Source organism: Bradyrhizobium centrolobii (genome assembly GCF_001641635.1).
Classification (GTDB): Bacteria; Pseudomonadota; Alphaproteobacteria; order Rhizobiales; family Xanthobacteraceae; genus Bradyrhizobium; species Bradyrhizobium centrolobii.
In genome coordinates, this window is record NZ_LUUB01000054.1 from 71,860 (window position 1) to 128,683 (window position 56,824).

At 64.3% G+C, this 56,824-nt stretch carries 56 protein-coding genes (1 of these 56 cut by a window edge); 25 read left to right on the top strand and 31 right to left on the bottom strand.

Annotation, left to right across the window (positions count from 1 at the left end; translation table 11 throughout):
- From AYJ54_RS52370 to AYJ54_RS16135, 8 genes are all read left to right on the top strand, one after another.
- Positions 1–457, top strand: a 457-nt coding sequence (locus AYJ54_RS52370) for an NAD(P)-dependent oxidoreductase (protein ID WP_245329033.1), incomplete at its 5' end; no start/stop codon positions are given.
- A gap of 9 nt (positions 458–466) precedes the next feature.
- Positions 467–1,150 (top strand): amino acid ABC transporter permease, encoded by a 684-nt coding sequence (locus tag AYJ54_RS16105; RefSeq protein WP_063699983.1) that lies wholly within the window; start codon positions 467–469, stop codon positions 1,148–1,150.
- A gap of 7 nt (positions 1,151–1,157) precedes the next feature.
- Positions 1,158–1,826 carry an amino acid ABC transporter permease gene (locus tag AYJ54_RS16110; protein ID WP_063700511.1) on the top strand — a complete coding sequence of 223 codons (669 nt, stop codon included), beginning with the start codon at positions 1,158–1,160 and terminating at the stop codon, positions 1,824–1,826.
- A gap of 1 nt (position 1,827) precedes the next feature.
- Positions 1,828–2,586, top strand: coding sequence for an amino acid ABC transporter ATP-binding protein (locus tag AYJ54_RS16115; protein ID WP_063699985.1), 759 nt, complete (start codon positions 1,828–1,830; stop codon positions 2,584–2,586).
- Positions 2,587–2,605: 19 nt separating this feature from the next.
- Complete coding sequence (locus AYJ54_RS16120) at positions 2,606–3,400, top strand: transporter substrate-binding domain-containing protein (protein WP_063699986.1); 795 nt, start codon at positions 2,606–2,608, stop codon at positions 3,398–3,400.
- Between the two features lie 69 nt (positions 3,401–3,469).
- Positions 3,470–3,916 carry a ribose 5-phosphate isomerase B gene (rpiB, locus tag AYJ54_RS16125; RefSeq protein WP_063699988.1) on the top strand — a complete coding sequence of 149 codons (447 nt, stop codon included), beginning with the start codon at positions 3,470–3,472 and terminating at the stop codon, positions 3,914–3,916.
- 16 nt (positions 3,917–3,932) lie between these two features.
- Positions 3,933–4,850 (top strand): ribokinase, encoded by a 918-nt coding sequence (locus tag AYJ54_RS16130; protein ID WP_063699990.1) that lies wholly within the window; start codon positions 3,933–3,935, stop codon positions 4,848–4,850.
- 237 nt (positions 4,851–5,087) lie between these two features.
- Positions 5,088–5,813, top strand: a complete 726-nt coding sequence (locus AYJ54_RS16135; RefSeq protein WP_063699993.1) for a sulfite exporter TauE/SafE family protein — start codon at positions 5,088–5,090, stop codon at positions 5,811–5,813.
- 11 nt (positions 5,814–5,824) lie between these two features.
- On the opposite strand, the gene AYJ54_RS16140 is transcribed toward AYJ54_RS16135, so the two are convergent.
- Together AYJ54_RS16140 and AYJ54_RS16145 are read right to left on the bottom strand one after the other, a co-directional pair.
- The gene (locus tag AYJ54_RS16140; RefSeq protein ID WP_063700513.1) at positions 5,825–7,903 is read right to left on the bottom strand and encodes a putative bifunctional diguanylate cyclase/phosphodiesterase; all 2,079 of its coding nucleotides are present in this window, start codon (positions 7,901–7,903) and stop codon (positions 5,825–5,827) included.
- A complete protein-coding gene (locus AYJ54_RS16145) occupies positions 7,903–9,057 on the bottom strand; it encodes an ABC transporter substrate-binding protein (RefSeq protein WP_063699995.1) in 1,155 nt (384 codons plus the stop codon). Before AYJ54_RS16145 ends, AYJ54_RS16140 begins: the two co-directional genes overlap by 1 nt.
- Before the next feature lie 226 nt (positions 9,058–9,283).
- On the opposite strand from AYJ54_RS16145, the gene radA reads away from it, so the two are divergent.
- The 6 genes from radA to AYJ54_RS16175 all read left to right on the top strand — a co-directional run bounded on the left by radA (position 9,284) and on the right by AYJ54_RS16175 (position 16,601).
- Positions 9,284–10,729: a DNA repair protein RadA gene (gene radA, locus AYJ54_RS16150; RefSeq protein ID WP_063699997.1), complete on the top strand. Its 1,446-nt coding sequence runs from the start codon at positions 9,284–9,286 to the stop codon at positions 10,727–10,729.
- A 168-nt stretch (positions 10,730–10,897) separates the two neighbouring features.
- A complete protein-coding gene (locus AYJ54_RS16155) occupies positions 10,898–11,527 on the top strand; it encodes a CvpA family protein (RefSeq protein WP_063699999.1) in 630 nt (209 codons plus the stop codon).
- Positions 11,528–11,554: 27 nt separating this feature from the next.
- Entirely contained in the window at positions 11,555–13,066 is a 1,512-nt protein-coding gene (gene purF / locus AYJ54_RS16160) for an amidophosphoribosyltransferase (RefSeq protein WP_063700001.1), read from the top strand.
- Between the two features lie 177 nt (positions 13,067–13,243).
- The gene (locus AYJ54_RS16165) at positions 13,244–13,984 is read left to right on the top strand and encodes an SDR family NAD(P)-dependent oxidoreductase (RefSeq protein WP_063700002.1); all 741 of its coding nucleotides are present in this window, start codon (positions 13,244–13,246) and stop codon (positions 13,982–13,984) included.
- Between the two features lie 76 nt (positions 13,985–14,060).
- Positions 14,061–15,209, top strand: coding sequence for an NHL repeat-containing protein (locus AYJ54_RS16170; RefSeq protein WP_063700004.1), 1,149 nt, complete (start codon positions 14,061–14,063; stop codon positions 15,207–15,209).
- Positions 15,210–15,374: 165 nt separating this feature from the next.
- Complete coding sequence (locus AYJ54_RS16175) at positions 15,375–16,601, top strand: ABC transporter substrate-binding protein (RefSeq protein WP_063700006.1); 1,227 nt, start codon at positions 15,375–15,377, stop codon at positions 16,599–16,601.
- Between the two features lie 171 nt (positions 16,602–16,772).
- Here the strand turns inward: AYJ54_RS16175 and AYJ54_RS16180 are convergent, their stop codons facing one another.
- The 8 genes from AYJ54_RS16180 to AYJ54_RS16215 all read right to left on the bottom strand — a co-directional run bounded on the left by AYJ54_RS16180 (position 16,773) and on the right by AYJ54_RS16215 (position 24,586).
- Complete coding sequence (locus AYJ54_RS16180; protein ID WP_082905677.1) at positions 16,773–18,029, bottom strand: TCR/Tet family MFS transporter; 1,257 nt, start codon at positions 18,027–18,029, stop codon at positions 16,773–16,775.
- Positions 18,026–19,408 carry a ribosome biogenesis GTPase Der gene (der, locus tag AYJ54_RS16185; protein ID WP_063700008.1) on the bottom strand — a complete coding sequence of 461 codons (1,383 nt, stop codon included), beginning with the start codon at positions 19,406–19,408 and terminating at the stop codon, positions 18,026–18,028. Before der ends, AYJ54_RS16180 begins: the two co-directional genes overlap by 4 nt.
- Before the next feature lie 49 nt (positions 19,409–19,457).
- Entirely contained in the window at positions 19,458–20,024 is a 567-nt protein-coding gene (locus AYJ54_RS16190; protein ID WP_063700010.1) for a hypothetical protein, read from the bottom strand.
- A 43-nt stretch (positions 20,025–20,067) separates the two neighbouring features.
- Positions 20,068–20,721, bottom strand: a complete 654-nt coding sequence (locus AYJ54_RS16195) for a tetratricopeptide repeat protein (RefSeq protein ID WP_063700012.1) — start codon at positions 20,719–20,721, stop codon at positions 20,068–20,070.
- Positions 20,722–20,890: 169 nt separating this feature from the next.
- Positions 20,891–22,486, bottom strand: a complete 1,596-nt coding sequence (locus AYJ54_RS16200) for a class I adenylate-forming enzyme family protein (RefSeq protein WP_063700014.1) — start codon at positions 22,484–22,486, stop codon at positions 20,891–20,893.
- Positions 22,487–22,497: 11 nt separating this feature from the next.
- Complete coding sequence (gene panB / locus AYJ54_RS16205; protein ID WP_063700016.1) at positions 22,498–23,319, bottom strand: 3-methyl-2-oxobutanoate hydroxymethyltransferase; 822 nt, start codon at positions 23,317–23,319, stop codon at positions 22,498–22,500.
- Between the two features lie 3 nt (positions 23,320–23,322).
- A complete protein-coding gene (locus AYJ54_RS16210) occupies positions 23,323–23,907 on the bottom strand; it encodes an NnrU family protein (RefSeq protein ID WP_063700018.1) in 585 nt (194 codons plus the stop codon).
- A gap of 100 nt (positions 23,908–24,007) precedes the next feature.
- The gene (locus tag AYJ54_RS16215; protein WP_063700020.1) at positions 24,008–24,586 is read right to left on the bottom strand and encodes a hypothetical protein; all 579 of its coding nucleotides are present in this window, start codon (positions 24,584–24,586) and stop codon (positions 24,008–24,010) included.
- Here AYJ54_RS16215 and AYJ54_RS50700 point away from each other — a divergent pair.
- Entirely contained in the window at positions 24,573–24,737 is a 165-nt protein-coding gene (locus AYJ54_RS50700; RefSeq protein WP_161491866.1) for a hypothetical protein, read from the top strand. The genes AYJ54_RS16215 and AYJ54_RS50700 overlap by 14 nt on opposite strands.
- Positions 24,738–24,757: 20 nt before the next feature.
- Here AYJ54_RS50700 and AYJ54_RS16220 read toward each other — a convergent pair whose 3' ends face one another.
- Positions 24,758–26,377 carry a peptide chain release factor 3 gene (locus tag AYJ54_RS16220; protein ID WP_063700022.1) on the bottom strand — a complete coding sequence of 540 codons (1,620 nt, stop codon included), beginning with the start codon at positions 26,375–26,377 and terminating at the stop codon, positions 24,758–24,760.
- 154 nt (positions 26,378–26,531) lie between these two features.
- Between AYJ54_RS16220 and sugE the strand changes: the two genes are divergently transcribed.
- Positions 26,532–26,846 carry a quaternary ammonium compound efflux SMR transporter SugE gene (gene sugE, locus AYJ54_RS16225; protein WP_063700024.1) on the top strand — a complete coding sequence of 105 codons (315 nt, stop codon included), beginning with the start codon at positions 26,532–26,534 and terminating at the stop codon, positions 26,844–26,846.
- Here sugE and AYJ54_RS16230 read toward each other — a convergent pair.
- From AYJ54_RS16230 to AYJ54_RS16260, 7 genes are all read right to left on the bottom strand, one after another.
- The gene (locus tag AYJ54_RS16230; RefSeq protein WP_063700026.1) at positions 26,839–27,843 is read right to left on the bottom strand and encodes an inorganic phosphate transporter; all 1,005 of its coding nucleotides are present in this window, start codon (positions 27,841–27,843) and stop codon (positions 26,839–26,841) included. The genes sugE and AYJ54_RS16230 overlap by 8 nt on opposite strands.
- Before the next feature lie 15 nt (positions 27,844–27,858).
- A complete protein-coding gene (locus tag AYJ54_RS16235) occupies positions 27,859–28,503 on the bottom strand; it encodes a DUF47 domain-containing protein (protein ID WP_063700028.1) in 645 nt (214 codons plus the stop codon).
- A 154-nt stretch (positions 28,504–28,657) separates the two neighbouring features.
- Complete coding sequence (locus AYJ54_RS16240; RefSeq protein ID WP_063700030.1) at positions 28,658–29,626, bottom strand: branched-chain amino acid ABC transporter permease; 969 nt, start codon at positions 29,624–29,626, stop codon at positions 28,658–28,660.
- 1 nt (position 29,627) lies between these two features.
- Positions 29,628–30,491 carry a branched-chain amino acid ABC transporter permease gene (locus tag AYJ54_RS16245; protein ID WP_063700032.1) on the bottom strand — a complete coding sequence of 288 codons (864 nt, stop codon included), beginning with the start codon at positions 30,489–30,491 and terminating at the stop codon, positions 29,628–29,630.
- 72 nt (positions 30,492–30,563) lie between these two features.
- Positions 30,564–31,787, bottom strand: coding sequence for an ABC transporter substrate-binding protein (locus AYJ54_RS16250; RefSeq protein WP_063700034.1), 1,224 nt, complete (start codon positions 31,785–31,787; stop codon positions 30,564–30,566).
- Positions 31,788–31,822: 35 nt separating this feature from the next.
- A complete protein-coding gene (locus AYJ54_RS16255; RefSeq protein ID WP_063700036.1) occupies positions 31,823–32,569 on the bottom strand; it encodes an ABC transporter ATP-binding protein in 747 nt (248 codons plus the stop codon).
- Complete coding sequence (locus AYJ54_RS16260) at positions 32,562–33,317, bottom strand: ABC transporter ATP-binding protein (protein WP_063700038.1); 756 nt, start codon at positions 33,315–33,317, stop codon at positions 32,562–32,564. The genes AYJ54_RS16255 and AYJ54_RS16260 overlap by 8 nt, the downstream gene beginning before the upstream one ends.
- Positions 33,318–33,672: 355 nt before the next feature.
- On the opposite strand from AYJ54_RS16260, the gene AYJ54_RS16265 reads away from it, so the two are divergent.
- On the top strand, positions 33,673–34,320 hold the full coding sequence (locus AYJ54_RS16265; protein WP_063700040.1) for a PAS domain-containing protein: 648 nt from the start codon (positions 33,673–33,675) through the stop codon (positions 34,318–34,320).
- Here AYJ54_RS16265 and AYJ54_RS16270 read toward each other — a convergent pair.
- Complete coding sequence (locus tag AYJ54_RS16270; RefSeq protein WP_063700517.1) at positions 34,317–34,682, bottom strand: ArsC family reductase; 366 nt, start codon at positions 34,680–34,682, stop codon at positions 34,317–34,319. The genes AYJ54_RS16265 and AYJ54_RS16270 overlap by 4 nt on opposite strands.
- Before the next feature lie 113 nt (positions 34,683–34,795).
- On the opposite strand from AYJ54_RS16270, the gene AYJ54_RS16275 reads away from it, so the two are divergent.
- From AYJ54_RS16275 to AYJ54_RS16285, 3 genes are all read left to right on the top strand, one after another.
- The gene (locus tag AYJ54_RS16275; RefSeq protein ID WP_063700042.1) at positions 34,796–35,167 is read left to right on the top strand and encodes a tRNA-binding protein; all 372 of its coding nucleotides are present in this window, start codon (positions 34,796–34,798) and stop codon (positions 35,165–35,167) included.
- A 138-nt stretch (positions 35,168–35,305) separates the two neighbouring features.
- Complete coding sequence (locus AYJ54_RS16280; protein ID WP_063700044.1) at positions 35,306–35,938, top strand: TetR/AcrR family transcriptional regulator; 633 nt, start codon at positions 35,306–35,308, stop codon at positions 35,936–35,938.
- Between the two features lie 3 nt (positions 35,939–35,941).
- The gene (locus AYJ54_RS16285; protein ID WP_063700045.1) at positions 35,942–36,724 is read left to right on the top strand and encodes a sulfite exporter TauE/SafE family protein; all 783 of its coding nucleotides are present in this window, start codon (positions 35,942–35,944) and stop codon (positions 36,722–36,724) included.
- A 2-nt stretch (positions 36,725–36,726) separates the two neighbouring features.
- On the opposite strand, the gene AYJ54_RS16290 is transcribed toward AYJ54_RS16285, so the two are convergent.
- The 3 genes from AYJ54_RS16290 to AYJ54_RS16295 form a co-directional block, all read right to left on the bottom strand.
- The gene (locus tag AYJ54_RS16290) at positions 36,727–37,431 is read right to left on the bottom strand and encodes a glutathione S-transferase family protein (protein ID WP_063700047.1); all 705 of its coding nucleotides are present in this window, start codon (positions 37,429–37,431) and stop codon (positions 36,727–36,729) included.
- Positions 37,432–37,534: 103 nt separating this feature from the next.
- Positions 37,535–37,678, bottom strand: a complete 144-nt coding sequence (locus tag AYJ54_RS51305; RefSeq protein ID WP_201724200.1) for a hypothetical protein — start codon at positions 37,676–37,678, stop codon at positions 37,535–37,537.
- Between the two features lie 122 nt (positions 37,679–37,800).
- Positions 37,801–38,466 (bottom strand): DUF429 domain-containing protein, encoded by a 666-nt coding sequence (locus tag AYJ54_RS16295; protein WP_063700048.1) that lies wholly within the window; start codon positions 38,464–38,466, stop codon positions 37,801–37,803.
- A 1,237-nt stretch (positions 38,467–39,703) separates the two neighbouring features.
- Here AYJ54_RS16295 and AYJ54_RS16300 point away from each other — a divergent pair.
- On the top strand, positions 39,704–41,029 hold the full coding sequence (locus AYJ54_RS16300) for a TROVE domain-containing protein (protein ID WP_063700050.1): 1,326 nt from the start codon (positions 39,704–39,706) through the stop codon (positions 41,027–41,029).
- A 117-nt stretch (positions 41,030–41,146) separates the two neighbouring features.
- On the top strand, positions 41,147–42,487 hold the full coding sequence (locus AYJ54_RS16305; RefSeq protein ID WP_063700519.1) for an RtcB family protein: 1,341 nt from the start codon (positions 41,147–41,149) through the stop codon (positions 42,485–42,487).
- An 86-nt stretch (positions 42,488–42,573) separates the two neighbouring features.
- On the opposite strand, the gene AYJ54_RS16310 is transcribed toward AYJ54_RS16305, so the two are convergent.
- Positions 42,574–43,761, bottom strand: a complete 1,188-nt coding sequence (locus AYJ54_RS16310) for a serine hydrolase domain-containing protein (RefSeq protein ID WP_136623734.1) — start codon at positions 43,759–43,761, stop codon at positions 42,574–42,576.
- Between the two features lie 242 nt (positions 43,762–44,003).
- On the opposite strand from AYJ54_RS16310, the gene AYJ54_RS16315 reads away from it, so the two are divergent.
- The gene (locus AYJ54_RS16315; RefSeq protein ID WP_063700054.1) at positions 44,004–44,543 is read left to right on the top strand and encodes a hypothetical protein; all 540 of its coding nucleotides are present in this window, start codon (positions 44,004–44,006) and stop codon (positions 44,541–44,543) included.
- A gap of 21 nt (positions 44,544–44,564) precedes the next feature.
- Here the strand turns inward: AYJ54_RS16315 and AYJ54_RS16320 are convergent, their stop codons facing one another.
- From AYJ54_RS16320 to AYJ54_RS16360, 8 genes are all read right to left on the bottom strand, one after another.
- Complete coding sequence (locus AYJ54_RS16320; RefSeq protein WP_063700056.1) at positions 44,565–45,257, bottom strand: GNAT family N-acetyltransferase; 693 nt, start codon at positions 45,255–45,257, stop codon at positions 44,565–44,567.
- A gap of 6 nt (positions 45,258–45,263) precedes the next feature.
- Positions 45,264–45,605: a Lin0512 family protein gene (locus tag AYJ54_RS16325; protein WP_063700522.1), complete on the bottom strand. Its 342-nt coding sequence runs from the start codon at positions 45,603–45,605 to the stop codon at positions 45,264–45,266.
- A 24-nt stretch (positions 45,606–45,629) separates the two neighbouring features.
- Positions 45,630–47,462 carry a chloride channel protein gene (locus AYJ54_RS16330; RefSeq protein ID WP_063700057.1) on the bottom strand — a complete coding sequence of 611 codons (1,833 nt, stop codon included), beginning with the start codon at positions 47,460–47,462 and terminating at the stop codon, positions 45,630–45,632.
- 292 nt (positions 47,463–47,754) lie between these two features.
- Complete coding sequence (locus AYJ54_RS16335; RefSeq protein ID WP_063700059.1) at positions 47,755–49,410, bottom strand: acetolactate synthase large subunit; 1,656 nt, start codon at positions 49,408–49,410, stop codon at positions 47,755–47,757.
- Between the two features lie 634 nt (positions 49,411–50,044).
- Positions 50,045–50,545 (bottom strand): lipocalin-like domain-containing protein, encoded by a 501-nt coding sequence (locus tag AYJ54_RS16345; RefSeq protein ID WP_161491867.1) that lies wholly within the window; start codon positions 50,543–50,545, stop codon positions 50,045–50,047.
- A gap of 397 nt (positions 50,546–50,942) precedes the next feature.
- Complete coding sequence (locus AYJ54_RS16350; protein ID WP_063700065.1) at positions 50,943–51,350, bottom strand: hypothetical protein; 408 nt, start codon at positions 51,348–51,350, stop codon at positions 50,943–50,945.
- A gap of 595 nt (positions 51,351–51,945) precedes the next feature.
- Positions 51,946–53,283: an ABC transporter substrate-binding protein gene (locus AYJ54_RS16355; RefSeq protein WP_063700067.1), complete on the bottom strand. Its 1,338-nt coding sequence runs from the start codon at positions 53,281–53,283 to the stop codon at positions 51,946–51,948.
- A 1,048-nt stretch (positions 53,284–54,331) separates the two neighbouring features.
- On the bottom strand, positions 54,332–55,210 hold the full coding sequence (locus AYJ54_RS16360) for a LysR family transcriptional regulator (RefSeq protein ID WP_063700069.1): 879 nt from the start codon (positions 55,208–55,210) through the stop codon (positions 54,332–54,334).
- 99 nt (positions 55,211–55,309) lie between these two features.
- Here AYJ54_RS16360 and AYJ54_RS16365 point away from each other — a divergent pair, with 99 nt between their 5' ends.
- On the top strand, positions 55,310–56,380 hold the full coding sequence (locus AYJ54_RS16365) for an alkene reductase (protein ID WP_063700071.1): 1,071 nt from the start codon (positions 55,310–55,312) through the stop codon (positions 56,378–56,380).
- 12 nt (positions 56,381–56,392) lie between these two features.
- On the top strand, positions 56,393–56,824 hold the 5' portion of the coding sequence (locus AYJ54_RS16370; protein WP_063700073.1) for an isochorismatase family protein. It continues 153 nt past the right edge of the window; only the first 432 of its 585 coding nucleotides appear in the window; its start codon is at positions 56,393–56,395; its stop codon lies beyond the right edge, outside the window.

Consider the following 56,824-nt stretch of genomic DNA (forward strand, 5'->3'; position numbering starts at 1 on the left):
ATTTGCGCAGGCCGAGCCGTTCTTCCGCGCAATGGGCACGACCATCACCAATGTCGGCGCGTCCGGCGCCGGGCAGACCGTGAAACTCTGTAACCAACTCATCTGCGGCATCAACATCCAGGCCGTCTGCGAGGCGCTCGCACTGGGACGCGCCTCGGGCGTCGATCTCAACCTGCTGCGCCGGGTGCTGCTCGGCGGTTCTGCCGCCTCCTGGATGCTCGACAAGCTCGGGCCCGCCATGATCGAGGGCGACGTCGCCGCTGGCTTCCGGATCGATTTGATGCTCAAGGACCTCCGCCTGGTGCAGGAGCACGCGCAGGCGCTGAACGTGCCGCTGCCCGGCACCGCGCTCGTCACGAGCCAGTATGTCGACGCGCGGGCCCATGGCGAAGGCACAAACGGCAACCAGGCGCTGTTCCGTGTCTATGACCGCATGACCAACCAGGTCACGGGCTGATCGGGCGCGATGAGCATCCAACTCGACTTTCCTGCGGTGCTGGAGCGTTGGCCGAGCTTCCTCGGCGGCGCCGTCCTCACCCTGGAGCTCGCGGCCCTCGCGACCGTGTTGGGCGCCCTCCTCGGCACGCTTGCCGCGGTCGGGCGCGGAACGCACAGCGCGCTGATCGCGACCGCCTGCAGGATCTATGTCGAGGCGATCCGCAACACGCCGCTGCTGGTCCAGATATTCCTGGTCTATTTCGGGCTCGCCAGCCTCGGCCTGAAGTTCTCCGCCTTCACCGTGGCCGTCGCGGCCCTGACGATCAATGTCGGCGCCTACACCGCCGAGATCATGCGCGCCGGCTTCGAGGCGATCCCGCGCGGACAGATCGAGGCGGCCGAAGGGCTGGCGCTATCGCGCGTGCAGATCTACTGGCACATCATCCTGTTGCCTGCCGTCGAGCGGGTCTATCCCGCGCTCACCAGCCAGTTCGTGCTCTTGATGCTGGCCTCCTCGGTCTGCTCGCAGATCTCGGCCGAGGAGCTCACCGCGATAGCCAACTACATCCAGTCAGACACCTACCGCGCCTTCGAGACCTACATCATCGTCGCCGTCCTCTACGTCGTCCTGTCGCTGGTGATGCGCGCCGGCTTCTGGGGCCTCGGCCTCGTGCTGTTTCCGCGCCGGCGCCGGCTCGGCACGCCCCTGTGAGATGACCATGGGCGGACATCTCAACGTCAACCACCTGATCTTCCTCGGCCATGGCGCGCTGTGGACCGTCGGGCTGTCCGTGATCGCGCTCGTCGGCGGCGGCATCGTCGGCTTCGCGATCGCGCTGGCGCGGATATCACCGCTCAAATCGGTGCGGCTCGCCAGCGCCGCCTATGTTCAGCTCGTCCAGGGCACGCCGCTGCTCGTCATCCTGTTCCTCGGCTATTTCGGCCTCGCCGCGATCGGCCTGCAGGTTTCGCCGCTCGTGGCCGCCTCCGCCTCGCTCACGCTCTATGTCGCCGCCTATCTCGGTGAGATCTGGCGCGGCTCCATCCAGTCCGTGCCGAAGCCGCAATGGGAGGCCGCCGAAGGTCTGGCGCTGAGCCGGACCCAGCGCATGCTGAAGGTGATCCTGCCGCAGGCGATCCGCATCGCAACGCCTCCCACCGTCGGCTTCATGGTGCAGATCATCAAGAACACCTCGCTCGCCTCGGTGGTCGGCTTTGCCGAGCTGATGCGCTCGGGCCAGATCGTCAACAACTCGCTGTTCGAACCCTTCGTCATCTACGCGATCATCGCCGTCGTCTACTTCGCCATGTGCTATCCGTTATCGCTGTTCAGCCAGAGGCTTGAGCGGCGCATGGGCCGTGGCAGGGTCAACCTCGCTCCGGCCTGACATGCAGCAGAACGCCTTTTCCTCCGAACCGATTGTGTCGCTCCGCGACGTGCAGAAGAGCTTTGGTCCGCTCAAGGTCCTTGACGGCGTCAGCTTCGCCGTCGATCGCGGCGAGGTACTCGCCATCATCGGCCGGTCCGGCTCCGGCAAGAGCACGGCGCTACGCTGCATCGACCGCTTCGAGAAAGTCGACGGCGGAGAGATCGTGGTGTGCGGGCATCGCGTCGACCGGCCGGACGTGAATCTGCGCGCCCTGCGCCAGGACGTCGGCATCGTGTTCCAGAGCTACAACCTGTTTCCGCACCTCACGATCGAACAGAACATCGCGCTGGCGCCCTGCGCCGTGAAGAAAATGGCCACCGGCCAGGCGAAGGAGCTCGCGCGCAAGGTGCTGGCGCAGGTCGGGCTCGAAGAGAAGCTTCACGCCTATCCCGAACAGCTCTCGGGCGGCCAGCAGCAACGCGCCGCGATCGCCCGCTCGCTTGCAATGCAGCCGAAGGTCATGCTGTTCGACGAGGTCACCTCCGCGCTCGATCCCGAGCTGACCGGCGAGGTGCTGAAGGTGATCGAGCAACTGGCGGCTGATGGTATGACCATGGTGATGGTCACCCACGAGATGGGGTTCGCCAAGAGCATCGCCGACAGGATCGTGTTCATGCATCGCGGCAAGGTCCACGAAACCGGGCCTGCCTCGATCCTGACATCGCCAACGACCCCCGAGCTGATTCAGTTCGTCGGCACGGGCAATCTAAAATCATAACAGGAGAGGAGAACCAAGGATGACAAACAAGAAATTGCTGGGGGCAGCCGTGTCGCTGTGTTGCCTCGTCATGATGGCGGCGACGCCGGCATCAGCCGACCTGCTCGACGATATCATGCAGGCGAAGAAGATCCGCATCTCGACCGACCTCGCCATCCCGCCCTCGGGCATGATGGACTCCAGCATGAAGCCGACCGGCTCGGACGTTGAAGTGGCCCAGCTGCTCGCCAAGGACTGGGGACTCGAGCTTGAGTTCATCCAGACCACCGGCGCGACCCGCATCCCCAATGTTTTGACCGGCAAGGCCGACATCATCATCTCGACCCTGTCGGTGACGCCGGAGCGCGCCAAGGTGATCGACTTCACCAAGCGCTACGCGACGCTGCAATCTGACATCGGCTGCCTGAAGTCGTCGACCGTCAAGAACTGGCCCGACCTGAAGGACAAGTCGATCGGCGTCTCGCGCGGCACCACGCAGGACACCACCCTGTCCAACATGAAGGACAAGGACCTCAAGATCGCCCGCTACGACGACGATGCCACGATGGTGACAGCGGCCGTCTCCGGCCAGGTCGACTGCGTCGCCTCGTCGGCGACGATCATCAACCAGATCGGCGTGAAGAACCCCGCGCGCGTCTTCGAGTCCAGGATTCCGCTCGCAACTTTCGACCTCGCCATCGGCCTGAAGAAGGGCGAGCCGCGCCTGATGGACAAGCTGAACGCCTGGATCAGCGAAAACGTCAAGAACGGCAAGCTGAACGCCATCTACAAGAAGTTCCACGGGGTCGAGCTGCCGCCCGACATGCGTAGCTGAACCAGAAGAAATCGTGACAGCCGCTTGCAGCGGCTGTCACGACCAAAGCAGGGTTAAGAAGGACATCACATGCGTCTCGTCATTGGATCCGACCACGCCGGCTGGCCGCTCAAGCAGACTGTCATCGACCATATCCGCAGCCTCGGCCACGACGTCGTCGACGTCGGCTCTTACGATGACAAGCCGGTCGACTTCCCCGATATCGCGCGGGCCGTGGCGCAGAAGGTGACCTCGGGCGAAGCCGCGCGCGGCATCATGGTGTGCGGCACCGGCGTCGGCGCCTCGATCGCCGCCAACAAGATGAAGGGCATCCGCGCCGCGGTCTGCCACGACGTTCATTCGGCCCATCAGAGCGTCGAGCATGACGATGTGAACGTCATGTGCATCGGCGCCCAGATCGTCGGCGCCTGGCTCGCCGTGGATCTCGTCTCCTCATATCTCTCCGCCGAATTCTCCACCGACGAGGATTTCCGTCGCCGGGTCGAGAAGCTTCGCGTCATGGACGAGGAAGGCTGATCGCGAGCCACTTGCCATGATCCTGGTGTTCGGATCGCTCAATATCGATCTGGTCGCCCAGGTCCCGGTCATTCCCGGGCCCGGCAGGACGGTGCTTGCGCCCTCCTACCAGACCCATTTTGGCGGCAAAGGGGCTAACCAAGCCGTCGCCGCCGCACGGATCGCTGGCCGCGGACGCGTTCGCATGGCGGGCCGCGTGGGGCGGGACGCGTTCGGTGAACGTGCGCTCGACAATCTTCACAGTAATGGCGTCGATACAAATCTCGTCGTCAGGGCGGACGAGTCGACGGGATGCGCCTTCATCGCCGTCGATCCCGCCGGCGAGAATGCGATCACGGTCGCGAGCGGCGCCAACATGACCGCCAGCGCCACCGACCTGCCGGTGAGCCAACTCGCTGCCGACACCGTCCTGGTGCTGCAGATGGAGGTGCCGTTCGCGCAGTCGCTTGCGGCCGCGCGCCGGACGAAATCGGCGTCGGGCACCGTGGTCTGGAATCTCGCGCCGGTCCCGGAGAAGATGACGGCGGCGATGGTCACCGAGCTGCTCGCCGTGACCGACTACCTCCTCGTCAACGAGCATGAGGCGCGCGATGCCGCCGCAGGCATCGGCCTTGGCGCACCCGATTACGAGACCGCAGGCGGTCATCTTGCAAAGGCGGGCGACCTCACCTGCATCGTCACCGCGGGCGCGCAGGGCGCGCTCGCGGTCACGGCCGACGGCACCTGCCTTCAGGTGCCTGCCCCGCGCATCACGCCGGTTGATACGACCGGCGCGGGCGACACCTTCGTCGGCGCATTCGCCGCCATGCTGAGCGAAGGCATGCCGCTGCAAGCCGCGATGGGGGTCGCGTGCGAAGCCGCGGCCCAAAAATGCCTGAAGCCGGGCGCGCAAGCCGGCATGCCAGTTCGGACCGCAATTCCGTCCCTCACCTGACCGGTGCACTGCTGCCCGCGCTCCGTCATTGCGAGCGCAGCGAAGCAATCCAGAGTCCTTCCGCGGTGACCGTCTGGATTGCTTCACTGCGCTCGCAATGACGACGTTGAAGCAGTTTCGCAAAATGCCCCCCATGTCGTCCTGGCTTTCGCCAGGACGACACCGAGGGGGGCGGCACGACCATTCGCCCTCTCCGCGTCCTCCGGCTACACTTCCCCGATTCCCGGAGCACGCCCCTTGGCCTTCCTCTTCGTCCTCAGCGTCGGTCTCCTCGCCGGCACCATTTCCGGCATCGTCGGCACCGGATCGTCGATCATGCTGATGCCGGTGCTGGTCTATGCCTACGGGCCGAAGGAGGCCGTGCCGATCATGGCGGTCGCGTCCGTGATGGCGAATTTTTCGCGGATCCTGGCCTGGTGGCGCGAGGTCGACTGGCGGGCCTGCACGGCCTATTCGGTCACCGGCATTCCGGCCGCCGCGCTCGGTGCGCGGACGCTGCTGGCGCTGCCCTCGCACGCCGTCGATCTCGCCATCGGCCTGTTCCTGATCGCGATGGTGCCGGCCCGGCACTATCTCGCGCGGCACCAACTGAAGGCCAATCTCTGGCACCTCGCGATCGGCGGCGCGGTGATCGGCTATCTCACCGGCATCGTGGTCTCGACCGGCCCGCTCAGCGTGCCGCTGTTCCTGTTCTATGGCCTGACCAAGGGCGCCTTCCTCGCGACAGAGGCCGCCGCCTCGCTCGGTCTCTACTTCGCGAAGTCCGTGACGTTCGAGCGTTTTGGCGCGCTGACGCAGGATGTATTCATCAAGGGCCTGATCGCGGGCTCCTCGCTGATGGCGGGCGCGTTCATCGCAAAGCGCTTCGTGCTGCACCTGAAGCCAGACGTGTTCCGTCTGGTGATGGACGCGATCATGATCGCGGCCGGGCTCTCCATGCTCTGGAACGCGACGCAGCCGTGATGTCGGCGCGCTCAGGCCGCGAATTCGGGCACAACTGACGGGCTGTCGGCAAGCGCCGGGTTCGCCGCGCCCTCGCCCGTCGCCCGCCCGTCAAGCCATCGCAGCGCGGCATCGAGCGGCTGCGGCCTCTGATAGAGATAGCCCTGACCGAACCTCACGCCGATCTCGCGCATGGCCAGCACCTGCTCGGCCCGCTCGATGCCTTCCGCAATCAGGGTCAATCCCAGAGTGTCCGCGAGCGAGGCGATGACGCCGACAATCGCCTTGTCCTCGGCGCTTGCCGGGATCTCGCTGATGAATGCCTTGTCGATCTTGACCTTGTCGAGCGGGAAGCGGCGCAGATGCGCGAGCGAGCTGTAGCCCGTGCCGAAATCGTCGAGCGCAATCGTGGCTCCCAGCCGCCGCAGGCGGCGAAGCGTCTCGGAAGCACTGGCGATGTTGTTGATCAGCGACCCTTCCGTGATTTCGAGCTCGAGGGACGACGGTGCAACACCAAAGCGCTCGCAGGTCTCGCGGATCTCGCCGGCGAGCGAATGGTCGGCGAGCTCTGACGGCGGCAGATTGATCGCAATCCGGATGTGCGGTTTGCCGGCGGCGGCGAGCCGCTGCAGGGAGCGGCAGGCGTCGGTCAGCACGTAGCGCGTCAGCCGCACATTGTTGCCGCTGCGCTCGATAAGCGGAAGGAACTCGCCCGGGCCGATGATGCCGTGCTCGGGGTGCCGCCAGCGGATCAACGCCTCCAGGCAAACGACGCTCTGGCTTTCGAGGTCGACCTGGCTCTGGTACCAGACCTCGAACTGCCCTTCGGCGAAGCCGGCTGGAATTGCAAGTTCCAGATCCCTGCGGCGGCGATACTCGCGCTGGAGCGCCTCGTTCAGCACGGCGACGGTGCCCGGCGCCTTGCTCTTGGCATGATAGAGCGCGATGTCGGCGAGCGCCGGCAGATGCGACAGTTCCGGATCGTCCGCGTGGCGCACGGCAAGGCCGATGCTGGCGCGCGGCATGACCAGCTTGTCATGCAGCCGGATCGGCTCGGAAATGGCGTCCAGCAATCGCCGCGCGAACGCCTGCGCGGCCGCCTCATCCCTCACCTCAGGGCGAATGACCACGAATTCGTCGCCGCCGAGCCGCGCGACCCAATCCTCCGCCTCGACCGCGCCGCGAAGCCGCTCCGAGATGTGAATCAGGAACTTGTCACCGGCATCGTGGCCGAACGTGTCGTTGATGCCCTTGAAGTCGTCGAGATCGATGAAGCAGAACGCGACCAGCGCATCGTGCGAGCCGGCATGGCTGCTGAGGACGACCAGGCGCTCGGTCAGGGAGCGCCGGTTCGGCAAGCCCGTGAGCGGATCGTGCGAGGCCATGTGCCCGAGCCGGTCGAGTGCGCCGGACGTCGTGTGCTGCATGGCGTTGAAGGCGCGCGCGAGCTGACCGAACTCGTTCGAGGAGTGCACATCCGCCGGATAGGCGCGACCGTCCTGCTTGCTGCGCTGGATCGCCGACATCATCGCGGCCAGCGGCCTGCCTATGAAGATGTTCGCTGAAATCCGCATCGCGACCATGGTCGCAAGCGTCGCAAGCAGGCCGACGACGAGAAGCAATACCAGCCGGCTGCCCGTATCCGCGTACAGCGTCGTATAGGAGTAGGCGATCGCGATGCGGCCGGCCTGAACGGCCATGTTGCCGTTGCTGTACTTGATGGGGCGGGAGACTTCCGCGACCGCCTGCCCCGTCGGCCGCGCCATCACCCGGGCAATCGCAACGCCCGTGTCGTCATAGACGGCTGCCGCAGCGATCGACTCGTCGTGCATGATCTCGTTGAGCACGCTCGTGACCTGCTCGTAGCGCATCTTCCAGAGCGGCTCGGCAATGAGCTCGGCGCGGCTGTCGGCGACCCGGGCAATGCGCGCGTCGAGCTGCCTGATCTGCGACCAGAAGCTCGAGACCTCGACGCCGGCCGAGGCGAGCAGCTGAACCAGCAGCAGCACGGGCACCGTGGCCCAGATCATCGCGCGGACGACCGAGCGCGAAGCCGCGCGCTTCGGCTGCCCGGTCCGATCCGGCTCGCTCACCCCGTCGCCTTTTCGCATCATTCGCCGCCGCCGTTCGGAGGCGACAGCGACGAGATGAGCGCTGCGACGGAGAAGTCATAGTGACCGCACCCTCCAGCCTTCGCCCTGAAGCGCGTGAAGTCGATGCGATCGAATGCTCGATTACCGATCAGGTCGCTGACGGAGATAAGATTGTCGCGCGTGATCGCGGACGTCTTGACCTCGACGTGGGTTGAAGCGGCTGCGAAATCGCAGCCATCGGCATAGTCGCGAAGAAGGACGATCGACCAGCCGCCAAGCAGGAAGTGACCGCCGTCGGTCAGGAGGAGACGACCCGCCTTGATCTCGCGCAGCGCGTCCTCCGACCAGTTGAGACCGACCACCTGGATGTCCCGGCCCGGCGAGAGGCCGGCGGATGCCGCCGCGTGGAGCGCTCCCAGCGCCATCGGGTCGTTTCCGGCCCAGATGCCTGCGGGGCGGATACCCTTGCGCGATGCCCAGCTCAGATAATTGGCCGTGACATGCTCAGCCTCCGACTGCGTCCAGTTGGCGAACAGCATCCGGTCGACCACCACGTCGGAAGCGGCGGCCACTGCGAGGTCGAGACCCGCGTTGCGAGCGATTGAGGCCGGCGTGATCTCGTCGCCGCCGATTCCGAGAATGTGGATCCTGCCGTCCGGGCTCTGCCATTTCGCTGCGCGCGCCGCGCCGATCAGCGCATTCGCCATCCGCGCGCCCGCTGTCGTCAGATCGGTCGTGATATCACCGAGCCAGGTCCTGAGTTTCTGGCGTGGCGGCCCGAGGCGTGCCGCGTCCTCGCCAATCAGCGTATTCGACAATAACAGCGTCTTGACGCCGGCGGCCTCGGCCGCCTCCACGATCGGCACTGCCGCGGATTCTTCGTTGGACAGGATGAGGAAATCGGGCTTCTCGGCACGCGCGACCACGCCGAGGCCCAGCTCCTGCATGGTGCGGTAATTCCGCTCGCTGGTGAGCACCTCGACCTTCGCATTGAGCTTGCGGCCGGCGGCCTGCATGGTCTGCGAGACCATGTCCCAATAGACCTCGCCAGTCTTGCCCGGATTCACGAAGACGATGTTGAGGGGCCTTGCGTCGGCCGCAACGCCGCGGCCGGCCGGCGTAAGAACGCCGCAGGCCAGGCTCACGGCCAGCAATATGCGCAGGAATCTCATCGTTCTCTTCGCCACCCCGAATTGGTTCCGAGGTTGGCCCGGCGTCCGCTAACATTTCGCAAAGTCCGGTTGGTTACGGCAGCGCAGAGCTAACAAAGGGTGTATCCGATCCCTTGAATTGCGATATTGGCCTGCGCAGGGGACGCCGGACCATCAGCCGGCACTGCTCTCCCGGCTTCCTGTTCCGTGCTATCAGCAAATCTGAAACCCTCGACTCGCTCTCCCCATGGCCAAGAACACGCTTTCCTTCGTCTGTCAGAACTGCGGCGCGGCCTATAACCGCTGGCAGGGCAAGTGCGACGCCTGCGGCGAGTGGAATACGCTTGCCGAGGAGGACACGACGGGAAGCGTGCCGGTCTCGATCCGCTCCAAGCGCAAGGGACGGACATTCGCGCTGGAAAGCCTCGCCGGAAAGAGCCCGGATGCCCCGCGCCTGTCCTCTGGGATGACCGAGCTCGATCGCGTCACGGGCGGCGGTTTCGTGCGTGGCTCGGTGCTGCTGGTGGGCGGTGATCCCGGCATCGGCAAGTCGACGCTGCTCACGCAGGCGACCAGCATGCTGGCGCGCGCCGGTCACCGCATCGTCTACATCTCCGGCGAAGAGGCGGTTGCGCAGGTGCGGCTGCGCGCCGAACGGCTCGGACTGTCGGATGCGCCGGTGCAGCTCGCCGCGGAAACCTCGGTGGAGGACATCGTCTCCACGCTGTCAGAAGGCGCGGTGCCGAGGCTGATCGTGATCGACTCGATCCAGACCATGTGGACCGACACGGTGGAATCCGCGCCCGGAACGGTGACGCAGGTACGCGCCTCCGCGCAGGCCCTGATCCGCTTCGCCAAGAAGACCGGCGCGGCGATCATCCTGGTCGGCCACGTCACCAAGGACGGCCAGATCGCCGGGCCCCGCGTGGTTGAGCACATGGTCGATGCCGTGCTGTCCTTCGAGGGCGAAGGCTCGCAGCAATTCCGAATCTTACGTGCCGTGAAGAACCGCTTCGGCCCGACCGACGAGATCGGCGTGTTCGAGATGACGGGCCTCGGACTGCGCGAGGTCACGAATCCGTCCGAGCTGTTCCTGTCCGAGCGCGATCTTGGCACACCGGGCACTGCGGTGTTCGCCGGCATCGAGGGCACGCGGCCCGTCCTGGTCGAGTTGCAGGCGCTGGTCGCGCCGACCTCGCTCGGCACCCCGCGCCGGGCCGTGGTCGGCTGGGACCCGAGCCGGCTCTCGATGGTGCTGGCGGTGCTGGAGGCCCATTGCGGGGTCAAGCTGTCCGGGCACGACGTCTATCTGAACGTCGCCGGGGGCTTGCGCATCCACGAGCCTGCGGCCGATCTCGCCGCGGCAGCTGCGCTGGTGTCCTCGCTGGTTAATGCGCAGTTACCCACCGATGCGGTCTATTTCGGTGAAATCTCGCTCTCCGGCGTGGTCCGCCCGGTGGCCCAGACGCCCGCGCGGCTCAAGGAGGCGGCCAAGCTCGGCTTCAGCCGCGCCGTGCTGCCCGAATCGGCCCGGGGCGAGGCTGGCGGCGACGCCGGGCTCACGCTCAATGCGGTCGGCAGCCTGACGACGCTGGTGGCGGAAATCGCCGCCCGCGGATCCCGCCGGGGCGCGCAGAACGCATCGGCGGAGAAAAATGCCACACCGGCAAGATTCCGCCGCGGAGAGGGTTAGCTGGAGGTGACGTTCCCCGTCCCCACCGCTATACACCCGTCACAAAAGCAGCATGGGATTGCGTGGTTCCGGCCTTGCCGGGAGCGCCGTCTGCCCGTCAGTTAGGGCGGCGGCCAAGACACCGATTCGCTGAGCACCTTTGAGAGTACGAGCGGACCAGACCTGCCGATGCCAGTAACACTCCTCGACCTGATCTTGCTCGGTGTGATGCTGATCTCGGGCCTGCTCGCCATGGTCCGCGGCTTCATGCGCGAAATCCTGTCGATTGCGGCCTGGGGCGCCGCTGCGATCGTGACGCTGTACTCGTTCTCCAAGCTGCTGCCGACCGCGAAGACCTATTTCAACAACGACACGGTCGCGAGCGTGGTCGTCGTCGCCGGCGTGTTCGTGGGCACCCTGATCGTGGTCTCCGTGATCACGGTGCGCATCTCCGACATGATCCTGGATTCGCGGATCGGCGCGCTGGACCGCACCCTCGGCTTCCTGTTTGGCCTCGCTCGCGGCCTTTTGATCGTGGTGGTCGCCTTCCTGTTCTTCACCTGGCTGGTGCCGGACAAGCAGCGCCCGGACTGGGTCACCGGGGCCAAGTCCCGGGTGGTGCTCCAGGGAACCGGAGATTGGCTGATGTCGCTCTTGCCGGATGACCCCGAGAACACCATCTTGAAGAGATTCAAGAAAAACAAACCAGATGATGATCAAGCTGATTCCGAGCAGCAGCCTTCGGGCGGCAGCGACGGATACAGTAAACCGGCCCGTGACAGCCTGAAAAAGCTGATCGAGAAACCCGCGGCGCGTTGATTGAGCCCAGAGAGAGGCGCGAACGAGATGCGAAACCCTGACCAGGACGCCCAACTTGATCTCGATGTCGGCCCAGCCGCGCTAGAGCTTCAGGACGACCTGGAGGGGGATACGCTGCGCGAGGAATGCGGCGTGTTCGGCATTTACGGCCATCCCGACGCCGCCGCCATCACAGCGCTCGGCCTCCACGCCCTTCAACACCGAGGCCAGGAAGCCGCCGGCATCGTCTCCTACGACGGCAACCGCTTCCATTCCGAGCGCCGCCTCGGCCTCGTCGGCGACACCTTCTCCCGCCGCGAGGTGATCGACCGCCTGCCCGGCAATGTCGCGGTCGGCCATGTCCGTTACTCCACCACCGGCGCCACGATCCTGCGCAACGTGCAGCCGCTGTTCGCCGAGCTCAATGCCGGTGGCCTTGCCGTCGCCCACAACGGCAATCTCACGAATGGTCTGACGCTGCGCCGCGAGCTCGTGAGGAACGGCGCGATGATGCAGTCGACCACCGACACCGAGGTGATCCTGCACCTAGTCGCGCGCTCCAAGCGCAACCGCTTCATCGAACGCTACATCGACGCGCTGCGCGAGATCGAAGGCGCTTATGCGCTGGTGTCGCTGACCAACAAGAAGCTGATCGGCGCGCGCGATCCCCGCGGCATCCGTCCCCTCGTACTCGGCGAGCTCGACGGCTGCCCGATCCTGACCTCTGAGACCTGCGCGCTCGACATCATCGGGGCACGCTTCATCCGCGACATCGAGCCAGGCGAAGTCATCGTGTTCGACGAGAACGGCCAGGACGTCCACAAGCCGTTCCCGCCGATGGCGCCGCGCCCCTGCATCTTCGAATACATCTATTTCTCCCGTCCGGATTCCGTCGTCCACGGCCGCTCCGTCTACGAGGTGCGCAAGGCCTTCGGCGCCCAGCTCGCGAGGGAGAGCCACGTGCCGGTCGACGTGGTGGTCCCGGTGCCGGATTCCGGCGTGCCTGCCGCGGTCGGCTACAGCCAGCATTCCGGCGTGCCGTTCGAGCTCGGCATCATCCGCAACCACTATGTGGGCCGCACCTTCATCCAGCCGACGCAGGCGATCCGCGAATCCGGCGTGCGCATGAAGCATTCGGCCAACCGCGCCGCGATAGAGGGCAAGCGCATCATCCTGATCGACGACTCGCTGGTGCGCGGCACCACCTCGAAGAAGATCGTGCGCATGATGCGCGATGCGGGCGCGACCGAAGTGCACTTCCGCCTCGCCTCGCCTCCGATCCTCTATCCCGACTATTACGGCATCGACCTGCCCGATCGCGGCGGCCTGCTCGCCGCGACGCATTCGCTGGAGGAGATGCGCGAGATCATCGGCGCCGACTCGCTCGCCTTCCTGTCGATCGACGGCCTGTACCGCGCCATGGGCGAACCCGGCCGCGATCCCGCCAATCCGAAGTTCTCGGATCACTGCTTCACCGGCTCCTATCCGACCCACCTCACCGACCAGACCCAGATCGAGCCGCAGCCGCGGCAATTGTCGCTGCTGGCGGAAGCGAGCTGACGCCGAAGGCGTCATCCCGGGGCGGTCCGCAGGACCGAACCCCAATGCGCAATTGTGCATTGTGGGATCTCGAAGTCGTCAACCAACCTCTGGATTCCGGGTTCGATGCTTCGCATCGCCCCGGAATGACGATCGCGCGGGCTTGTGTGGGCCGCCCACCTCTGCAATACCCCCGCCATGACAAAACCCCTCGCCAACCGCATCGCTCTCGTCACCGGCGCCTCGCGCGGCATCGGTTTTGCCACAGCCAAGGCGCTGGCGAAGGCCGGCGCGCATATCGTCGCGGTGGCACGCACGCAGGGCGGGCTCGAGGAGCTCGATGACGAGATCCGCAAGGAGGGCAGCACGGCGACGCTGGTGCCGCTCAACCTCACCGATTCCGATGGCATCGCGCGGCTCGGCGCCGGGCTGCATGAGCGCTACGGCAAGCTCGACATTCTCGTCGGCAATGCCGGCGTGCTCGGCCCCTCCTCGCCGCTCGGCCATATCGAGCTGAAAACGTTCAACGACGTGATGGCGGTCAATGTCTCCGCGAACTTCCAGCTCATCCGCTGCATGGAACCGCTGCTGAAGCAATCCGACGCCGGCCGCGCTGTGTTCATCACCTCGGGCGCCGCCAACAAGGCCACCGCCTATGTCGGCCCCTACGCCGCCTCCAAGGCGGCGCTGGAAACGCTGGCGCGCGCCTGGGCGCAGGAAACGGCGAACACGCCTCTGCGCATCAACCTGTTCAACCCGGGCCCGATCCGCACCCGCATGCGCGCGACCCTGATGCCGGGCGAGGATCCGATGACGCTCGATACGCCGGAGCAGGTCGCCGAATTCATCGTCCCGATGTGCGCGCCCGACTGGACCGAGACCGGCAAGTTCTACGATTACAAGACCAACACCTTGATGAGCTTCCGCTCCCCAGCCTGATTGACTCGGGTGCCTCCCCGCGATTGACTGCCCGCGCTCAAGCGGCAGCAAGCCGCAAGCCAAAAGGGAGGTCGCCATGGCGCCATGGCATGATCGCGCTGGCTTTACGCCTGCGCTCGCACGTATCTCTCACGCCTTCTCTATCCTGATCGCAGCGGTCGCCTTCGTGTTTCCCGCTGTTGCTACCGCCGGCGACGTCCCGACATTCGCCGTCGACCCATCCTGGCCGAAGCCACTGCCGAACAATTGGATCCTCGGCCAGGTCGGCGGCATCACCGTCGACTGGCAGGGCCATATCTGGGTGATCCACCGCCCGCGCTCGCTCACCGACGACGAGAAAGGCGCCGCTCTCAACCCGCCCCGCTCGAAGTGCTGCGTGTCGGCGCCGCCCGTCCTCGAATTCGATGCCGACGGCAATCTGCTGCGCTCCTGGGGCGGTCCCGGCGAAGGCTATGAATGGGTCGGCCGCGAGCACGGCATCGAGGTCGACGAGCGCGGCTTCGTCTGGATCGGTGGCAATGCCGACAACGACAATGCCATTCTGAAGTTCACGCTCGACGGCAAGTTCGTAGCCCAGATCGGCAAGATCGCGCCGAGCCTCGGCAGCAACGACACCACCCAGCTTGGCAAGCCCGCCGAAACCGCGATCGACAAGGAGGCGAACGAGATCTACGTCGCCGACGGCTATGGCAATCACCGCGTCATCGTGTTCGATGCGAGCACGCTCGCCTACAAGCGCCACTGGGGCGCCTATGGCAACAAGCCGAACGACGACAAGCAAGCGCCCTACGACCCCAAGGCGCCGGTTGCCCAACAATTCGGCAATCCCGTCCACTGCGTGAAGCTCGCCAATGACGGTCTCGTCTATGTCTGCGACCGCATCAACAACCGCATCCAGGTGTTCAGGAAGGACGGCACCTTCGTGAAGGAGTTCTTCTTCGAGAAGAATACGCTCGGCAACGGCGCGGTCTGGGACATCGCGATCTGGCCTGATCCGAAGCAGACTTATCTGCTCAGCGCCGACGGCGAGAATAACGAGATCCGGATCATCAAGCGCGACGACGGCAGCGTGGTCGGCAGTTTCGGCCGTAACGGCCGCAATGCCGGGCAATTCCACTGGGTGCATGCCATGGCGGTCGATGCCAAGGGTAACGTTTATACCGCCGAGGTCGACACCGGGAAGCGCATCCAGAAATTCAAGCTGACTTCGGACGCGCTCAAATAGACGGCGGCACAGCCTTGCCCAAAAGTTAACCCGGATGACGCTTCGACGCAGCGTCATCCGGCTTTAGGCGCATTGCCGCAGCCCCCGGGACGCGCTAGAGCCATCAGTCGGAACAAGGCCCCCCAAGAGAGCCGTCCGAATATTTGACAATGGAGGAAACCTTTTATGACGACGACGTTCGCGCGCCACTATGTGGCCCTTCTGGCCTGCGCCGCCTTCGGTTTTGCAACATCCGCTCACGCCCAGGACAAGACCGTCACGATCGGCGTGCTCAACGACATGTCTAGCCTCTACGCTGACATCGGCGGCCCCAACGCGGTGGTGGCAGTCAACATGGCGGTGGAAGATTCCGGTCTCCGCGCCAAGGGCTGGAAGATCGAGGTCATCAGCGGCGATCACCAGAACAAGCCGGACGTCGGCGTCAACATCGCACGCCAGTGGATCGACACCCAGAAGGTCGATGTGATCGCCGACACGCCGAACTCCGGCGTGGCGCTGGCCGTGAGCAACGTCGTCAAGGAAAAGAATGCGGTCCTGCTCAACTCGGGCGCCGCGACCGCCGACCTCACCGGCAAGGCCTGTAACGCCAACACCATCTCCTACACTTACGACACCTACATGCTCGCCAACGGCACCGGCAAGGCGCTGACCAAGGCGGGCGGCGACACCTGGTTCTTCCTGACCGCCGATTACGCCTTCGGCGCCGCGCTGGAGCGCGATACAAGCGCGGTCGTCACCGCGAACGGCGGCAAGGTACTGGGCGGTGTCAAGCATCCGCTCAACACGTCGGACTTCTCGTCCTTCCTGCTCCAGGCGCAGAACTCCAAGGCGAAGATCGTCGGGCTCGCCAACGCCGGCGGCGACACCACCAACTCGATCAAGCAGGCGGCCGAGTTCGGCATCGTCGAAGGCGGCCAGAAGCTTGCCGCGCTCCTCTTGTTCATCAACGACGTTCACTCGCTCGGCCTGAAAACCGCGCACGGCCTGACCTTCACTGAATCCTTCTACTGGGACCTGAACGAAAACACGCGCACCTGGTCCAAGCGCTTCCAGGAGAAGGTGAGCAATCACGCGATGCCGTCGATGACGCAGGCCGGCAATTATGCTGCCGTGCTGCATTACCTGAAGGCGCTGGACGCCCTTGGCGGCAACCCGCATGACGGCGCCAAGGTCGTCGCCAAGATGAAGGAAATTCCGACCGACGATCCGCTGTTCGGCAAGGGCCCGCTGCGCGTCGACGGCCGCCGCCTCATCCCGGCCTATCTGTTCGAGGTGAAGAAGCCGGAAGAGTCGAAGGGGCCGTGGGACTATTACAAGCTGGTCGCGACCATCCCGGCGGAAGATGCGGCTAAGCCGCTCAAGGACAGCGAGTGTCCGCTGGTGAAGAAGTGACCGCGTAGCGGTCGCGCACTGCCTTCACGGCGTCATGCCCGGGCTTGTCCCGGGCATCGACGTTTGGGCCCTGGACACAACCGCTGTAGGGTGGGCAAAGGCGCTAAGCGCCGTGCCCACCATCTCTCCGTTACCTGAAAACAGCGGTGGGCACGCTTCGCTTTGCCCACCCTACGAAACCGTCTTCGCCGCAGCCAGCGTCCGCATCGCGATGGCCACGCACACCACCATCAACACCGCCGCAAGCAGGAACGGCGCGCCCGGCAGATGCAGCGGCGCGCTGGCGCCGATGAAATACGAAAACGTCAGCGTGAACAGGAACGGGCCGACGAGCTGCGATACGCTCTGCACGCTTGAGGTCGCGCCCTGCAACCGGCCCTGCTGATCGGGCGCAACCAGCCGCGTCATCAGCGATTGCATCGCGGCGCCCGAAATGCCCCACAGCGACATCACGGGGATGCCGAGCCAGAACAGCGGGCCGGTCGGCGCACCGCCGAAGATCACGAAGCCGATCGCGCCACAGCACAAGCCCATCAGCAGCGCGTTCCGCTCGCCGAGCGCGCGTACGATCGGGCCTATCGCAAGCCCCTGCACCACCATGGCGCAGATGCCGACCATCGCGAGCGTCAGTCCCACGGTCTTTGAATCCCAGCCATACCGATAGGTCGCATAGAGCACGAAGGTCGACGGCAACACGACATGCGCAACCTGCGCAATGAAGTTGACGACCGACAACCCGGCCAGCACCGCGTTGGAGCGCAGCAGATGCAGCGCCCCGATCGGATTGGCCCTCGTCCAGCGGAACGGCGCGCGCTTCTCCGGCGCCAGCGACTCCGGCAGGATCAAGAGGCCATAGAGCGCATTGGCAAAACTCAGGGCCGCCGATGCCCAGAACGGCAAGCGTGGGTCGATATCACCGAGCAGGCCGCCCAGCGCCGGGCCAAGGATGAAGCCGGCGCCGAAGGCCGCACCGATCCTGCCGAAGATCGCCGCCCGCCGCTCGGGCGGCGTGATATCGGCGATATAGGCGAAGGCGGTCGAGATGCTGGCCGAGGTGATGCCGGAGATCACGCGGCCAATGAACAGCCACGCCAGCGACGGCGCCAGCGCCATCAGCACGTAGTCAGCCGCGAGCCCGAAATTCGACAGCAGAACCACCGGCCGTCGTCCGAAGCGGTCCGACAGCGCGCCCAGGACCGGTGAGAACACGAACTGCATCAGCGCCCAGGCGGTGCCGAACAGGCCAAAGATGCGGGCTGCATGCGCCGTGTCGTTATCGACGAAACTCTCGATGAGTTTTGGCAGGATCGGCATGATCACGCCGAGCGCGAGCATGTCGAGCAGGATGGTGACGAAGATGAAGGCGACGGCGCCACGCCGGACCGGGCCAGCGCCTGGCGCGATCGCCTGGCCGGCCTCTCCGCTCACGACAACCGCTTGCGCTTGTGCGCGAAGGGATTGGCTTTCTCGCGCAGCGTGATCCGGACCGGCGTGCCTGGCAGCTCGAAGGTCTCGCGCAGGGAATTGGTGAGATAGCGCAGATAGGCCTGCGGCACTGCGTCGGCGCGCGAGCAGAACAGCACGAAGCTCGGCGGACGCGCCTTGGTCTGGGTGATGTAGTTGAGCTTGAGCCTACGGCCGGACACGGCTGGCGGCGGATTGGCCTGAATCGCCTGCTCGAACCAGCGGTTCAATGCGGAGGTCGGCACGCGCCTGTTCCAGATCGCGTAGGCGTCCTGAACCGCCTGCATAAGGCGATCGATGCCGTCGCCCATCAGGCCGGAAACCGCGACGATCGGCACGCCCTTGACCTGCGGCAGCCAGTGGTCGGCGTCACGACGCAGGCCGGAGATGGCGCCGCCGCCCTTGGTCTCCATCAGGTCCCACTTGTTGACCGCGAGCACGACCGCGCGGCCCTCGCGCTCGATCAGGTCGGCGATGCGCAGGTCCTGCTCCTCGAAGCGGTTCTGCGAGTCCATCATCAGCACGACGACCTCGGCAAAGCGCACCGCGCGCAGCGCATCCGCGACCGAGAGCTTTTCCAGCTTCTCCTCGATACGCGAGCGCCGGCGCAGGCCGGCAGTGTCGAACACACGAAAATCACGGCCCTTCCAATTGATTTCGACAGCGATGGAATCGCGCGTGGTGCCTGCTTCGGGACTTGTCAGCAGGCGCTCCTCGCCAAGCAGATGGTTGATCAGCGTCGACTTGCCGGCATTGGGCCGGCCGACAATGGCGACCCGGATCGGACGCGTGGCGGCCTCTTCCTCCGAGAGCGGCTCGTCGTCCTCGGCCTCATCCTCGTCCACTGGCTCCGGCATTAGCCCGCTCAGGGCGTCATAGAGCTCGCCCATGCCCTCGCCGTGCTCGGCCGAGATCTGGATTGGATCGCCGAGGCCCAGCGCAAAGGCTTCCATCGCTCCGGCGTCGCCGTGCTTACCTTCGCTCTTGTTGGCGACCAGCAGCACCGGCTTGTTGGCGCGGCGGGCGAAATCGGCAAAGGCGCGGTCGGTCGGCGTGAGGCCGACGCGGGCATCGATCACGAAGAACAGCGCGTCGGCCTGCGCAATCGCGGTTTCCGTCTGCTCCTGCATGCGCGCGGTCAGCGAGCCCCTGGCGCCCTCGTCGAGGCCGGCGGTATCGATCACCGTGAACTGGAGGTCGCCAAGCTTGGCCTCGCCCTCGCGGCGGTCCCGGGTGACGCCGGGCAGATCATCAACAAGCGCGAGCTTTTGTCCGACCAGGCGGTTGAACAGCGTCGACTTGCCGACATTGGGCCGGCCGATGATGGCAATCGTGAAGGACATCGGTCATTCGTGCGCTGCGGGGGATGCGCCTGTCAATGCAATGAAACAATCAGCGCGAGAAGCTGCCGCTCGGCAGCGGGGCCGGGAATGCCCCTTGTGACTGCTGTTGCTGCGTGGTCTGCGCCGATTGCGACGGCTGCTGGGTGGACTGATCAGGCGGCGGCGCGGTGGTGCGCTTGCGCGCGATCTTCTGCTTGGGCGGCGGGCTGGTTGCAGGCGGCGCCTCGGCGGGTTGGGCTTCGCCATCGACCTCGCCCGCCGGCGCCTCGGCCGGCGCGGTCGCAGCGGTGGCCGGCTGCTTGGTCTTCTTCGCCTTGGCGGATTTCGACGATTTGGCGGGCTCGGGCGGCGGCTCGACTGGTACAGCCGCAGCGGCAGCCGCATTCTGCTGGTCCTGCTGTTGCTGGGCGCCCTTGTACATCTCCTTCGGCACGCCCTGCTCAAGGCCCGGCACGCCCTCGGGGAAGACCGGCTTGCGGTCGCCCGGCAGCTTCTTCTTGGTGTCGAGGAAGTCGAGGAGGTCGCTCGGATCGAATCCGCCGCTGGAGCAGCCGCCCAGGAGGCCGGTGAAGGCGATCAGGACGGCGGCTGCGATCAAACGTGGCGTGCGGCGCATCGTGGTCTCTCGTCTAACGTCAGAGGGCCGTAAGCTCTCAAGCTCAGCTCTTGGCGACGGGCGGAAGCAAGGCCTGGAGCGCCTCGGCGCGCGAGCGCAGGCCCGGCGGCGTTTCGCCGTCCTCCGCAATCACGTCCAGCCATTTGCGGGCCGCGGCCGTGTCGCCATTGCGCCAGGCCGACAGCGCCAGCATCTCGCGCGCGCTATGGCGGAAGGTCGATCCGGCCGCAGCCGAGGCTTCCAACCGTTGCTGCATGTCGGCGTAACTTGTGCCGTCGAGCAGCAGCCCGGCGGAGCGAATCTTCGCGAGGTCCTGCCACTCGGTGCCGACGCTGCGATCGGCGGCGATGTCGTCATACATCTTGGCTGCAGCCTTGGGATCCCGGGCCGCAGCCTCGGCGGCGGCACGCAGCAGCGCGAGCGTGCGGTAGCCCGAAGGAGCCCTGGCCGCGAGCTCGGTAAAGGCCTTCTCGGCCTCCGCGTGCTTGTCCTGCTCCGACAGCTCGACGGCCTTCTCGAAGGCGGCGCCGGCCTCGGCGGACTTCTTGGCCTCCAGGAACTGGTAGCCGCGCCAGCCACCCACGGCCGCCACGATCAGCACCATCAGGGCGATGAAGTAGATCGAATACTTATCCCACAGCTTCTTGAGCTGTTCGCGACGTACTTCCTCGTCGACTTCGTCAAATAATTCAGACACTTAAGCTAATCCCATGCCCGGTCGGGAGCGCGCGCCAGATCGTTCGCGTCGGAAATCCCGTCCCCGCGTGGCCGCGGCGTACCCTATCGATATGGCGGTGGCAAGGCAAAGCCAGCCCGATCAAGGCGTTAACCCACGCCCTCGCACGCCCTTCAGGCTGCCCGCCCGCTCAGGTTCCCGTCAGTTGCTCCCGCAACTGCCGCTTCAGCACCTTGCCGTTGGCGTTGCGTGGCAGCGGCTCGGCGGTGACGGCAAGCGTCTCCGGCACCTTGTAGTCGGATAGCCGTTCGGCACACCAGGCCCGCAACTCCTCGCCGGCAACCGGCAACCGCGTTACCACCACCGCGTGGACGCGCTCGCCCAGCACCGGGCAAGGCTTGGCGAGAATCGCGCTTTCGACCACGGCGGGATGGCCGGCCAGCACGGATTCGACCTCGGCCGAATAGATCTTCAGCCCGCCGCGATTGATCATGTCCTTCTGGCGGTCGAACACGCGAACGAAGCCGTCCGCGTCGACTGAGCCGAGATCACCGGAATGCCAGAAGCCGCTGGTAAAACTTTCGGCCGTCGCCTTCGGATTGTTCCAATAACCCTTGATCACGGATGCGCTCTGGATCCAGAGCTCGCCGATCTCGCCGCGCGGCAGCTCGCGCCCGTCCACACCCATCGCGACGATCCGGGCGCCGGGGCACGGCAGGCCGACGCTGTCGATATGGCTTGCCGTCAGCTCGCCCGGCATGATCGTCGAGGGCGACGTCGTCTCAGTGGATCCATAGCAGTTCATCAGCTTCAGGCCGGGAATCTTCGCCTTGAGCTTCTCGATGGTCGCGACCGGCATCGGCGCGCCGCCGAAGCCGCCGATGCGCCAGCTCGACAGATCATGGCTGTCGAAATCGGGCTGGAGCAGGCAGAGATTGTACATCGCCGGCACCATCACCGTGTATGTGACGCGCTCGCGCGCGGCGAGCCTGAGATAGTCCGCCGCCTTGAACTCCGGCATGATGATCAGCGTGCCGGCGCAGCAGATCATGGTCGTGATGTTGGCGACGACGCCGGTGACGTGGCCGAGCGGGACCGCCGCGATCGAACGGTCCGCCGACGTGAGTTGCAGGCAGGACACGAACACTGTCGAGGAATGGATGATGTTGCAGTGGGCCAGCATCGCGCCCTTCGGCTTGCCGGTCGTGCCCGAGGTGTAGAGGATCATCGCGGTGTCCTCTTCGGCAACGTCGACTGGCGCGGGTGCCGGCGCATTGTCCGCGAGCACCGCGAAGCGCGACAGCTGCGGATCATCGTCCATGGCGACGCGATTGACGACGTCAGGGATATCCCGCCCATCGGGCAGGCGCTCGGCAAGCGCGGCCTCGTGGATCAGGACTTTGGCGCCGCAATCGGTGAGCACATAGGCGATCTCGGGCTTCTGCTGGCGGGTGCTGAGCAGCACCGTCACCAGCCCTTGATGCGCGGCGGCAAACAGGATCAGCGGAAATTCGATGCGGTTGCCGAGCAGGACCGCGACGCGGTCGCCGCGCTTGAGGCCGAGCTTGCGAAAGCCCGCCGCGATCCGCGCGGCCTTGTCGGCGGCCTGCCGCCAGCTCAGCCGGACATGGCCGCAGATCAGTGCCTCGCCATCGCCGTTCTGCGCAACCGCTTCCGCGATCATCGCCCACAGGCTGCCCGGCCGCTCCGGGAAAGCCGGCACGACGCGGTCACCGAAGCGCGGCTCAAGCCGCATGGGCGGAAGTGCGTGCTGCGACCAGTCCATGCGCCCCCTCGTCAGCTCTTCTTCATCTCGTAGACGTGCTCCGGGCCTGGGAAGGCACGGCTCTTCACATCGCGCGCATAGCCCGCGATGGCTTCCTCGATCGCCGGCCCGAGATTGCCATAGCGGCGCACGAATTTCGGCGACCGCGGTGACAAGCCGAGCATATCCTCCAGCACCAAAATCTGGCCGTCGCAGGCTGCGCTCGCGCCAATGCCGATGGTAGGAACGGCGATCGATTGCGTGATCTTGCGCGCCAGCGGCTCGGCGACCGCCTCGATCACGATCGAGAAGGCCCCCGCCTCTGCGATCGCCCTGGCGTCGTTCTCGATCGGAGCCCAGTTCGTCTCCTCGCGACCCTGTGCGCGGAACGAGCCAAGCGTATTGATCGACTGTGGCGTCAGCCCGATATGGCCCATCACGGGAATGCCGCGCTCGGAGAGAAACGCCACCGTCTCCGCCATCCGCGCGCCGCCCTCGAGCTTGACCGCGCCGCACAGCGTTTCCTTCATGATCCGCACCGCCGACTGGAAGGCCTGTTCCTTCGAGCCTTCGTAGGAGCCGAACGGCATGTCGACGACGACGAGCGCCTGCCGAGAGCCGCGCATCACCGCGCAGCCCTGCAGGATCATCATGTCGAGCGTCACGGGCACCGTGGTCTCGAAGCCATGCATGACATTGCCCAGGGAATCGCCGACCAGGATCGCGTCGCAGTGCTTGTCGACCAGCGCGGCGGTGTGCGCGTGATAGGAGGTCAGCATCACGATGGGCTCGCCATTCTTGCGAACGCGGAGGTCGGGCGCGGTCTTGCGCTTGATCGCGGATTGGACGGACATTGTTCAGGACCCCATGACAGGCACGCCGATCACGACCGGGTGGAACGCGAACGCCAGCGCCAAATAAGCGACGACGCCGACCGCGACCGCGATCAGGTCGTTGGTGGCGCCCCCCACTGGAATGGGCGGGCCGCCGCTATCGGTGCGGTACTTCAGCGAGATACGGTCATAGACCGCCCAGCCCAGGAACGAGCCAAACAGGATGATGGAGCCGAGGTCGCCGTTCGCCAAGAGGTGCGCCGCGGCCCACAGCTTGATGCCGGCCAGCATCGGATGCTTCAGCGTCGCGTAGATGCGGCCGCGCAGATAGGAGGCAACCACCAGGATGACGGCAGGCAGCATCAGCGCGACCGTGATGTGCTTCAACGCCTTCGGCGGATACCAGACGTCGATCCAGCCGGTGGCGCGGTAATGGGCGAAGCCCCAGACGATCAGCGCAAGGCCCGCGAGCGACACCAGCGAATAGAGGATCTTGTAGGTGCCCTCGCCCAGCCTCGCGATCGCCTGCGCCCGCGCCTTGCGTTTCGAGGTGAATACGTGCGCCGCGAAAAACAGCACAAGCCCCAGGATCATGACCAGCAGACCCACGGCATCCTCCCCTTAAGCTAGCGCCCCCGCTCATGGGGTATCATTGATTGGCCGCCCGTCGCAACCGATGGAGTGCGCTCTGTGGGAGGCGCAAGCGCCACTACTTCCCCAGTTCCCGATTGTCGACATACCGGATCGCGATCGGCCGCCCGGCGAGTGCACCGCCTAGGCCGCTGGTGAACTTCAGCGGCAGACATGCCTTCAGCGACGCATTGATCGCGTCGAGATAGGTCGTTCGGGTATCGACCGGGACGCCCGCGGTCGCAAAGGTCGGGCGTGGCGGCCCGATCAGGCCGCCCGCCTTGTTGAAGCTGAAGCGCACCGACATCTGCATGCCCGCACGCGCATTGTCTGATGGCGGCGACCAGCAGGTACGGAGCTCAGCAAAGAGGTCGCCGATCGTATCAAGGTCGTGGTCCGGCTTCTGATATTTGGCGCGATCGGCCTCGGGCGGAACGCTCTCGACCGTGAGCCGAAGATCCTGACCGTAGGGATAGTCGATCTCGGGAATGCAAGGCCCATGCTCGAGCACGCTGCAATAGTACGGCGTGCAGGGACGGCCATCGAGCACGCTGCAAGGCTCGTGCGAGAATGGAATTGGATTGATCTGCCGCCGCCGTGCGTCGGCACCGAGCGTCGATGCCGCTAGCAGGAGAAGAACCAGAATGACGCGCCACATGATCCGAGCCCGCAATGCCATCTATCTGATACATGGCATCGTCCGTGAACGCATCAAGCCCGCAGGCGTTCACATGCTCGCGCTCGGCTTCTTGTCGCCGCCCCGCCTGACCGGGCAACCCAATACGCCGTGGTGCAAGCCGGGGGCATGACAGCTGGGGTCAAGCTGCCCTTAGCCCTTCTTCTTCACGTCCTTCACGTTGGCGAACTCGATGCCCTCGGCGCGTTCCCTGGTGTAGCCGAGATAGAACTCGTTCCTGGCGAGATACACGGGATCGCCGTCGACATCGTCGGCAATGCTGGAGGTATTGGCGGCTACGAAGGTCTCGAGCTTCTTGCGGTCGTCCGAGGAGACCCAGCGTGCGAGCTGGAATTCGCTCACCTCGAACTCGACCGGCAGCGCATATTCGGCCTCAAGCCGAGCCTTCAGCACGTCGAGCTGCAGCGCGCCGACCACCCCGACCAGCGCCGGCGCGCCGTCGCGCGGGCGGAACACCTGCACCACGCCTTCTTCCGACATCTGCTGAAGCGCTTCCTTCAGCTTCTTCGCCTTCATCGCATCGGTCAGCCGGACGCGGCGGACGATTTCCGGCGCGAAGCTCGGCACGCCGACGAAGGTGAAATCCTCGCCCTCGGTCAGCGTATCGCCGATGCGCAGCGTGCCGTGGTTGGGAATGCCGACGACGTCGCCGGCGAAGGCCTCGTCCGCGACCGAGCGGTCCTGCGCGAAGAAGAATTGCGGGCTCGACAACGGCATGCTCTTGCCGGTGCGCACGAGCTTGGCCTTCATGCCACGGCTGAGCTTGCCGGAGCACAGCCGCGCGAAGGCGATACGGTCGCGGTGGTTCGGATCCATGTTTGCCTGGATCTTGAACACGAAGGCGCTCATGCGCGGATCGGTGGCTTCGACTTTGCGCTGGTCACTCTCCTGCGCGCGCGGCTCCGGCGCAAACTTGCCGAGCCCTTCCAGGAGGTCGCCGACGCCGAAATTGCGTAGCGCGCTGCCAAAATAGACCGGCGTCAGATGGCCCTCGCGAAACGCGGCGAGTTCGAACGGCTTGGAGGCCTCGGTGACGAGCTCGAGTTCGTCCTTCACGGCCCCAACGTCGAGGTTTGCGTTGAGCTTTGCCAGCTCCTCGATCTCGATCTGCTGCGCAGCGCCGGTCTTGGCGCCGCCGCCTTCGAGCAGGCGCACGCCGCCATTGACGACGTCATAGGTGCCCAGAAAGTCGCGGCCGCGGCCGACCGGCCAGGTCATCGGCGTAGTGTCGAGCGCCAGCGTCTTCTCGATCTCATCCAAGAGCTCGAAAACGTCGCGGCTCTCGCGGTCCATCTTGTTGATGAAGGTAATGATCGGGATGTCGCGCAGGCGGCAGACCTCGAACAACTTTCTCGTGCGCGCTTCGATGCCCTTGGCGGCGTCGATCACCATCACGGCGGAGTCCACCGCCGTGAGTGTCCGATAGGTGTCTTCCGAGAAGTCCTCGTGGCCCGGCGTGTCCAGAAGGTTGAACACAAGGCCTTCGAACTCGAAAGTCATCACCGAGGTCACGACGGAGATGCCGCGCTCGCGCTCGATCTTCATCCAGTCCGAACGGGTGTTGCGCCGCTCGCCCTTGGCCTTGACCTGGCCGGCAAGATTGATGGCGCCGCCGAACAGTAGCAGCTTTTCGGTCAGCGTGGTCTTGCCCGCGTCAGGGTGGGAGATGATCGCAAAGGTGCGCCGCCGCGCCACTTCGGCGGCAAGCGGGGAACGGGCCGGCGATTCGGCGGGAATGGCGATGTCGGACATGGCGGGAGCGTTTGGCAGGGAAAATGGGCCTGATCAAGCCTCATTTGGTGATTGCGAAGCCCTCTGACCAGCCCCATATCGGTCTTTGGAAGGACGACCTTCCTCTCATCAGGATATCCCGCGGGGACGACCCTGCCTTGAACGGAGGGTCGTCATGGCTTGGTCCATCTTGTTCGTCGCCGGTCTCCTGGAAATCGCCTGGGCGATCGGCCTCAAATACACCGAGGGTTTCACCAAGCTCGTTCCGTCGGTTCTCACGCTCGCCGCCATGGCCGGCAGTGTCATCTTGCTCGGCCTTGCCCTCAAATCGCTTCCGATTGGAACCGCCTATGCGGTCTGGACCGGCATTGGCGCGGTCGGCACCGCGGTGCTGGGGATCATCCTGTTCGGCGAGCCGGCCACCGCATTTCGACTCGCCAGCATCGGGCTGATCGTCTCAGGGATCGTCGGGCTGAAGCTCGTCACTTGAAGATCTGGACCGCCCACCAGGTGAGTGCCGCGACGATCGCGGACGCCGGGATCGTAATCACCCAGGCGTACACGATCGAGCTTGCGACGTTCCAGCGCACCGCCGAGACGCGGCGCGCGGCGCCGACGCCGACGATCGCGCCGGTGATGGTGTGCGTGGTCGAGACGGGAACGCCGAGGAACGTCGCCATGAACAGCGTCGCGGCGCCGCCCGTCTCGGCGCAGAAGCCCTGCATCGGCGTCAGCTTGGTGATGCGCAGGCCCATGGTGCGGACGATGCGCCAGCCGCCCATCAACGTGCCGAGCGCCATCGCCGCCTGGCAGGACAGCACCACCCAGAACGGCACTGAGAATTCGCTGCCGAGATGCCCCTGCGAATAGAGCAGCACGGCAATGATACCCATGGTCTTCTGCGCGTCATTGCCGCCATGGCCGAGCGAATAGAGCGAGGCGGAGGCGAATTGCAGGATGCGGAAGGCGCGGTCGACCGCGAACGGCGTCGAGCGCACCGAGGCCCAGGACACGATGGCAACCAGCATCATCGCGAGCAGGAAGCCGACCAGCGGCGACAGCACGATCGCCAGCACCGCCTTGGACAATCCGCTCCACACCGCGGCCGAGATTCCTGCCTTCGCCATGCCGCCGCCGACGAGGCCGCCGATCAGGGCATGTGACGATGAGGACGGGATGCCAAGCGCCCAGGTGACGATATTCCAGACGATGGCACCGACCAGGGCCGAGAAGATTACCTGGGCATCGACGATCGAGGGATCGATGATGCCGATGCCGATGGTCTGGGCGACGTGCAGCCCGAACACGGTGAAGGCCACGAAGTTGAAGAAGGCCGCCCAGAACACGGCGAATTGCGGCCGCAGCACGCGGGTGGAGACGATGGTTGCGATCGAGTTGGCGGCATCATGCAGGCCGTTCAGGAAGTCGAACAGCAGCGCGACGGCGATCAGTCCGACCAGGACGGGAAGACCCAACGCGACATCCACGGCGCGGCCCCTGCTCTAGACCTGCTCGATGACGATGCTGTTGATCTCGTTCGCCACGTCGTCGAAGCGGTCAGCGACCTTTTCGAGGTGGTCGTAGATCTCGGCGCCGACGATGAAGTCCATCGCGCTGCCGTCGCGGTGCTTGAGGAACAATTCCTTCAGCCCGATGTCGTGGAGGTCGTCGACGCGGCCTTCGAGCTTGGTCAGCTCTTCCGTGATCGCCGTCAGCATGGCGACGTTCGGGCCGATCGATTGCAGCAGCGGCAGCGCGCGCCCGACCAGATTGGCGCACTCGACCACGAGGCCGCCAATCTCGCGCATCGGCGGCTCAAAGTCGCGCACCTCGAACAGCATCACCGCCTTGGCGGTCTGCTGCATCTGGTCGATGGCGTCGTCCATCGACGTGATGAGGTTCGTGATGTCGCCGCGGTCGAACGGCGTGATGAAGGTGCGGCGCACAGCCGTCAGCACCTCACGGGTGACGTTGTCGGCATCATTCTCAAACTGGCTGACGCGCTGGCAATAGACCGGGGTCTCCTCGCCGCCGTTCAGCATCCCCTGGAGCGCGATGGCGCCCTGGATCACGGTCTGGGCATGGCGGTCGAACAGGTCGAAGAACCGTTCTTCCTTGGGGAGGAAAGCGCGAAACCATCGCATCATGGGAATTGCTGCCGCTTGAAAATGGCCGGCCCGAATGAGCCGTCATAAAACTGTCATAGACCATTTTCGATCCACGCGCGTGCCATCGCACGCCCGCGGAGCGGGATCATCCACCGCTTTTGTAAGGCGATCAAATTGCAGTTAGATCAACGACTTAGAGTGATCTACGCAAGTAATGCGCGATCTCGCCGATGACGCCTCGGCGGAAGGTGAGCACGCAGATCACGAAGATCGCGCCCTGGATCACCGTCACCCACTGGCCGAAGCTCGCCAGGTATTGCTGCATGGCGATGATCACGAAGGCGCCGACCACAGGTCCGAAGATGGTGCCGAGACCGCCGACCAGCGTCATCAGCACGACTTCGCCGGACATCGACCAGTGCACGTCGGTGAGCGAGGCATTCTGCGCCACGAACACCTTCAGCGATCCGGCAAAGCCGGCCAGCGTGCCCGACAGGATGAAGGCCAGGAACTTGTACTGGTCGGTCCGGTAGCCCAGCGAGATCGCGCGCTGCTCGTTCTCGCGGATCGACTTCAGGACCTCGCCGAAGGGCGAGTTGATGATGCGATAGATCAGCAGAAAGCCGGCAAGGAATCCGACCAGTACGACGTAGTAGAGCACCGTCGGCTTGGACAGATCGAAGATGCCGAATAGGTGCCCCTGCGGAATGCCCTGGATGCCGTCCTCACCATGGGTGAACGGCGCCTGGAGGTAGATGAAGTACAGGAGCTGCGACAGCGCCAGCGTGATCATCGAGAAGTAGATGCCCTGGCGCCGGATCGAGATATAGCCGGTCACGATCGAAAGCAGGAAGGCCGCCGCAACGCCGACGAGGATGCCGAGCTCCGGCGGCAGCCCCCACACCTTCAATGCGTGCGCGCTGCAATAGCCGGCGGTACCGAGGAACATCGCGTGGCCGAACGACAGCAGGCCGCCATAGCCGATCAGCAGGTTGAAGGCGCAGGCGAGCAGCGCAAAGCACAGCGCCTGCATCACGAAGAACGGATAGATGCCAGTGAACGGCACGGTTGCGAGCAGCAGCGCCATCACCGCGAACACGATCATCTCGTCGCGCATCGCGCGCGGAGTCATCGGCAAGGTATCGTCTGTCAAGGCTGTCATATCAGGCCGCCCTTCCCGTCAATCCCGTCGGCTTCACCAGCAGCACCAGCACCATCAGCACGAAGACGACGGTATTGGAGGCCTCGGGGTAAAAATACTTGGTCAGGCCCTCGATCACGCCGAGCGCAAAACCGGTGATGATCGACCCCATGATCGATCCCATGCCGCCGATCACCACCACCGCGAACACGACGATGATGAGATCGGCGCCCATCAGCGGCCGCACCTGGTTGATCGGTGCCGACAGCACCCCGGCAAGTGCCGCAAGGCCGACGCCGAGGCCGTAAGTCAGCGTTATCATGCGCGGCACGTTGATGCCGAAGGCGCGCACCAGCGTCGGATTTTCGGTCGCGGCGCGCAGGTAGGCGCCAAGCCGCGTCTTCTCGATCAGGAACCATGTCGCCAGGCACACGACGAGCGAGAAGATGACGACCCAGCCGCGATAGACGGGCAAGAACATGAAGCCGAGATTCATGCCGCCCTTGAGCTGATCCGGAATGGCGTAAGGCATGCCGGATGAACCGAAATAGTTCTGGAACACGCCCTGCACGATCAGCGCGATGCCGAAGGTCAGAAGCAATCCGTAGAGATGGTCGAGGCCGGTCAGCCACTGCAGCATGGTCCGTTCCAGGATCATGCCGAAGATGCCGACGATGATCGGCGCGATGAGCAGCGCCCACCAATAGTTGATGCCGCCGAGGTTCAGCAGGAAATAGGCGACGAAAGCACCCATCATGTAGAGCGCGCCGTGGGCGAAATTGATGATGTTGAGCATGCCGAAGATCACGGCAAGCCCGAGACTGAGCAGCGCGTAGAACGAGCCGTTGATCAGTCCCACCAGTAGCTGTGCATAGAGAGCCTGCATCGATCCCGCACCCAGTCCCTTGGCGTTCCCTCAAAGTCGCCCGCAGGCCTCTAAGGCCTGCGGGCCGTTAGCTTACTTCTTCAGCAGCGCGCACTTGCTTTCCGACAGCGGCGTGAAGGCCTGGTCGCCCGGCACCGTGCCGACCAGCTTGTAGAAGTCCCACGGTCCCTTGGACTCGGAGGGCTTCTTCACTTCGAACAGATAGGCATTGTGGATGGTGCGGCCGTTGGGCTGGATCTCGCCCTTGCCGAACAGATCGTCCTCGGTCGGAATCGACTTCATCTTCTCCACGACCTTGACGCCGTCGTGCGGATTGCCACCGAGCGCTTCCAACGCCTTGAAGTAATGACGCAGGCCCGAGTAGACGCCCGCCTGCACCATAGTCGGCATCGCGCCGTTCTTCATCCGCTCGGAGAACCTCTTGGAGAACGCCCGGGTCTGATCGTTCATGTCCCAGTAGAAGGTCTCGCTGAAGTTCAGGCCCTGCGCCGTCTCCAGGCCGATCGCCTTGACGTCGGTGAGGAACAGCAGCAGCGCCGCAAGCTTCTGGCCGCCCTTGACGATGCCGAACTCGGCCGCCTGCTTGATCGAATTGGTGGTGTCGCCGCCGGCATTGGCAAGGCCGATGATCTTGGCCTTTGAGGCCTGCGCCTGAAGCAGGAACGAGGAGAAATCCGGCGTGTTCAGCGGATGCTTGACGCCGCCGACCACCTTGCCGCCATTCGCGGTGATGACCGCCGTAGTGTCACGCTCCAGCGCCGCACCGAAGGCGTAGTCCGCGGTCAGGAAGAACCAGGTGTCGCCCCCGGCCTTCACCAGCGCCTGGCCGGTGGTATGGGCGAGCATGTAGGTGTCGTAGGTCCAGTGCACGGTGTTGGGCGTGCACTGCGCGTTGGTCAGGTCCGAGGTCGCCGCCCCCGAGTTGATGTAGACGCCGTTCTTCTCCTTCACGACATTGTTGACCGCGAGCGCCACGCCGGAATTCGGCACGTCGACGATGATGTCGACCTTGTCGACGTCGAACCACTGCCGCGCGATCGCGGTGCCGATGTCCGGCTTGTTCTGGTGATCACCCGAGATGATGTCGATCTTCCAGCCCTTCGCGGTGAGGCCGGAATCCTCGACGGCCATCTGGGCCGCAAGCGTGGAGCCGGGGCCACCGAGATCGGCGTAGAGGCCGGACTGATCGGACAGCGCGCCGATCTTGACGGTCTTGTCCTGCGCGGAAGCGACGCCTGCTGCGGCGAACGTCAGCGCGGTGGTCAGCAGAAATGACGCAAGCGACCTGGTCTTCATGCAACTTTCCTTTTTGAATTTTCTCGTTGGCAGTTCTAGACGCCGAGATAGGTGTGGAGCTTGTCCATGTTGGCGGCAAGCTCCGCGTTGGAAAATCCGTCGATGATCTTGCCGTGTTCGACCACGTAATAACGATCCGCAACGGTGGAGGCGAAGCGGAAGTTCTGCTCGACCAGGAGGATCGTAAAGCCCTCCTTCTTGAGCCGCGCAATGGTGTGGCCGATCTGCTGGATGATGACCGGCGCGAGGCCCTCCGTCGGCTCGTCCAGCATCAGGAAGCTCGCTCCGGTGCGCAGGATACGCGCGATCGCGAGCATCTGCTGCTCGCCGCCGGACAGCTTGGTGCCCTGGCTGGTGAGACGCTCCTTCAGGTTCGGAAACAGGTCGAAGATCTGTTCGAGCGGCAATCCCCCTGCCCGCACCACCGGCGGCAGCAGCAGGTTCTCCCGCACGTCGAGGGTCGAGAAGATCCCGCGCTCCTCCGGACAGAACGCGATGCCCAACCGCGCGATCTTGTCGGAGGTCGTGCGGATGATGTCCTGATTATTGAACTTCACCGAGCCGGTACGCTTGCCGATGATGCCCATGATTGACTTCAGCGTGGTCGTCTTGCCCGCGCCGTTACGCCCGAGCAGCGTGACAACCTCGCCCGCATTCACGTCGAAGTTGATCCCGTGCAGGATGTGGGACTCGCCGTACCAGGCTTCCAGGTTGCGGACCTGAAGGATGTTGCCGCCGGTTGCGGCCTTTGCCGGAGCTTCCGCGGTTGCAGTCTCAGGCATGACCGGCTCCCAGATAAGCTTCCTTGACGCGCTCGTCCTTGGTGAGATCGGCGTAATTGCCCTGCGCGAGCACCTGCCCGCGCGTCAGCACGGTGATGATGTCGGAGAGATTGGCGACGACGCTCAAATTATGCTCGACCATCAGGATGGTATACTTCGCCGAAATACGCTTGATCAGCGCCGCGATCTTGTCGATGTCCTCGTGACCCATGCCGGCCATCGGCTCGTCCAGCAGCATCATCTCCGGGTCGAGCGCGAGCGTGGTTGCGATCTCAAGTGCGCGCTTGCGCCCGTAGGGCATCTCCACCGCGGGCGTATTGGCAAACTCGCTGAGGCCGACATCGTTCAACAGCTCAAGCGCGCGATTGTTGAAGCGGTTGAGCACCGACTTCGAGCGCCAGAAATCAAAGGAGCTGCCGTGCTGGCGCTGAAGCGCGACACGGACGTTTTCAAGCGCGGTGAGATGCGGAAATACCGCCGAAATCTGGAACGAACGCACCAGCCCCATGCGGGCCACGTCGGCCGGCGCCATCGCGGTGATGTCCTGTCCCTTGTACAGGATTTTTCCGGCGGACGGTTTCAGGAACTTGGTCAACAGATTGAAGCAGGTCGTCTTCCCGGCCCCGTTCGGACCGATCAAGGCGTGAATGCTCCCACGGCGGACCTTGAGCGCAACGTTGCGGACAGCAAAGAAGCCCGCGAACTCCTTGGTCAGGCCTTCCGTTTCGAGAATGAACTCATCGGCCAAACAGATCTCCCCCTCCCCGCGCGACGCGCTGGCCGCGCGTGGCTGTCCTTGTTGACTATCGGCTTTCCGGAGGCCTTGGAGCCCATCCCGGAACGCCGCCTCCGGGCGCGGAATATGCCGGAGGTGACGGGGGTTAGGCAAGGCGGAAAGCTAAGCAGATCAAGCCTCCGGCCGGGATACATATGCTCCCTTAGTCGGAGGTGTTTTGATATCGCGCCCGCCCGGCTTCCCGGTTCGCAAAGCGCCGGTCATCAAGCTGTCGTTAACGGTCTTTGGTCCCGCGCGCCAGCCTTCATAGAAAATTTTCCCGCGGCAAGGATCATGCCGCGCGTTTCTGTTCGCCGGGAATATTGTTTTGGATTTCGCAAGCGCTGCTCCCTCCATCGTCAAGTCGATCAAGCAGCGCGATCTGTTGAACACGTGGCTGCGACTTTACGCGCGCCAGCAGATTGCACCGGCGATCTGGGAGTACCAGCCCGCGCGACTCGAGGAGGAGCTGTCCGATCTCATCTACTACACGGTGGATACGTCGACGCCGACGCCGCGTCTAACGATCCAGAGCGAAGGCACGCGCATCTCGCGCGCCTACGGGCATACCGGCAAAGGCATTTTCCTGGACGATTATGTGGGGCCGCGGCTCGCGTCGTTCGTGATGCCCATCTACCATGAGTGCGTTGCGTGCGGACTTCCGGTCTACAGCATTGCCGACGTCGACGACATCTACGGACGCGTCGTCGCCTATGAACGGCTGCTGCTGCCTTTCCTGACCGACGACAAGGTCAGCCACATCATCGCGTCGCTGAAGACGTTTTGCGAGGACGGCGGATTCGAGATCAAGAACCTTATGCGCGCAAATGACGCGCTGCCGCGTCCAAAACTGCGCGCCGTGATCGACCACGATCTCTTCCATCGCGCACCGGGCCGCATCGCGGCCGCGGACGTGATCGAATTCACCGACCAGCCCGGCCCCGGCGTCACCGCCGAGATCATCGAACTGAACTAGCCTTTGCGCGACTTGGCGCCGACTTCCTTGGCATAGATATCGGGCTTGAAGCCGACCAGGAGCTTGCTGCCGATTTCCAGCACCGGTCGCTTGATCATCGATGGTTGCGCTAGCATCAATGCCAGCGCCTTCTTCTCGTTCAAGCCGTCCTTGTCGGCATCGGGCAGCTTCTTGAAGGTCGTGCCGGCGCGATTGAGCAGCGTCTCCCAGCCGACCTCGTCGCTCCACTGCTTGAGCTTGTCCTTCTCCACGCCCGCGGCCTTGTAGTCGTGGAACTCATAGGCGACGCCATGCGTATCGAGCCAGGCACGTGCCTTCTTCATGTTGTCGCAATTCTTGATGCCGTAGATGATGCTGGGCAAGACCCGGTCCTCGCGCATGCGTGGTGTGATGCTGTGGTCGCGGCGTTGTACGAAACTCCGGTTCGCGCCACAATATTCCGAACGAAGCTGTGAATTCCCCGAACGGACACATCATGCACGTCACCCACGATCCCGCCGCGGCCGCGTCGTCGACAATCGACTTCAACACATTTCTCGCGGTCGATATCCGCGTCGGCACCATCATCGATGCCAAGCCGTTCCCGGAGGCGCGCAAGCCGGCCTGGCGGCTCTGGATCGACTTCGGTCCCGTGATCGGCGTGCGCAAGAGCTCGGCGCAGATCACCGAGAACCATCCGCTGGAGACGCTGGTGGGACAACAGGTCGCGGCGGTCGTCAATTTCCCGCCGCGCCAGATCGGACCCGTTGTCTCCGAGGTGCTGACGCTCGGCTTCCCCGATGCCGAAGGCAAGGTCGTGCTGGTGCAGCCGAGCAAGCGCGTGCCGAACGGCGGCCGGCTGTTCTAGCGTCGCGACTTCGAGCCCGGGCAATAGCCCCCGCTCGGCCCGATCCCCCGTCAATTCCCCTGCTTGAACCGTGCCGCCGATCGGATGGCTTGACGAAGCTTAAACCGATCGATCGGTCACTTATCCGGGGACGGACCCGTGCCGAAAATCACCGAGAAAAAGCGTGAAGGCCGCCGTCAGCAGGTTCTCGAGGCTGCGCTTGCCTGCTTTTCCGAGGATGGCTTTCACCAGACCGGCATGGCCGATATCGTCAAGCGCTCGGGGCTGAGCCATGGCGCGGTCTATCTCTACTTCCGGAGCAAGGACGATCTGATCGAGGCACTGGCGGACGACCGCCATCGCCGCGAGGCCGTGCTCAACTCGGTTGCACAAGGCTCGAGCGATCCGCTCGAAGCGCTTCACGCGCTGGTCCGCGTTTACGCACAATGGCTCACCGAGCCCGCAGGCGAAGCGCGGCGGCGCGTCGGAATCCATGGCTGGGCGGAAGCGCTGCGAAACCGGCGCGTCCGTGCCAGCGTCGTCGAAGGCATCGACATGCCGCGCGCGCTGATCGTGGCGTTGATCGAACGGGCCCAGCATGACGGGCTGATCAAGCGCCACCTCGACGCCGATGCGACGGCGCGCGTCCTGATCGCGATCTTCCAGGGTTTTGTGCTGCAGAAGTGCTGGGGCGAGGACATCGACGTCGAGGCGTGCATGACGGCTGTCGCGGGCGTGATCGATGGCTTTCGCACGACCAAGCCGGACGTCAGGCGCAGGACCAGGGCCTGAGCGATGTCCTGGATCCATGAACTGCTCGCTGGCATCGGCGTCGGACTTGCCGGAGGACTGACGTCGGGCTTCATGGGCGTGAGCCCGGGCGGCGGCCTCGTCGTCTTTTCCGTGCTCCTGCTTGGCGCCGAGCAGCATGTGGCACAAGGCACGTCGCTGATCGCGCAGGTGCCGCCGACGGGTCTTGCCGGCGTGCGCCGCTACTGGCAGGGCGGCAATCGCAGCCCGCTGCCATGGATCATCTGGATTGGACTCGGATTTCTCATCGGCGGCGTGAGCGGCGGCTATGCTGCCGTGGCAGTTTCCGACTCCTTCCTGCAATGGGCCTATGTCGTTTACCTCGTTGCGCTGATCGCGGCGCTCGCTCTGCGGCGTGAACGCAAGGACGGGAATGACGAGATCGGCAAGCGACGCGAGCTGCCGTGGCTGCCCCTACTCCTCGTCGGCACGCTCGCCGGCTTCTCTTCGGGCTTCATGGGCATCGGCGGCGGACTTGCGATCACGGTCGGCCTCGCGGCAGGCTTGCGCGTGCCGCAGCATCAGGCCCAGCTCGTCAGCCTCATCTTCTCCGTGATCCCGACCACGATTCCGCCCGCGTCCATCTACTGGAGCAAAGGCCACGTGGTCGGCTGGCCCGCCATCATCGGCATCCTGGCCGGCCTCTGGGTCGGCACCGACCTTGGCGCGCGGATGGCCAACGGTGTCAGCAAGTCGGTGCTGCGCCGGATGATGATCGGCTTCGTCTCGCTGATGGCGCTCTACATGACCTACAAAGCGCTGAGCTAGCTTCACGGCCGCTTCGGAATATTGAGCCCGCGCTGCACCGCCGGACGCGCCAGCCCGCGCTCGAGCCAGGCGGCGACCGAGTTGAACTGGCTGAACTCGACAAGCTCGCCTGCCCCGTAAAAACCGACGAGATTGCGCACCCAGCCGAGCATGGAGATGTCGGCGATGGTGTAGTCGTCGTCCATGAACCATTGCCGGCCGGCGAGATGGGATTCCATCACCCCGAGCAGACGCTTGGATTCGTCGACGTAGCGCTCGAGCGGCCGCTTGTCCTCAAAATCCTTGCCGGCGAATTTGTGGAAGAAGCCGACCTGGCCGAACATCGGCCCGATGCCGCCCATCTGGAAGTGCACCCACTGGATGGTCTGGTAGCGGCGCGCGGCATCCTGCGGCAGCAGCTTGCCGGTTTTCTCCGCCAGGTATTGCAGGATCGCCCCCGACTCGAACAGCGGCAGCGGCCTGCCGCCGGGACCGTTGGGATCGAGGATCGCCGGGATCTTGCCGTTCGGATTGAGCGAGAGAAATTCAGGTGTCTTCTGATCGTCCTTGCCGAAGTCGATGAGATGGACCTCATAAGGCAGTCCGATCTCCTCCAGCATGATCGAAACCTTCACCCCGTTGGGCGTCGGCAGGGAATAAAGCTGAAGCAGTTCGGGATGCTTGGCTGGCCAACGCTTGGTGATGGGAAAGACGGACAGATCAGACATCAGGACCCCTGCTTCATTCTTGAGACGCCTGCTAATCTAGGCGAGCCGTCGAATGGCGCAAGGTCGGGCGGCCATCACACGATTATCCCGTGCCGAAGCTTCTTCACAATGGCCGCAGCAAATGACTTGTCGCGTAGGCGATCTCGCGCTCTGCGCGCTGCTCGATGAAGAGCTGCCCGGTGATGAGCAGGGCTGCGGTGAAGGCGAGCGCGAGCATCGCGGTCGCGAATTGACTGGCATCATTCATCGCGGATTTCTGTCTATTCGGTTCGCACGGAGAACGCGAGCCAGCCACCGCAGTTCCTATTCATGCCAAAGAAACTGCCATTCTTTCCCGATAGGTATCGGTGCCCGCGGAAGCCGACAGTCTCAGTAGTTGATCTCCATCCGCAGGCCGCGTGGATCGATCTCGTCGCCGCCGACACGCTGCGTGCCGTCACGCGCCGCAACCGCGCAGGCACAGGCATCAATCAGATCGTCGCGGCCGATGCCGGTGCCGTGACGCTGCGTCAGCCATTTGCGCAGTCGTGTGAAGCCGCGTTGCTTCAGGAGCGCGATGCGCTGCGCGCGGCCGTGCGCAGATGTCTTCGGTTCGAGCCGGACACGGCCAGCGAGATTCCAGAAGATCAATTCCGGATGCGCTTCACCGATGGTCTCCTGCCGTGCCGGCGTCATGACATCGTCGATCTCCTTAAGCTTGTCCCTGATGTTCCAGAGCTGAGCCGACACACCCCTGCCCTTGCCTTCGTGCTCCCAGTAATGCCGATTGGCCGCCGCCATGTCTGAGAACTCCCAGAGGTTTCGGCGCGCGCCGAGGAACACGGCTGCGCCGACCATCTGGCGAGCATGTAGATCGCAGACGCGATAGCCATCGGTCTTCAATCCGATCGGCATGTCGATCATCGCCCTCGCATGCGGCATCGCGAGCAGCCGCGTGAGCCCCGGTGAATAATCGAAGCCGTGATCGCCGCTCTCGTCGATCCAGGCCGCGACCCAGCCGTAGCGAAATCCATCGAGGCCGAGATAGGTTGGCACGTCATTCGTCCGTCATTTGCAATTCTCACACACGTGTCGCTTGACATCCGCAGGTTGCGGGCGTATTTCCGCGGCCCTCGCGAACACTTGCGTTCGCGAATGACAACATGAACCGAGCGATGCTGCACCGCTACGAAATCCTAACCTGCATGTCGAATGGCCTTCGGCCAATCGATTTCGCATGCCCGGCTCATGGGAGCGATCTCGCTTGAGAGCGAGATCGACAGTCCGCTTCTCACGGACCCTCCCGAGCCTGCCGCTCCGGAGGGTTTTTTGTTGCCCACCGCGCGGCCTGTTTGAACATCCCGGCAATCGCCGGAAACGGGAGACCCGGATCCCGGGGCTCGCGCTGGAGAGGCGCGTGCCCAAGCGCGCGGGGCCTGCCGGAGGGAACGAGGCGAAGAGCCGGACACCGATGGCAGAGCGAACCCCAAAGGGTTCGCAAACTGCGGCGCGTCGAAAGCGCCGCGATAGAATATTCGTAAATCGGTTTGCCGCGATGGTCGCGGCTCAACCGACGCTGGTGGTGAAGATGTCGGATACTTCTCCACCACGGCAAAGCGGGTATGCCTCCCGCCTTTGACACACGCACCGGGATGCGGCCTCGGAAAGGGCTTGCACGCGGCCCGGCGCAGTATCTGTGAGCAAGGACGGATCCTGTGTTGTCGTCACTGAAAGCCGATGTCGCCCGTTCCCCAGCGTATCGATCAACGGCCGGTGCGAAAGCTCCGGCCTGGCGGTGGTGAAGATGTCTGTTACTTCGGTTAGAGCGCCGGCCTGGCTTGCCAGGACGGAGGTCGCGGGTTCGTATCCCGCCGGCTGAAATGCCGTAGCTCAGTCCGCTCAAAGAGCAGAGCAGCGTCGCCCGTTCCCCGCCAACCCCATCACGGTCCGTGGTGAAGATTTCTGTTACTTCGCCTGTCACGCGAGAGGTCGCGGGTTCGAATCCCGCCCGGTGTTCCATGCACCGGTAGCTCAGAAGTTAGAGCGCTTTCCGGCCAGCTTCGGCTTGCCGGGTCACAGCAATCGCCTGTTCCCGGATCGTGTCATTCTTGTCCCCCATCGCCGGTGGTGAAGAGCGCTGTTACTTCGGATCGCAAGGTCGAAGGTTCGGCTCCTTCCGGACGAAAGTCCGTAGCTCAGCGGTAGAGCATGTGACGTGCCCGCAAGGGCAGTACAGCCTCGCTTGTTCCCTGGCCCCGGTTTCCATTCCACCATCAACCCAGAGGAGGCCGTCATGGTCAGGCTCAACAAGATCGTTCGCGCCTTCACGCGTGAGGGCGCACGTGCAACGCGCTTCACGCCCGAGATGGAGCTGAAGCGGGCGCTGATGAACTGCCTCCTGTGGGAGGACCAGTTCTACGAGGACGGCGTTTCGATCGCCGACCGCATCAAGGCGCTGGTGTCCAAGGTCGCCCCCGCCCGCGTCGCGCAACTCGCGATCGAGGCGCGCGAGGTGATGAAGCTGCGGCACGCACCGCTGCTCGTCATCCGCGAGATGGCGCGCAACGAGAAGCATCGCGCTCTCGTCGCCGACACGCTCGCCCAGGTGATCCAGCGGCCCGACGAGATGACAGAGCTGCTTGCGATCTACTGGGCGGATGCCCTCGGCCCGATGCAGCAGCGCAAGCGTCAGCCGGTCTCGGCGCAGGTCAAGAAGGGCCTCGCCCGCGCACTGACCAAGTTCGACGCCTATCAGCTCGCCAAGTACGACCGCGACGGCGCGGTGCGCATCCGGGACGTGCTGTTCCTGGTGCACGCCAAGCCGAAGGACGCCGAGCAGGAAAAGGTGTGGAAGCAGCTCGTCGACGGCGAGCTCGCCTCCCCCGACACCTGGGAGGTTTCGCTCTCGGCCGGAAAGAGCAAGCGCGAGACCTTCGAGCGGCTTATCGCCGAGCGCAAGCTCGGCGGCATGGCGCTCTTGCGCAATCTGCGGCTGATGCAGAACGCGCAGGTGCCGCGCGAGACCATCGCAGGCACGATCGAGGCGATGCGGACGGATCGTATCCTGCCCTATCGCTTCATCACGGCGGCGCGCTATGCGCCGGATTTCGAGCCCGAGCTCGAAGGTGCGATGCTGAAGTCGGTCAAGGACCATGTGCGGCTCCCCGGCCGCACACGGCTGCTGATCGACGTGTCGGGCTCGATGTTCGCGACCCTCTCCGCGCAGTCGGAAATGACGCGCGCGGAGGCGGCGTGCGGTCTCGCCATCCTGGCACGCGAGATCTGCGACGAGGTCGAGATCTTCACCTTCAGCAATGAAGTTGTGAAGGTCCCGCCCCGCCGCGGCTTCGCACTGCGGGACGCGATCATCAACTCGCAGCCGCATGGCGGAACCTATCTCGGCAAGGCCGTCGCCGAGATCGACCGCAAGGGCGACCGCCTGATCGTCTTCACCGACGAGCAGAGCCACGACCAGGTGCCCGAGCCCAGGGCGCGCGGAACGATGGTGAACGTGGCCTCGTATCAGCACGGTGTCGGCCACGGCGCCTGGACCCGCGTCAACGGCTTCTCTGAAGCCGTGGTCGCGTGGATCGCGGCATCGGAGACGGCGCTGAACTGATGCGCAACGACAACGGCCCCGGACGCGAGACATCGCGCCCGGGGCCTCCGAAATCTCTGAAATGATCCTCGTGCCCCGGCTATGATGCGCGCGGGATGTGAAGCAGGAAGCAAAACCATGCGACGATCTGATCCTTACATGGAACGTGCCCGCGAGCTCTGCCTCGCCGCCGGTGTCGATCCGGATTCGCGCGTCGGCGAAGGACGCGGCCAGCCGGCCTGGTGCCTGTACCGGGACGCGGCGCGCAAGGAGCATCTCGCCCGCGAGGCCAATGCGGCCGCGAGCGAGATCGCAAACCTTCGTCCGCAGGAGGCGCGCTTCCAGAACGCGCCGCTGAAGATCTTCGGCGCGCATGACGAGGCGACGGTTACGCAGATGCGCAACTGCATGGCGGTCGGCAATGTCGTGTCCGGCGTGATCTGCGCCGACGGCCATCTCGGCTACGCCCAGCCGGTCGGCGGGGTCATCGCCTACGAGAAGCAGGTCAGCATCTCCGGCGTCGGTTTCGACATCGGCTGCGGCAACATGGCCGCGCGGCTCGACACGCACTTCGACGACATCGCGGGCATCGTGCCCACGATCATCCGCGACGTCGCCAAGACGATCTCGTTCGGGGTTGGCCGCGCCAATGCCGAGCGGGCCGAGCACGAGCTGTTCGACGACGCAGAAGCCTGGCGCGAGAGCGACATGGAGGCCTACCGCCAGAAGGCGGTGAGCCAGCTCGGCACGGTCGGGTCCGGCAACCACTATGTCGACCTCATGCGCGACGAGGAAGGCTTTGTCTGGATCGGCGTCCACTTTGGAAGCCGCGGTCTCGGGCACACCTCCGCGACGCGCTACCTGAAGGCCGCCGGCGGCAAGGACGGCATGAACGTCCCGCCCGCCGTGGTCGACGAGGACTCCGAGCTCGGCCGCCGCTACATCGCCGCGATGCATCTCGCCGGGCGCTATGCCTATGCGGGCCGCGAGTGGGTCGTGGAGCGCGTCCGCCGGATCATCGGCGGCAACGTGACCGAGAGCGTGCACAACCACCACAACTATGCCTGGCGTGAGACCCACGGCGGCAAGGATTTGTGGGTGGTGCGCAAGGGCGCGACGCCGGCGTTTCCCGGCCAGAAGGGATTCGTCGGCGGTTCGATGGGCGACGACGCCGTGATCCTCGAGGGCGTCGATAGTCCGGAAGCCAAGGCTTCGCTCTACTCGACCGTGCACGGCGCCGGCCGCCTGTTCGGGCGCAAGGAGGCGAAGCGGCGCTTCTCGCGCGCGGAGATGGACCGCTGGCTCAACGAGCGCGGCGTCACCTTGATCGGTGCCGACCTCGACGAGAGCCCAATGGCCTATCGCCGCCTGCCCGACGTGCTGGCGCAGCACGCCGGCACCGTGCGGGTCTTGCACACGCTGCGGCCGTTCGCCGTCGCCATGGCCGGCGAAGGCGAATTCGATCCGTGGAAGGACTAACGACAACGTCGACGGGCGGGAGGAAATGCCTCCCGCCCGCATTGCGCTGTCGCAAGGCAGGGCCGACGAACCGGGCTGCGCCCTCGTCACCCCGCGCCGACCGCCTCATAGGCGAGGCGCTTGAACTCGAAGAAGAAGGGATTCCAGAAGCCCATGTAACGCTGCGTCATCAGGATGCCGGCGGTGTTGGCCTGCGGGCAGATCCACCAATGGGTGCCGGCAAGGCCGCCCCACTGGAATTCGCCAATCGAATTTGCGGGATCAAAGGGCGTCGGCGCGAAGGTGACGGCGCCGCCGAGGCCAAAGCCTTTTCCCGGGACCGGCCCGAGATTGGCGAAGCGGATCGTCCGGCCCGCCGGGAGCTGGTTCGTCATCATCTGCCGCAGCGTCTCGGGCTTCAGGAGCGCGTCCGATCCCGGCAGCAGCGCGCGTACCAGCGCGAGCATGTCCGGGAGGGTCGAGACCAGGCCACCGCCGCCCGACAGCCGCGGGAACGGCCGCCGATAGGCTTGCGGATAGGGCAGGTTGTCGGCTCGCGTGAGGCCGGGCTTCATCGGGTCGAGCACGTCGGCGCCGTTATAAAGCGCGGCCAGCCTGCCCTGCTCCACCTCCGGCACATGAAAACCAGTGTCGGCCATGCCCAGCGGATCGAAGATGCGTGCTTTCAGGAAGGCATCGAGTGACTCGCCGGAGACGACCTCCACGACACGGCCGAGCACGTCGGTAGCGACGGAATATTCCCAGGCCGTGCCGGGATGATAGGACAGCGGCAGATCGGCAAGCCTGTCGATCATGTCGGTGAGCGGTGTCAGCGGATTGAGGATGCGCGCTTCGTTGTACCCCCTGAACAGCACCGTGCCGGGATCGAAGATGCCATAGCTCAAGCCGGAGGTGTGGGTCAGGAGCTGGCGGATCGTGATCGGGCTCTTCGCCGGCTCGACATCAGCGAGACTCGCGGCGCCCGGTTTCAACACCTTGCGATTGCCGAGCTGCGGCAGGAATTTTTCAACCACGTCGTCAAGACCGATACGGCCTTCCTCCACCAGCAGCATGATCGCGCAGGTGACGAAGATCTTGGTGTTGGAGAAGGCCCGGAAGATGTGGTCCGGACGCAGCACAATGCTCGCCTCGCGGTCGGCGAAGCCGACGCATTGCTGATCGACGACATCGCGGCCACGCACCACAGCCCAGGACACGCCCGGGATGATCTCCTGATCGACGTAACGCTGCATCGCCGTCCGCGCAGCGGAAAAATCCCTGGTCCTGGCGTCCATCTGCTCCTGCCTCCCACTATTGGTTGCGACAGATATAGCGAGAGATCACCGGTTGGGAAGCCCGCCTCTCCGACAAGACTTTCAGTCTCCGGCCCGACATTTTTGTTTCGAGGCGTGTTCACCGACGCGCGAGCAACACAACGAAAAGCCCCGCAATTCTTCCGGCAAGGCCTCGTTAAGCGCGCGACCTTTAGCCTCACGGTCAAGTTAGGCGTTTCTCAACTCAATCAAGGTGACCGGCAATGACCTCGATTTCAGCGACCTCCAGCTCCTATTCTCCGCTCGATCTGCTCAAGAGCGAGCTCACGAAGGAAGTCTCCTCAGGCAAGATCAGCTCCAGCGACGAATCGGCGCTGTCGTCGGCGCTCGACGACATCGATTCCTCCCTGAAGAGCGGCGCGAGCAGCAGCTCGAGCTCCTCGACCCCGCCCTCGCCCGACGAGATGCAATCCAAGATCGACGACCTCATCCAGAACGAGGTGTCGAGCGGCAAACTGACCAGCGACCAGGCGAGCGAGCTGAAGAACGTGTTCGCCAACACCTTCTCCGGCAGTGCCGGCGGGCCGTCCCCGCCGCCGGACGCAAGCAGCGACAGCTCGAGCACCAGCAGCACGAGCAGCACGTCCTCGTCCAGCTCGTCCTCCACTAGCGACGCGGACCTGATGAAGGAGCTGATCGCACTCCTGAAGGACGCGACGAGCCAGACCTCTTCCTATTCCTCCAGCGGCAGCGCCTCGTCGTCCTCCTCGTCGAACGCGCTGCTCGTGGACTACAAGACCTGATCAACGACCCGGGGGCGCGCTTCACGCCTGCTTCATCAGCGCGGTGACATGCATGCGGCGGCGGATTCTCATCCCCTGCCGCTGGTACAGCGCGATCGCCGATGCGTTGTTCGAAAACACGTGCAGGAATGGAATTTCGCCCCGCGCCTCGATCTGGCGCGCGATCGCCCCGAGCAGCGCCTGGGCGTAGCCGCGCCCGCGATGGGCAGGATGCACGCAGACCGCCGTCATCTCGGTGAAATTGCCAGGCTTCATCCGCTCGCCGGCCATCGCCACCAGTTCGCCGCCTGAGCGGATCCCGAGGAACGCGCCGAGCTCGTGCGTCCGCGCGGCGAACGGACCAGGCTTGGTCAGCGCGGTCAGCGCCATCATGGCGGGCACGTCGGCGGCCCCTAACGTGACGATTTCGGCGTCGCGCAGCGGGCTATCGGCGGGCGAGCCGATCATTTGCTCGCCGGTCTCGGCGAGCACGACCTTGAAGCCGGCGGGAGGACTGATGGCTTCAAGGGTGAACAGCGCGGCAACTTCCGAGCCCGACAGGAGCTCGGCGAGCGCTGCGAAACTCGCCGCCGACATATCGACCATGTCGGCGAAGGGCGTCATCGTCACGGGATAGCGTATCGCTCGCGGGCCGCCCTCCGCCAGATGCTTCTGGCGGGTCGTCAGCGCAGTCCAGATCGGGCGGTCCAGCAGCCTTACATCGCTGTCGGACACCCTGTCCTACTCCTTGTCGAAGCTGACGATGACGGCCGCATTGGCGATGAGGATGGAATCGCTACCCTGCTCGGCCGGAATTTCGAGCCCGCCCTTCACTGCGTTGACCGTGACGGTGCCGTAAGGAAGCTCCTTCGCGACCGCCTCCTTGTCGACGGCTTCCGGGTTGGGCACTGCGATCGTCGCGTCGACGAACATGTCATTCGCGGTCTTGCCGAGCATCCGGAAGAAGCCGAGGCTCGAGTGCCTGATCGCATCCGAGACGGCGCGCTTTGCCGCCTTGGTCGCGTCCCTGCCGTGGACGTCGACACCCATGCCCATCTCGGTGATACAGCGAACGCGGGTCATTTCCATTCCTGCCAGTTGTGGAGTTCAGAGGGGCTGACCTTCCGCGATCCGCGCCTCCGGCACAAGCGTCTTTTCGCGCAGGAAATATGTGTTGCGGTCTTCCTCCTGTGCATTCACGACGGCGCGAATTCGCAAGAGATCCTTGCGCGCAACCAGACCTACGACACGAAGGTTGGCGCGCTCGACCACCGGCAGGCGCCCGAGATCGGAAGCGACCATGAGATCGGCAACCCGCCCCAGCACGTCGTCGGGATGTGCCACCACGGCCGAGGTGTCCGAGACGACATCATCGAGCGTTGCAGCCTGGTGATCGCCCTCGGTGCGCCAGCGCAGCACGTCGGCGCGGGTGACCATTCCGGTGAGCCGTCCATCGGCGGTGACGACGGGGTAGGACTTGTGACGCCGTTCCTCCGAGGTGAAGAAGGCGACCGCCGCGTCGTTGGGCATGTCGACCGGCAAGGTGTCGACGTTCTTCACCATGACGTCGGCGGCGCGCAGCAGTTCGAACGGATCGATCGCATATTCGCGCGTGATGTGCTGGCCGCGACGCGCGATCTTCTCAGTGAGGATCGAGCGCTTCAGCAGCAGGACGGTGACGGCATGCGCGGCTCCGGTCGCGGCCAGCAGCGGCAGCAGCATGTCGATGTTGCCGGTCAACTCGATTGCGAACATCACGCCGGTGAGCGGCGAACGCATCGTGCCGCCCATCATCGCGGCCATGCCGACCAGCGCCCAGAACGAAGCGCCACCTGGCAGGACGAGCCCCTCCATCCAGCCGGCCGTACCGCCGAGAATGAGCAGCGGCGCCAGCACGCCGCCAGACGTGCCCGAGGCCAGCGCGATCACCCAGATCGCGGACTTGACCAGCAACAGCCGGATCGCCTCGTCGCGCATCATGTGGCCGGACAACAGATCAGCGATGACGTCGTAACCGACGCCGAGCGCGCGCGGGTCGACGAGACCGCCGAGGCCGACGACCAGGCCGCCCAGCATCGGCCACCACATCCAGTGCAGCGGTACATGGTCGAACAGATCCTCGGCCGCATAGAGCAGCCGCGTCATCAGTCCGGATTGCAGGCCGGCAACGACGCCGACGCCGATCGCAGCCGCCAGTCCCCACCACGGCAGGTCCGGTCGCTCCGCGAACGGAAACAGCGGCCCGGTTCCGAACAGCAGTGGCCGCCATGCTGCCGAGATCACGGCGCCCGTCACGACCGGCAGGAAGCTGCGCGGCTTCCATTCGAACAGCAACAGCTCGACCGCGAGCAGGACCGCCGCGATCGGCGTGCCGAAGATCGCCGTCATGCCGGCGGCCGCGCCCGCGACCAGCAGCGTCTTGCGCTCGGCCGCAGTGAGATGGAAGCACTGGGCGAAGATCGAGCCGATCGCGCCGCCGGTCATGATGATCGGTCCCTCGGCGCCGAACGGACCGCCGCTGCCGATCGACACCGCCGAGGACAGCGGCTTCAGGATCGCCACCTTCGGCTGCATGCGGCTGCCGCCGATCAGGATCGCCTCGATCGCCTCGGGAATGCCGTGCCCCCGGATCTTCTCCGAGCCGAAGCGCGCCATCAGCCCGATCACGAGACCGCCGAGCGCGGGCGCCAGCACCATCCAGAGCCCCGGATGGGCGTTCGCGAGCGAGACGTTCTCTGTGCTGACCTGGCCGAACCAGACCAGGTTCGTGACCAGCGCAATCAGCTTCAGCAGCACCCCGCCGGCGCCGGCGCCGGCCCCGGCGCTGCCGACCAGCAGGGCCATGCCGATCAGGACCAGCACGCGGCGGTCGGCAGTGAAGTCTCCGAGCTTGCCGCGATGACGCGGGAGCCCGCCGGTGATGTCCAGGGTCTGGCGCATGTTTGCTCTTGTCGGGAGGATTCTCGCGCCTGCCAATATATCGGGGAACGATATATTTCAAGGAATGGCTGGTATCCCCGTGCACCAAAATCAGACACGGCCGCAATTGAAACGTCCGGTTACAGTCCCCCTTGCGGCACATCCTTCGAGACGCCCGCTTGCAGCGGCCTCCTCAGGATGAGGTCCTGTTTTCGCGGCCGGATCCTTGACCCTCATGGCGAGGAGCACCGGGCACGGCGCGTCTCGAACCATGATGCCGCGCACATTCACCGCCTCCGAAGGGCCATCGCCCCTACCTGTCCCGCGCCCGCAACTCGTCGACCAGCACCCGCACGTTCTCGGAATAGTCGATCGGGATCGAGATCAGGTGCACGCCGCCCTCCTTGAACGCGGCATCGAGCGTCGGCACGAAGCTGTCGATACTCTCGATCCGATGTCCTTTCGCGCCATAAGCCTTGGCGTACAGGGAGAAATCGGGATTGCCAAAGGTCATGCCGAAATCCGCAAAGTGATCGACGGCCTGCTTCCAGCGGATCATGCCGTAGGCGTTGTCTTCGAGCACCAGAACGACAAGGTTGAGCTTGAGACGGACGGCCGTCTCCATCTCCTGGCTGTTCATCATGAAGCCGCCGTCGCCGGCGACCGCGAGCACGCGGCGGTCGGGATAGAGCATCGCCGCCATCATCGCCGACGGCAGACCGGCGCCCATCGTCGCCAGCGCATTGTCGAGCAATAGCGTGTTGGCGACGCGGGTGCGGTAGTTGCGTGCGAACCAGATCTTGTACATGCCGTTGTCGAGCGCGACGATGCCGTTCTCGGGCATCACCTGCCTGATGTCGTGCACGATGCGCTGCGGCGTCGGCGGCCAGCGCGCCTCGGTGGCGCGATCGGCGATGTGATTGAGAATTCCTTCACGCAACGGCAACAGCGCTGCTGCCTGCGGCAGCTTGCCTTCGACGCGGTCGGCCAAAAGCTCGAGACTCGGGCCGACGTCGCCGACGACCTCCGCGTCGGGAAAATAGACCTGCTCGACACTCGCCGGCGTGTAGCTGACGTGAATGACCTTCGGGCCGGAAGGCCCCATGATGAAGGGCGGCTTCTCGACGGGATCGTGACCGATCGCCACGATCAGATCGGCTGCATCGATCGCGTCATGGACGTAGTCGCGCTCGGACAGCGCCGCGGTGCCCATATAGAGATTGGTGCCGCCGGGCACAGTGCCCTTTCCCATCTGCGTGGTGAAGAACGGCATGCCGGTCCGGCGCACGAAAGTCGCAATCCCATGTGTCGACCGCGGCCGGCTGGTCGCGGCCCCCATCATCACCAGCGGACGCTTCGCGGCCAAGATCATCTCGGCGGCGCGGTCGAGCGCGGCGCGATGGGCGACGGGGATTTCGATCGGATGAACCGGGATCACCGGGACGGACGCCACCTCCTCGCCGGCGACGTCCTCGGGCAGTTCGAGATGCACAGGCCCCGGCCGCTCCTCCATCGCTGCGCGGAAGGCATCACGCACCACCGTCGGGATGCTGGAGGCGCTGACGATCTGGCGGGCTAGTTTCGTCAGCGGCTTCATCGTCGCGACGACGTCAACGATCTGGAAGCGCGCCTGCCGGCTGCTCATGATCGCCTTCTGGCCGGTGATCAGGATCATCGGCATCGCGCCGAGATGCGCATAGGCCGCACCGGTGGACAGGTTGAGCGCGCCCGGGCCGAGTGTCGACAGGCAAACCCCCGGCTTGCCGGTCAGCCGCCCATGAGTTGCGGCCATGAAGGCTGCGGCCTGCTCGTGGCGGGTCAGGACCAGTTCGATCCGGGAGTTGCGCAGCGATTCCACCAGGTCGAGATTTTCCTCGCCGGGAACGCCGAAGATGCGGTCGACGCCCTCATTCTCCAGCGCCGCGACAAGCAGATCCGATCCCTTCACCTTGCGTGCCTGCTCGCTCATGTCGCCTCCCGCATGTTCTGCTGTCTCCCGTGTTCCACGGGAGAGCGCATGGTAGCGGTCCTTGGCTCCGGCACAACTCACAATGCGGCGCGGTTGGCGCTACTCTCTCAATATGGTCGTCCCGGCGAAGGCCGGGACGACATCGGGGAGATAGTATGCACACTATCTCAACAAACACCGTCATTGCGAGCGCAGCGAAGCAACCCAGAATCCCTCCGCGGTGACGTCTGGATTGCTTCGCTGCGCTCGCACTGACGGAGTGTGGTCGACAGCGATCGTCACTCTCGTGTCCCGGACGCGCTGCAACGCGTTTACGCTGACGCCGGCCGCGCGCTGCTCTGGTGGTCGTTTCTCGCACAGCGGGATCCAATGGCTATCAGCAATGACCGCTTCCGCGCCGGCTGGTCGGCGCTGGTGTCGGTCCTGGGCGCCCCCCGGATGACGGCCATCGCCGCCGCCCTGGGGGTCGAGGTCGGGGCCTAGGGCATGTACTGATAACGTCGGCTTCCGGGGGTAAAACGGAAGTTGCCCGCTTGGTCGTCGCCGGCTGCTTTTGACCCGCAGCGGACTCTCGTGACGGAAATTGGCTCCGCCACAGCAGACATTGATGCAGCCGTAAGCGATCGACGGGAAGCTACTCGGTCCGCTCGTAAGTGGTGACAACTACGATGTCTTGGCCATCTACAGTGCTTTTGAATGACGGTGTTGTCACCGTCAACTTGTTGCCCGCCGTCTCCACTTGATACGTCCGGGTGGTGCCGATCCATGACTGGACCCAGGCGATATCGACGTTGTAGATGACCTTGTTGCCTTCGGTCTTATAATTACCGCCCCACGCAAACATACTCTTGAAAAGTTCGACACGTTCCGCGTCCGTGGGGTCGGCCTTCTCGTTCTTTTTACGGTCTTGTGACACCGCGAAGATAAGAAAGCGGCCACCCTTCGTGTAGTAGGCGTAACCCAGCGGGTGCTCGCCGAACGTAGCGGCGGTCTTGCCCGTCGCCACTTCCTTGCGAGCAAAGCTTGTCAGCTTCCACGTACCGACAATCGAGGATCCCAAATCCTCGCCTGCGACCGGTTGGGCCAACGTCAGAAGGAAAACAAGAGCTACTGCTGAGATCAGAGTGCGTTTCACGGTAACCTCCCAATTCGGTTGAAAGCGCCGCGACGCGTGAATTATTGCCTCCATGGAAATGAGCGAGTCGTGTGAACTGTGGGCACCGCTCGCGCTGGCAATAAAAGAATGTCGGCAATGAAGGCATGTTGGCCTGGTCTCGCGAGCGGAGACCTCGGCATTTCCTGCTTCAAAGACCAACTTCTTACAACTTACACCAGTTTACGGCTTATGTGGAGGGTATGGGCAGTTCCGGCCCTGGCCCATCGCGACGAATCCTGCCGGCCTTACTGAGATCTCCTTTCGGATGTGGAGCCGACGCGATTTGCTGGCCGCGCACCTGTGGTAGCCGCGCGGCTGGCACCTCGTCGAGTACGCCATCCGCACCTGCAATCAGTCTCTTGCGAAGAAGCGAGCCTTAAGCCTTCAGGTCCGTGATCCTCATAATTGCGACCACGCTCCCGTCATTGTACGCCTGCTCTTTTGTGTCTTTGTTGCAGGTCCAGACAAAGTTCTTCTTCGCCGTAAAGGTCTTTCCGTCCTGGTCAAGCCGCATCTCCCCTTCAATGATATGGCAGACCATGGCATTCATCATCGGGGGACCCATGGTCTTCGATCCCGGTTGCATGATGACATCGCGCATCGAGACGGTCTTAAAACCGGGGATGATGGATGGGGTCTCGCCATCATAAGCGCGCACCACGACACCTGGCCACGGCGTCTCATCCTTGTAGCCCGTCGTCTGAGCGGCGGCGGGCTTCACGAAGGCCGCCGAGGCCGCTGCCAATCCGATTCCCAACGCTGACCTTCGATCGATCTTGTTCATCGTTTTCTCCTGAGGTTACGGCAGCGACCCGCCGCAGAAGCGGCGCGCGCATTTCATGGAATGTGAATTCTGGTGCGAACCGAAAAAAAGCGTCGGTCTCTTGAGAGTGCGTGCCTGCCGATGGCATTAGTCCTGTCCTCGAACGGCAATCTCGGCACGTCCCGCTTCCACGGCAACTGCATTCTATCTGACGTGCCGGAGAAACAGGTGACGCACAATGTCTCACCTTGGAAGACCGGACCACGGTGTTGGCAGGTTCACTGCCGGCCAGCCGATATGGCAAGTCAGCGTCACTGACCGGCCCCGGCAGTAAGTGCGCTGCCACACCCGATTGCTGACGACTGCGGCTCCCTGGAATGTCCGGATTTGGCCCTTTCGCTGCCGCGCAGTAATTACGTTGCCTTGGGAGCGAAGCGGACATCAACTGGCAGGCGCAGCCCGCAGACTCGGTCGAAAATGACCCGAAGCCGAAGTTGGGTGTATGATATCGTTATCATCGCAGAACTTTGGACAGCCATCGCCGAGTTGTCAAAGGACGTGCACGAGGCAGCGTGTCTGGCCACTTCCGATCCGCTAGATGGACCTCGGGGTGCCTTCAGCTCCGCATGAAGCCTTCGCACTCGCCTTCGGCCCATGCGAGCGTGTTTTCCATCGTCTCGCCCTGGTAATAACGCAGGCACATCTTGGTCAGCGTTGCGTGTACGTAAATCTGCTGCGCGATCTTTGGCGGCGCAGGAAAAGCCGCGATCGACAGAGTCTGGTGCTTGTACGGGTTCGGATAGTGATAGAGCGTGCCTTTCGGCGGCTCGGCCTCAGCCCATGCCTTCAACGTTGTCATTTTCTCGTAGGCCGGCAGATCAAAGCCGCCACTCGCGTTCACGAGCTTTTCAATCGATTCAGGCGTTGAGAGATACGTCAGCAGGCTCTTTGCGGCTTCCTTGTTCTTCGAGAAATTCCAAACGCTCCAGAAGAAGGGGAGGTAGGGAGCAAACCGGCCCTTCGGCCCGGATGGGAAGCCGTGAGTCCAGCATTGCGCGGCAACGTCCGGCGCATCACGCTTGGCCACCGCCCAGGCGCTCGGCGGATTCATGATCATCGCGCCCCTGCCGGAAATCAGCCATTTGTTGTTGGAGGCGTCATCCCAGGACGGCACATCGGGCGGCAGGAAGGCGATGAGCTTCTTGTAAAATTCGAGCGCCTGTCGCACCGCGTCGGTCTTGACGGTGAGATTCCCCTTTGCGTCGACGAGCTCAGCTCCGAATGACTGGAAGATGGTGCCGGCCGTATCCACGCTATCGGTGGTCTCGCCGAGACCGATGCCGAATGCGTAGCCGCCTTTTTGGCAAGCTTCCGCCGCCTTCAAGAAGGTGTCCAGCGTCCAGTTCTCGGCCTTGGGAGGCGAGCCCGCAGGATACATCTGCTGCACATCGATATTGGCATATTTCTTCATCAGGTCGATACGCGAGCAGGGACCTTTGATTTGGCTACCGCTGCAGGCGGGAACGGCGAGCCAGTTGCCATCGGCCTGGCCAAGAAATTTGACCGTCTCGTTGACGTCGCCGTTCCGTTTGATGATCGGCTCCATGATGTCGTTGACCGGCTCAAGCAGTTCGGCATACGCGTGCGGCTGCCACGTCGCGGACGCCAGGATGTCGTGGCCGGATTTCGCTTGCGCTTCGGTGGGCATCGTCAGAAGCAGTTTGTTGCCCTGGCTGGTGATGTAGTCGATCTGAACTTCGACTTTCTCCTTTTGCGCCCATTCATTGACGAGATCGGTCGAGGTCTTGTTCGCTCCGGGCACCCAGTGATCCCAGAAGCCGATCGTCAGTTTGCCAGCCGCGTAGGCACCGCGCACATAAGGCGCAGCGACAACTGCCACGGATGTGGCGGCCGTGGCCGCTACGAATTGTCGTCGAGACAGATTTTGTGACATCTGCTACCTCCCTGCTGATCCATTTGCTGGTTTATTTTTGCTCGTTCTGGCCTCCTCTGGCGCCGCGCTAAAAAGGAAGAGCAAACCCGTAGCGATTTGCGTCGCGTACCAAGACAGAATTGGTTGCTAAAACTGCAAGTTATCTCACTTGCGGCCACTCTGCATCGTCGCCTTGCATCACCGCAAGCGATGCAATCCGGCAGTCACGCTGTCCTAACGCCCACCACGCTTTCATCTGGTCCTTTTCAGAGGCGAAAGTCTTGTTGCCCAAATGCAGTGCCTCCGCTCGTGGCCCGAATCTGCCATGACAGACGGGCAGAGCATGTCGGCTCTGCCCGGTTGCTTCGAACAGCTCCTTCAGCTTTTGCTCGTTTCTCGGCAGCTGCCTTCGCACTCCGAAGGATGAGCGGAGCAAGCACCCTGGCGATCCCGTGGGCTTCTACTTCGAGGGCGATCGTTACGCGCGACCGCTTACTGTCAAGTCACGCGCGCGATGTCTCTTCCTGGCCCAAGGCCGACATGCGGCCATCTTGGCTTCAACGTCGCCTTCCGGGGGCAAAGCGGACGCGGCGAATTTGAGACGTCCTAGGAAGGGCCGGTTCAAGGCCGGTTCCAGGCGACTTCAAAATCGTCCCTTGAGGGGGGTGACATTTGAACCTGCGCGAGGTGACATTTGAAATTGCGCGCTACAGTGGGGCCGCAATATCACCGCAAGACTTGACGCACAGACTCCGGGCGCCAGGACCACACGATTTTGCCGTACGCGAGCCGCACCGGTCGTGTGCGCGCGGCCTTCGCTCACGGTTGCCCGCCCTGCGAAGCCATTCGCGCCGATGCTGCCGGCGTCCACCGCCGCCCGGCCCGCGTGTCGTGACGATCGCGATACGCCCCTCTTCCTTGGGCCGGAGTGAGGCAAATATACGACAATTCCGAAATTCGGCAAAGTGGAATATCTTTGCGCCAGCGAGTTGACCCAGCGCTCGCGTGTTTTGCCCGTCGGGCAACACAAGGACTTGTAGCCGGGATGGAGCGGCTGTTTTGCCGGACGTCAGGATGCCCGCCCCAAGCGTGCCTGAAGGAACTCGATGAACCGCTGCGTCTTAGTCGGCAACAGCCGCGTTGCCGTGATGGCGTAGACGGAGACTGGCGATGCCTCCCACTTTGGCAGCACGCGGCGCAGCCGGCCACGCGCCAGATCATCGGATGCGATAGCCTCCGACAATAGCGCAATGCCCTGGTCGTGGATCGCCAGACGGCAGATCATGCCAACGCTGTTGAGCGTGAAGCGGCCCTTCACGGCGACATCGATCTTCTTCGCCCCGGACTGCAGCGTCCAGGACCCTGCCCTCGGCATGCACAAGCACTGGTGACGGATGAGATCGGCAGGTTCTCTCGGCTCCCCGGCATGCTTGAGGTAACCCGGCGAGGCATAGAGGTAACGCGGCACGCGAGCGAGTTGGCGCGCGATCAGGCCGGAATCGGAGAGTTCGCCCATTCGGATCGCCACATCGAACGGCTCGGCCACGAGATCGACCCGTCGCGGAGTGAGGTCCAATTCGAAGCTGATGCCCGGATAGCGCCGGGCAAATTCAGCTAACAGCGGCGTCAAGTAGATAGCGGCGAAATCCACCGGCAGCGAGACACGCAGTACCCCGCTTGGCCGCGCCACCATCTCGCCAAGCTGCTCATGGGCGAGACGCGCCTCTTCGACGATGCGCATCGATCGTTCGAAATAGAGTTGCCCGGCCTCCGTCAGCTCGATCTTTCGTGTCGTGCGGTTGAGGAGCCGCAACCCGATCGCCTTCTCCAGCGCGCCGATCCGGCGCGACAGCGTCGAGTTCGGCACGCCGATCGCCTCGGCGGCCCGGCGAAAACTCCTGGCCTTCGCCACCTCCACGAACAAGGCCATGTCATTGAGGTACTCCATCCCGATTGCTCCAATAATGGATCACTCAATTCAACTATGATACCTTTATCCCATTTTTGATCGTAGCCACAATGCACTCCACAACTGGAGAGCATACTTATGAGCCCGCTATTCACCCCGGTCGGCATCGGCCGCTACACGCTCCGCAACCGTGTCGTCATGGCGCCGATGACCCGCTCCCGCGCCGACGATGCGGGTGTTCCCGGCGATCTCGTTGCGACCTATTATGCGCAACGCGCCGGCGCCGGATTGATCATCAGCGAGGGCGTCTTCCCGACAGCGACGGGCAAGGGCTATGTGCGTACGCCCGGGATCGAGACTGATGCGCAACTGTCCGCGTGGAAGCGCATCACCGACGCCGTGCATGGGAACGGCGGCCGCATCTTCATGCAGCTCATGCATTGCGGCCGCATTTCACATCCATCGATGCAGCCTGGCGGCGAACTCCCCGTCGCGCCCTCCGCAATCAAGGCTGCCGGTCGGGCCTGGACCAACGAGGGACTGAAGGACTTCGTCACACCACGCGCACTGGGTGCGGGCGAGATCGCGGACGTCATCGCAGGCTACGGGCGGGCGACGCGCCGCGCGCTGGCGGCCGGCTTCGACGGCGTCGAACTGCATGGCGCGACCGGCTATTTGCCCGAGCAGTTTCTTTCGTCCGGCAGCAACCACCGCGACGACGCCTATGGCGGCTCGGTGAAGAAACGCGCGCGCTTCGTGCTGGAGGTCCTGGAGGCGATGACGGCTGAGGCAGGCGGCGACCGCGTCGGCATCAAGGTCTCGCCCGAGATGGGCTTCAACGACATCGTCGACGCTACGCCGCAGGAGACCTACGCCTATCTCGTCGACCAGTTGCGCGGCTTCAATCTCGCCTATCTGCACGTCGCTCTGTTCGGCGCCAAGGTCGACTACCACGCGCTGCTGCGGCCGCGCTTTGCGGGTGCCTACCTGCTCGGCGGCGGTCTCGACAAGGCCGCGGCCGAGGCGGCGCTGGAGAGCCGGCGCGCCGACGCGGCGGTGTTCGGCAGCGCCTTCCTTGCCAACCCAGACCTGGTGGACCGCTTCTGGGAGGACGCGTCGCTCAACGCACCCGACAAATCGACTTTCTACAGTCCTGGAGCGCGCGGCTATACAGATTACCCACCCCTGCGCGCCACCGAAAACGCTTAGGGGAAGACCGCAATGGCCTACGAAAAGTTCACCGCCGATAACGCCGCGATGCTGCTGATCGACCATCAGGTCGGCACCATGAGCTGGGTCAGGTCGATCCCGTTCGAGGAGATGAAGCGCAACGCGCTGATGCTCGCCAAGGTCGCCAGCATCTACAAGCTGCCCGTTGTCCTGACCTCAAGCATGGAAGGGCACGCGCAGGGCCCACTCCTCAGCGAGCTTGCCGAGATCCTACCGGAGGCGTTCGCGGCGCGCGTCAAACGCATCGGCATCGTCAACGCCATGGACGATACGAATTTCGCCGCCGCGGTCAGGGCGACCGGACGCAAGAAATTGATCATCGCCGGCGTTACCAATGACGTCTGTACGGTGTTTCCGGCACTCGCCCTCGCCCGCGAAGGTCTTGACGTGCAGGTCGTCGCCGACGCCGGCGGCTCGCCGAGC

Coding starts and splice junctions, on each gene's coding strand:
- AYJ54_RS16105 (WP_063699983.1), top strand. CDS start 467: ATGAGCATCCAACTCGACTTTCCTGCGGTGCTGGAGCGTTGGCCGAGC.
- AYJ54_RS16110 (WP_063700511.1), top strand. CDS start 1,158: ATGGGCGGACATCTCAACGTCAACCACCTGATCTTCCTCGGCCATGGC.
- AYJ54_RS16115 (WP_063699985.1), top strand. CDS start 1,828: ATGCAGCAGAACGCCTTTTCCTCCGAACCGATTGTGTCGCTCCGCGAC.
- AYJ54_RS16120 (WP_063699986.1), top strand. CDS start 2,606: ATGACAAACAAGAAATTGCTGGGGGCAGCCGTGTCGCTGTGTTGCCTC.
- rpiB (WP_063699988.1), top strand. CDS start 3,470: ATGCGTCTCGTCATTGGATCCGACCACGCCGGCTGGCCGCTCAAGCAG.
- AYJ54_RS16130 (WP_063699990.1), top strand. CDS start 3,933: ATGATCCTGGTGTTCGGATCGCTCAATATCGATCTGGTCGCCCAGGTC.
- AYJ54_RS16140 (WP_063700513.1), bottom strand. CDS start 7,903: ATGCGAAAAGGCGACGGGGTGAGCGAGCCGGATCGGACCGGGCAGCCG.
- AYJ54_RS16145 (WP_063699995.1), bottom strand. CDS start 9,057: ATGAGATTCCTGCGCATATTGCTGGCCGTGAGCCTGGCCTGCGGCGTT.
- radA (WP_063699997.1), top strand. CDS start 9,284: ATGGCCAAGAACACGCTTTCCTTCGTCTGTCAGAACTGCGGCGCGGCC.
- AYJ54_RS16155 (WP_063699999.1), top strand. CDS start 10,898: ATGCCAGTAACACTCCTCGACCTGATCTTGCTCGGTGTGATGCTGATC.
- purF (WP_063700001.1), top strand. CDS start 11,555: ATGCGAAACCCTGACCAGGACGCCCAACTTGATCTCGATGTCGGCCCA.
- AYJ54_RS16165 (WP_063700002.1), top strand. CDS start 13,244: ATGACAAAACCCCTCGCCAACCGCATCGCTCTCGTCACCGGCGCCTCG.
- AYJ54_RS16170 (WP_063700004.1), top strand. CDS start 14,061: ATGGCGCCATGGCATGATCGCGCTGGCTTTACGCCTGCGCTCGCACGT.
- AYJ54_RS16175 (WP_063700006.1), top strand. CDS start 15,375: ATGACGACGACGTTCGCGCGCCACTATGTGGCCCTTCTGGCCTGCGCC.
- der (WP_063700008.1), bottom strand. CDS start 19,408: ATGTCCTTCACGATTGCCATCATCGGCCGGCCCAATGTCGGCAAGTCG.
- AYJ54_RS16190 (WP_063700010.1), bottom strand. CDS start 20,024: ATGCGCCGCACGCCACGTTTGATCGCAGCCGCCGTCCTGATCGCCTTC.
- AYJ54_RS16200 (WP_063700014.1), bottom strand. CDS start 22,486: ATGGACTGGTCGCAGCACGCACTTCCGCCCATGCGGCTTGAGCCGCGC.
- panB (WP_063700016.1), bottom strand. CDS start 23,319: ATGTCCGTCCAATCCGCGATCAAGCGCAAGACCGCGCCCGACCTCCGC.
- AYJ54_RS50700 (WP_161491866.1), top strand. CDS start 24,573: ATGACGCGCCACATGATCCGAGCCCGCAATGCCATCTATCTGATACAT.
- AYJ54_RS16215 (WP_063700020.1), bottom strand. CDS start 24,586: ATGTGGCGCGTCATTCTGGTTCTTCTCCTGCTAGCGGCATCGACGCTC.
- AYJ54_RS16220 (WP_063700022.1), bottom strand. CDS start 26,377: ATGTCCGACATCGCCATTCCCGCCGAATCGCCGGCCCGTTCCCCGCTT.
- sugE (WP_063700024.1), top strand. CDS start 26,532: ATGGCTTGGTCCATCTTGTTCGTCGCCGGTCTCCTGGAAATCGCCTGG.
- AYJ54_RS16235 (WP_063700028.1), bottom strand. CDS start 28,503: ATGATGCGATGGTTTCGCGCTTTCCTCCCCAAGGAAGAACGGTTCTTC.
- AYJ54_RS16240 (WP_063700030.1), bottom strand. CDS start 29,626: ATGACAGCCTTGACAGACGATACCTTGCCGATGACTCCGCGCGCGATG.
- AYJ54_RS16245 (WP_063700032.1), bottom strand. CDS start 30,491: ATGCAGGCTCTCTATGCACAGCTACTGGTGGGACTGATCAACGGCTCG.
- AYJ54_RS16250 (WP_063700034.1), bottom strand. CDS start 31,787: ATGAAGACCAGGTCGCTTGCGTCATTTCTGCTGACCACCGCGCTGACG.
- AYJ54_RS16255 (WP_063700036.1), bottom strand. CDS start 32,569: ATGCCTGAGACTGCAACCGCGGAAGCTCCGGCAAAGGCCGCAACCGGC.
- AYJ54_RS16275 (WP_063700042.1), top strand. CDS start 34,796: ATGCACGTCACCCACGATCCCGCCGCGGCCGCGTCGTCGACAATCGAC.
- AYJ54_RS16285 (WP_063700045.1), top strand. CDS start 35,942: ATGTCCTGGATCCATGAACTGCTCGCTGGCATCGGCGTCGGACTTGCC.
- AYJ54_RS16290 (WP_063700047.1), bottom strand. CDS start 37,431: ATGTCTGATCTGTCCGTCTTTCCCATCACCAAGCGTTGGCCAGCCAAG.
- AYJ54_RS51305 (WP_201724200.1), bottom strand. CDS start 37,678: ATGAATGATGCCAGTCAATTCGCGACCGCGATGCTCGCGCTCGCCTTC.
- AYJ54_RS16300 (WP_063700050.1), top strand. CDS start 39,704: ATGGTCAGGCTCAACAAGATCGTTCGCGCCTTCACGCGTGAGGGCGCA.
- AYJ54_RS16305 (WP_063700519.1), top strand. CDS start 41,147: ATGCGACGATCTGATCCTTACATGGAACGTGCCCGCGAGCTCTGCCTC.
- AYJ54_RS16310 (WP_136623734.1), bottom strand. CDS start 43,761: ATGGACGCCAGGACCAGGGATTTTTCCGCTGCGCGGACGGCGATGCAG.
- AYJ54_RS16315 (WP_063700054.1), top strand. CDS start 44,004: ATGACCTCGATTTCAGCGACCTCCAGCTCCTATTCTCCGCTCGATCTG.
- AYJ54_RS16325 (WP_063700522.1), bottom strand. CDS start 45,605: ATGACCCGCGTTCGCTGTATCACCGAGATGGGCATGGGTGTCGACGTC.
- AYJ54_RS16330 (WP_063700057.1), bottom strand. CDS start 47,462: ATGCGCCAGACCCTGGACATCACCGGCGGGCTCCCGCGTCATCGCGGC.
- AYJ54_RS16335 (WP_063700059.1), bottom strand. CDS start 49,410: ATGAGCGAGCAGGCACGCAAGGTGAAGGGATCGGATCTGCTTGTCGCG.
- AYJ54_RS16350 (WP_063700065.1), bottom strand. CDS start 51,350: ATGAACAAGATCGATCGAAGGTCAGCGTTGGGAATCGGATTGGCAGCG.
- AYJ54_RS16355 (WP_063700067.1), bottom strand. CDS start 53,283: ATGTCACAAAATCTGTCTCGACGACAATTCGTAGCGGCCACGGCCGCC.
- AYJ54_RS16360 (WP_063700069.1), bottom strand. CDS start 55,210: ATGGAGTACCTCAATGACATGGCCTTGTTCGTGGAGGTGGCGAAGGCC.
- AYJ54_RS16365 (WP_063700071.1), top strand. CDS start 55,310: ATGAGCCCGCTATTCACCCCGGTCGGCATCGGCCGCTACACGCTCCGC.